Origin of the sequence: Methanobacterium formicicum DSM 3637, from assembly GCF_000302455.1 — an archaeon.
In the GTDB taxonomy this organism is placed as follows: Archaea; Methanobacteriota; Methanobacteria; order Methanobacteriales; family Methanobacteriaceae; genus Methanobacterium; species Methanobacterium formicicum_A.
The window spans coordinates 1-47,500 of sequence record NZ_AMPO01000008.1; the positions used below are offsets into that span (position 1 = coordinate 1).

Genomic DNA, 47,500 nt, shown 5'->3' on the forward strand with positions numbered 1-47,500 from the left:
CCTTTGGGCCGAGTTGTTTAGTCTGCGGTTTCCAACGTCCGATGGCATTAATTTCAGTGCACCATCTCAAATTAGTGTATTTTAAGAGATTTTATATTGTGATGGTTGTTCTAGTCAGGTGTATTCAGTTAGGGTGAAAGTGTGCGTACATTATATGCTTTTATGCATGATGTGATGTCTTGTGTAGTAAGTATTCTTTAATTCATATCCATTTCATATGTTCATATTGGTTCGGCGGCCATAGCGGAGGGGCCATACCTGGTCTCGTTTCGATCCCAGAAGTGAAGTCCTCCTGCGTTTTGTTGTTGTACTGTGGACGAGAGTCTATGGGAAGCTCATAACGCTGCCGGCCATTCATATTTACTCTATAATTTATTTAACATAGATTGGGTCAATTCTTTTTGACTTTTTATTATATCTCCATTTGGTTTGATATTACCTGTAGGAGAGTATTCTATGTCATGTTAACCCCATTCGTCCCCTCATATTTTGAGGGGATTCCCCCTTTATGTTGACCCCTCCCTTTGTGGAGGGATCACCCCCCCTCCCCTTCACCTATGGTGGAGGGGAACCCCCCCTATTATAGTGAGGGTTTTACATTTACTCCCTGTCCCTTCCTAACGGAGGGGACAACCCCCCTTTAAATTTAACCCCATATCCCCTTCACCTCTGGTGGAGGGGAACCCCCTCTTAATGAGGGATTTACCATTTCCTTAAATCAATCATATTCACCACATTTAACATTGAATTTCAGTAAATACCATAATAATACATTGAATTAGCCATAAAATATCTAAAATACAGTTTCCTGATTTAACGTTACTTCCAGGTGAAAAAAGTCATGAAGTAACCTAAATCAATTCAGATATATAAATTTACAATAGAATCATGCCACGGGTCAATGGACCTGTAAACCTAACAGATCATTCTGTAGGGTTATCATGCTAAAACCAACTTCATAGGTTGTTTCATTTGGCACGGCGGCCATAGCGGAGGGGCTACACCTGGTCTCGTTTCGATCCCAGAAGTAAAGTCCTCCCACGTTTTGATGTTGTACTGTGGGCGAGAGCCTATGGGAAGCTCACAACGCTGCCGGCCATTATTTTCACATAGAATACTATTTTATTATAAAATCATTATTTCACTATAATGACTTTTCACTCAAGGCCTTCAATATAATGACTAATTTTTATTATAACGGTCTTTATTTCACTATAAGACCATTATTTTCACTATAAAAATTAAACTGAAACCTTTTTTTAATACAATTTATCTTTTTAATCCATTTATTATCTAAATCAAAATTAAACTCCATTTTTATAGACTTATCTTTCTAATCTCCAATTTTATAACTTAAATCTGTTATTATTTTCCTTCATAGCGTTCGCTAACCTGTTTAACAACGTTCGTTAAGTTTAATAAATTTAATAAAATTTAAAAGAAAAAAATTTTTATGGAATTATTTTTTGGATCCAGGATCCGAAAACTCTACTGTAAAATCCTCCCAGAAATTTTTTATATTCATTAATGGTCATGGCGTAAACTGGCAACATAGGATCATAAACTAAACCATCAACCACCAGGGCCATGTGAAGTGATAATGGATTGTTGAAAAGAGTTAAAATGAAAGAATAAGGAATATTGTTTTTTTCACAGTAATCTGACAGTGCATAAGCTCTATCAGAACAGTCACTCGACCCTCCTTCAAGTACCATCTCAACTGGAACTCGAATCCACCAGTGTGGCTCATAAGGGATTTTACTCAGCGTTTCAAATATGATCTTGAATTCTTCGTCTTCTAGGTTTAACATTGTTTTCAATGAGTCGTGGATCTATGGTCCCAGTTGCGTTCTGGGGCACTGATTTTGATTATGGGCCTGTATGGTCATATATGATTTCTATCCAAGTTTAATTTGTATTCAAGTTTAAGTTGTATATCTGTATCAACATTGTCCGGTAAACTGTAGGTTGCCCGGGCTGAACTTAAGGATTTATTGCTGGATCGTTAAGATAGACATGTTCTTTTTTACAATTTCACTATAAAAACTTTTCCATGTCTGTGGGGGTAGGTTGGCTGGTGTCTGCCAATTATGGGAATCTAACTGAAATCTGTGAGATTATTGAAATAGATTCACCTGACCTATATACCAACGTAAAAAAATTACCAATGTTAATACCAATGTAAAATATTGTAAAAATAAAAAAAGGGGAAAAAGGATTCATCAAATCTCTAAGAAATCCTCAAATCCTTTCATTGTTTTTTTCGGGTTGCGGCTAATCCACCCAGTACACTTAGGATACCAATGGCCAGTGGCACGATTGGTGCTCCGGTGCTTTGCATTCCCACAGTATTGGTTGTGCTTGCTGCGTTGACACTGTTACTGGTGCCGGTCTGGTTGGTACTGGTATTTGTATCGGTACTGCCTGGTGTGATGGTTACAGTAGAAGTCAATGGCTGACTGTCTGCCAGTACACCTACTACTGCACTTCCTGCTGCTTCATCTGCACGGAGAGTGGCAGTGGCTATGCCGTTTATGGTGTATTTTTCCACGGATTTACTGCCCACGTTACCTAAAGTGGTGGTAAATGTCACTGGTGAACCATCCGGTATATGTCCGTTTACAGGGTCAAGTGGGTTGATGGTAAATCCATCGGTGTCCTGGTTGAAACTGGCGGTTAATGTTGATGAGGACCCCTGAGGAATGCTCAGTGGTTCTGCGCTAAAGGTCAGATACAACCATGGAGAGTAATTTACATCTCCATCAATCAGTGTCTCAAATTCTGGATCATTGGAACCCCACCAGTTATCTGTGGCATTCACATCTCCCTTGTGATTATAGATAGCACTGCCGTATTGGGCACTGTTTTCCACGATTCGGTTGAAATGCATAGTAATATCGCCTTCAGATGAAATAGCACCACCTTCATGGGCGCTGTTTCTGAAGAATGTGCTGTTGTTGACAATCAAATGATAATCATTGTAGATAGCTCCACCATTTTCTGCAGTGTTGTTTGAGAAGTTACTGCCTGCTACAGTCAAGGAATCTGAAGTGTAGATAGCCCCACCATTGGTAGTTGCATTGTTACTGGTGAAAGTACTGTCGGTTACAGTTGCGGTATCTCGGTTGAAGATAGCACCGCCCTCATAATTTGCAGTGTTGTTGGTGAATGTACTGCCATTTACAATCAAATTTTTATAATTGTAGATAGCTCCACCATTATTACTAGTTGCGGTGTTGTTGGTGAAATGACTGTCAGTTACTGTCATATTGTCCTTGTTGTAAAGAGCACCACCATTCAAACCACCAGTGTTATTGGTGAATATACTGCCGGTTACAGTTAAAGTACCATCATTGTAGATAGCTCCACCATCACCTGTAGTTGCGGTGTTATATCCAAAGTAACTACCTATTACGGTTAAAGTACCAGTGTTGTAGATTCCTCCACCATATGCGGCAGAATTATTTTGTATAACCGAACCAGTCACAATACAAGTATCTATATTGTAGATTCCTGCACCACTATAATTAGATAGAGTGTTGTCAGTTATGGTTGAATCAATAACTGTTAAATTACCGTTATTGAGGATTCCTCCACCGCCCCACATAGCTAGTCCTGTGTTATTTGATATAATGGAATTAATCACAGTCAAGGTACCGCCGTCATTGTAGATTCCTCCACCACCATTTAAGTAACCAAAGTTTAGGGTGTTACCAGTTATGGTAGAATCAACCACAGCTAAAGTACCGCTATTGTAGATTCCCCCACCGTAACTGGATGTGCTGTTTGTTACGTTACAGTTATCTAAGTATAAATTACCTTGATTGTAGATAGCACCACCATGATAATGGTTTCCATTGGTTAGTTCTAAGTTACTCAAGATTAAGGTTATTCCAGGTTTAATTGAGAATATAACGGTGTTATTGGTTCCGTTTATGATAGTCCCTGCCAGGTTTAGGCCCTGTATGGTCATGTTCTGGTTAATGGTTATGTTGGTATTGCCAGTTCCTGAGTAAACACCATCGGCAATGGTTACTACTCCATTGGGGCTTACGGTTCCGGTTGCGTTTTGAATGGTTAATTTGGCTGTTTGCCATGTTTGACCATCCCAGCTATCATTACCGTATGAACCATTCACGTAAATGGCTTCATCTGCTGCAGAAACAGTACTAGCACAAAATAGCACAGTTAAAGTAATGAGGATTAATGGGATTAACTTTCTGTATGTAATCGCTTGCTTAATTATCGTTTCACCTCCCTTATGCTTGTTAAACAGATTACACATTGTATTTTGAAATACCTCATGATATAAAGTATTCACATCATAAAAAAATAGAAAAGTTTATATTCAATCTTCATACTGGAAGGAAAACTGTTAAGATAACCTGAATATTGTTATCATCGATAACTCTAAAATTGAAAATTTTATTTATCTAAAAAAAACTGTTTAATCTTATCTAAAGACTTTCTATATTTTCTAAAAAAGTTGTTTATCCTAAAAATAAAAAGGGGAAAAGGATTCATAAATCTTTAAGAAATCATCAAATCCTTTTCATTGTTTTTTCCGGGTTGCGGCTAATCCGCCCACTATACTAAGGATTGCTAAGGCCAGTGTCACCATTGGTGCTCCGGTGCTTTGCATTCCCACAGTGTTTCCAGATGTAGTAGATGTTGTGGTTGCTGCGTTTACTGTTGGTTGTGCCTTTAAAGTGAGGGGGCTAACACCTGTGCTGTTTATGCTGAATGTATCTGAGGCTATTGATGCACTGAATAGGTAATTTCCTGGGCCGGTGGTCCATCCTGAAACGTACAGGTTGGGATCGCCTACTGTAACATTGTTCATGGTCCAGGTTATGGTGTTTCCAGTAATGGTCCAGTTTCCATCACCCTCAATTTTGGATATTACAAATCCTTCAGGTAAGGGTATGGTTATGGTAACGTTGGTTGCATCGTCTGGTCCATTGTTTCCCAGTTTGTATCTTAGAGTGAATGTTTCACCCACAGTGGGATTGCTTTTGTCACTGGTTATCTGGATGTAAAGGTCTGCTTTAGGTACATAGACGGTACAGTTAGCTGTTGAATTATATGGATACTCAGCATGGGTTTCATTTACCACATTGGTGACGTTGGTACCGGCTAAACTGGTAGAATTTACCAGTGCAGTCAGATAATAAGTTACGTTGCCATTATTTGCCACAATTGCAGCCGGCCAGGTAACAGTACGGGTAACTGGATCCCAAACACCGCCTCCAGTGCAGTTAACAAAGTCTAAACCTGCTGGTAGAGTGTCGATGACAATCACATTACTGGCAGTACTTGGTCCGGTGTTTTTAGCTACAATGGTAAATAGAACTGTTTCTCCAACATTTGGTCGAGTGTTGTTAGCGGTCTTGTTCAACTCCACAATTGCCTGGTTAACATACACATTGGCTGTAGTTTCATTGAAATAGGGATATAGATTGTAAGTGATGTTTGCCTTGTTGTCTAGTGTAGTACTTGCAGCAGAAGCTAAGATGCGCGCGTCAACTAAAATCGAAACACTCATGCTAGGCTGTAATTGATCAACACCCAATGAAGCTAAAATGTTATTCCATGTTAGTTCTACACCGGATGGAATAAGGCTTAGGATGTCATATGCAGAGGATACACCCACAAGTTCAGTTCCAACGGGTAAAATGTCTTTTAATGTGATAAAAGTTACATTATCTGGGCCGTTGTTGGTTATAGTGATGTTGTACCTGACTATATCTCCTACATTGGCTACAGTCACATTGGCTGTGTTGGTAATGTTTAGGTTAGCTACGGGGTTAATTGAAATGTAAGCTGACTCTGAGTCACTGGTAGTGTATCCATCTGCAGTTGCAGTGAGTTGAACCGGATTGAACAATGGATTCAATGCACCTTCGGTGGCATAAAATGTAGCAGACAGGACACCAGCATCAGTATTTCCTGTAAAGGAATGACTAGTTCCAGAATCAGTGAAGCTTCCCCATGGTATGTTCAGGGTTATAACTTCATCTGGTATGTGTCCTCCAACTAGATCACCACCTCCATTGATGTGGTTGAAATCAGCGATAATGGCTGATGTTTCGCCGTTGTTGATGGTGCTTGGGGTTGCGTTGACTGTTAAAATAACCCATTGATTGGCATCCACTGTACCAGATATGAGGTTATTGACCTTTGTTGGATCAACATTAGATCCCCACCAGTTTAGTGTAGCGTTCACAGAACCTTTTTCCCTGCATATTGCACTACCTGCACTTGCAATGTTTCCAACAAAACTGTTGAAATGAGCTGTTAAATTAATAGAACCTCCCTGCCAAATTGAACTGTAAATAGCACCACCATAATTTGCAGTGTTATGGGTGAATGTACAGCTAGTTGCAATAAAATTAATAAAACCACCATTTAGCCAAAGGGCTATAACACCACCATAATTAGCATGGTTACTATTAAAGGTAGAATTTATTGCAATATTGGTAATTGAACCGGATTGACCGCAGTAATTTGCTATACCACCACCATGATCTTTTGCGGTGTTAGTGGTGAAGTTACAGTTAGTCACAGTACTATTAACATAACCATTATCGGCAAGATTGTAGATAGTCCCTATGCTTTGTGCGGTGTTATTGGTGAAGTTACAGTTAGTCATTGTGATAATAATGTAATGATCAGTGATACCACAGTAATTCATTATTGCACTACCTCTTACTGCTTTATTACAGTTGAATGTGCAGTTGGTTACAGTAGTTGTAATCGGGCCTTCGTCTGCAAAGTTGCAGATAGCACCTCCACCTCCACCTGTCTGATCTAGGTTTGTTGCAGTATTGTTGGTGAATGTACAGTTTTCCACGGTTAAATCTCCATGGTTGTAGATAGCACCACCCCTATATCCAATTCCATTGGTAAATGTCAGATTACAGATGGTGACATTCACACCAGATGTAATGGTGAATATCCAGTTAGTGTCTGTTCCATTGATTATGGTTCCATTCTGGCTTAAGCCCTGTATGGTCATGTTCCGGTTAATGGTTATGTTGGTGTTGCCAGTTCCTGAGTAAACACCATCGGCAATGGTTACCACTCCGTTGGAGCTTACGGTTTCTGTTGCGTTCTGGATGGTTAGTTTGGCTGTTTGCCATGTTTGACCATCCCAGCTATCATTACCGTAGGAACCATTCACGAAAATTGCTTCATCCGCCGCAGAGACAGTACTGGCACAAAACAGTACGGTTAAGGTGATAAGCAGTAAAGGAATTAAATATCTGTATGTAATCGCTTGCTTTCGTATCGTTTCACCTCCCTTATGCTTGATAAACAGATTACATGAGATATTCTAACATATTTCCTTAATATAAAGTGTTCACTTCATAAGAAAATAGAAAGGTTTATATTTCAATTTTTTTAGAAAATAAGGGGAATTGTTACCAATCCCGGTTATTTTTAACCCTATAAACTTAAATACCTAAAATTAGACTGAATATCTAAAATGAAAGCTAAAAAATTACAAAATAAAAAAAATAATATCTTTCCTTAAAAGAATTTCCTTTAAAAGAAGAAAAATTTGACTTTTCTTAACCCCGAATCCCAAAAATTTTATGAAAGGAGGGTAATTACTCCTATTTTCACCGGTAAATGGGGTATCAGCATTAATAAGGGATGTTCACTTAATTATACTGAAATACACTAGGTTCTGCAATTACACCACCTAGTAAAGAGATGATCACAACAGTGATGTTCAGGAATAATTTTAATGGATTTAAGGTATAACCACGATTACTGTAACGGGTTGCACATGATTTTTCACTTCTTTTTAGAAGTTTACCAATTTCTTTAAAGTTATACCCTTCCTCACGTAGTTTACACATTTGGATATCTTCTTCCATAGTCCATCTACAGCCTAAACGACTATCTTCGTTATCACTCATATAATCACAAAATAGATTTGTTCATTTTTTCTTTATTATTGAAGTAAGTATTATTATCTACAAATATTAATTTTCCTAATTCAAGATCAGGGTACAGTTGCTGGTTATTCTCTTAACTAATGAAATAATTTGAGGTCCATTACCTCATAAATATTATTAACTAATAACAAAATATTATGAAACTAGTAACTTAGTCAATAGATACCAAAAGTAGGAGCAAATAGTAACTTTTTATATAATCATAATCATCATAGTATCATGGAATCCTATGCTGATGATGTTTCATTGTTATCAGAATTTGAAACTAGAAAGCAGTATATCGATCCAGAATTAAAAAAACAAGGATGGCTTCCAAAATACATCAAAGAGGAAGTCAACTCTGTTAAATCAAATTTTAAAGATAAAAATATTATTTTGTTCGATGGAAACCCCCAACAGAATGTTGATCGTTTCATTGATTATCTGTTACTGGACGAAGATTACACACCTTTAGCTATAATTGAAGCAAAAAGGTTTTCCAAAGACGCAGATACCGGCCGAATACAGGCCAGAACTTATTCTTTAGACATTGAAAGTCAAATAAACCAGAAAGTACCTATTTTCTTAACCAATGGTCAAAAATGGGTGTTCATTGATGAATATGGGATTGAAAGGAAAGTCAGTGGCCCATTTTCCCAGGCGGATTTGAAAAGGCGCAGGGACCTGTACCAAAATCGTAAAGATCCTCGAACTGTTAAAATAAATACCCGTATTGTGGATAGGCCCAGAAGTGTGACCATAGTCCGGAAACTCTCAGAACACTTTTCAGAATGTCATAGAACCGCTTTAATAGAGATGGCCACAGGTACAGGAAAGACCAGAGTAGCAATGGCCCTTATTGATCTACTAATCAAATCCAATGTGGTTAGAAATGTTTTATTCATTGCTGATAGGATTGCTTTAGTTGGACAGGCCAGAGATAATGGATTTAAAAAATATTTCACAGAACCAGCCGCTGATTTAAGGGAAGGATTCACCACTTCCAGCCGTTTGTATGTTTCCACAGTGCAGACCTTAATGGGTGGCAAGGAAACCAGGTTGTTTGAGAAATATTCTCCTGGATTCTTTGATTTAATTGTTTTTGACGAAGCACACCGGTCAATCTATGATAAAAACAATCTAATTTACCAGTACTTTGACTGCATAAAAATTGGATTAACCGCCACTCCCAGGGAAAGGGAAACACAGAGTACCTTTGACTTATTTGGAAAGGCCACTGCCGAGTACTCCTATGATGAGGCAGTTCGTGACGGGGTTCTGGTTCCATACTTTGCCCATATTATTTCCACCAAAGTCTTAAACGAGGGAATAAAACAGGAGGATCTGGATAAGTTTCTAAAGGACCAGCTCCGCCGGCAGGATGTGGATCCGGACACCTTTGAACCAACTGGTTCTCAGTTTGACCGGGTGTTCATGGATAACAAGACCAATGCCCTCATAATTAAAAGCTTCATGGAAAACTGCTACAAGTCAGATGAAGGCAAACCTACCAAGTCCATCTTCTTCTGCGCCAGCAAAAACCATGCAAATAAAATGAAGGAAGTCTTTGGAGAGTTATTTCCCAAGTTCGCCAGTGAAGTACAGGTTATAACCTCAGATATGTACCGCGCTAACGATGAAGTGAAACGGTTTAAACAAAGATCAAGCCCCCGAATCGCCCTATCAGTGGGAATGCTGGATACCGGGGTGGACATCCCCGAAGTATGCAATTTAGTGTTTATAAAACCAGTGGCTTCCCCTATAAGGTTCTGGCAGATGCTGGGCCGAGGAACACGGAACCTGGAAGCCTGCAAGCACAAAGACTGGCTACCCAACAGTAGAAAGGATGACTTTAAGATATTTGACTTCGTAATTGGAGGACACTCCAATATTGAATTCCATGAACTGGAAAGGGGTAAAGGTACTGGAGTGCCCAATGATGTTCTAACCAACATTTTCAACAACCGGGTAGCTTTATTAGAGGAGAACTTATCCCCTCATGAGAGGGAACTCATAACCGGTAAGATCAGATCCACCATAGATGCATTGGATGAGGATTTCTTCCTGGTCCGGGAAAAATCATCGGTAATATCCAGGATCAAGGAAAGTGATGATTTTGATGGTTTAGTGGATGAGTTAATGGATGAAGTATCACCCCTCATTATAACCCAGTTCGGAAGTAATTCCAAGGTTTCATCATTTATTTTAAAGGCAGAGAAGCTCTTCACCTGCGTGCTGGATCGGGATAAGGAGAAGATCGATAAAATACGCCGGGAACTGGTCTTCATGATCCGCAACGTGGCTGATAAGGACAACCTCCAGGTGATAAGTGAGAAAAAGCCACTTCTTATAAGAGCACAGCAAATGGAGTTCTGGGAAGACCTGACCTTCGAGGATGTGGAATTCCTGGTGAGGGAAATTGCACCGGTGATGAAGTACTTCGAACCCACCAGCAGACCAGTGGTTGATATTTCAGCATTTGACATGATAGTAGACTGGAAAGAGTTTGAAAAAGAAGTTAAAGAAGATGAATCCCTGAAGAGACTCCTAGAGAGAAACGAATCAGTCTGCAAGTTAAAGGAAGGTGAAGGAATAACCTCCAGAGAACTTCTGGACCTGGAAAAGGAACTCTCATCACTCAAACCAGAAATAGCCATTGAGTACATCCAAAAACAGCAAAATATTGATTTCCTACTATTTTTAAGGGATATTATTAAAATAAAGAGGAATGAAGACCCACGGGCTATTATTGAAAAGAGGTTCGACTCATACATTACTAACAATCCCCAGTACACCTCCCGACAACTTGAATTTTTAATGTTGTTGAAGAAGGTGTTTGCAGAGAGGAAACACATAGAGATGAAGGACCTTGGTAGTCCTCCCTTTGAGGATGAAAATCCACTGGACTTGTTTAGTTATGAAGAGTTAGTGGGGATTGTGGATAAGTGTAATAGGATTAGGATGTGTTAATCATCGAAATCTATTTTGTGAGGACATTAAATGGGCAAAGGGAGAAAAAAACATAAAATTGGGAGAAATGATCCTTGTCATTGTGGAAGTGGAAAGAAATACAAACGTTGTTGTATAAAAAAAGATAGGGAAATTAATTCCAAACCAAAAACTGATTCTAACGAAGGAACTTCTGAAAATAAATTAATTGTAGACAATCCTTCAATTAAAAAAATGGAAGAAACCCTTGATAATATGAAAAAACTTAGAACAGCTGTTGAAATAGGATTATTAGATTTTTTAGTTCCATTAGGCCTTGAAAAAGAAAAATTAAGTGATGTTTTGTCAAAAGTAGATGAGCTTGAAAAAGATTTTGAACAATTACATATTCCGGATAGATTCAACGAACATTTCTCAAAAAATGGTTGGATTGCTCATGAATCAATGAGTCAAGAAATGATGATAAAATCAGTTGAATTAGCTGATAAAGGTAAACTCGAAGAAGCAGAACAAGGTTTAGTGCAATATTATTCTAAAAACATTCAACTTCTGATTCAATGGTCAAGTTGGATGGAAGAATTTAAACCAAGAATGACTCTCCTAGAGAAAGCATTTGATTATTATACAAAAGAAATGTATTCTGCCTGTATACCGCTCCTTTTGACCATAATTGATGGAATAGTTTTTGATAATAAAGAAACAGGGAATAAAGGGTTTTTTGGCGAAGATAATAAAATAATTGCAGAAGATTCAATTGCAGCACACATTACTGGTTTACCTGAATTACAAAGTTTGATGTCTTGCCCGCGTACAAAAACAACAACAGATGAACTTACAATACCTTTTCGAAATGGGATACTTCATGGGCGTGATTTAGGCTATGCGAATAAAATGGTTGCCACCAAATCTTGGGCAGCATTATTTGCATTGAAAGATGGAATCATTTCACTAAAAAAAGATAAATTACCAGAAGATTCTGAAAAAACAGATTTAAAAGCCATATTATACAAAATCAAGAAAAATGAATTGAGAACTAATCTTTTAAATGTTTGGAAACCTCGTAAAAATGTTCCTAATGCTGATTTCATTATTAGTGGTTCATCTTCAGACTATAAGGACGGAAGTCCTGAAAAAGAATTGGTCGAGTTTTTTGAGTATTGGCAAGACAGAAATTTTGGTTTTATAGCTAATAAAATGGATCATAGAACTTTAGATAGTTATAGTATTGGTAAAATCGCAGGAATATTCAGCAGAGAAATTTTCTCTGATAAAAAGCTTGTTTCATATAAAATTTTGAGTATTGTAGATGAAGCACCTGCTATATCTGAAATTACCGCTGAAATTACAATTCTAAAAGATGACGATACCCTTTCAAAAGAAATAACATTTCGTATGATATATGAAGATGATGAGGGTGAAATTGAGATAAGAACTATGGGAAATGGTTCTTGGAAGTTTATTAGTTGTTTTAGTGAAATAGAAATATTATAAGTTATTGAAGGGATGAAATGCTTAAAAAAGTAGATTTACCATTAGAATGGAAATTTAAACCAGTTTCAGAGGTTTGTGATATAAATCCTCGGAAAAATGAAGTTAAAAATTATTCTGATTCTGAAAAAATCACATTTCTTTCAATGGAATCTGTTGGTGAGAATGGAGAAATATATTCACAAGAAATTAAAGATTTAGGGGAAGTTTTTAAAGGTTACACCTATTTTAAGAAAAATGATGTCCTTTTTGCCAAAATAACACCTTGTATGGAAAATGGTAAAGGAACAATTGCCAAAATCGGTACTGATATTGGTTTTGGTTCAACTGAGTTCCATATCTTACGAACTTATGAAAATGTAATTCCAGAATGGGTTTATAGATTTTTAGCATTAGACTATACTCGTAAATATGCTGAACAAAACATGACGGGAAGTGCAGGACAAAAAAGGGTTCCTAAAACTTTCTTTGACAAATTGAAAATTCCAGTTCCACCACTCAAAACCCAGAAGAAAATAATTGAAATCCTGGAAAAGGCCGAAAAACTGAAAGAATGGCGGACCGAAACGGATGAATTGGCCGATGAATATTTGAAAAGTGTTTTTCTGGAAATGTTTGGAGATCCAGTTAAAAATAGTAAAGAATGGGATATTTTTAAATTTGGAGATGTTGGTAAGCTCGAAAGAGGAAAATCTAAGCATAGGCCAAGAAATGCACCAGAGTTATTAGGTGGCTCTTATCCATTAATACAAACTGGAGAAGTTGCAGGGTCTGGAGGTTACATAAAAAATTATACTCAAACATATTCTGAAATAGGGTTGAAACAGAGCAGAATGTGGGCAAAAGGCACATTATGCATAACAATAGCGGCCAATATAGCTAAAACAGGAATATTAACATTTGATGCATGTTTTCCAGATAGTATTGTTGGATTTACTCCTAAAAAGCATGTAAAAGTAGAATATGTTCAGCATTGGATATCCTTTTTACAAAAAATATTGGAAGACAGTGCCCCTGAATCAGCTCAAAAAAACATAAATTTAAAGATTCTGTCCAACCTTGAAATTCCAATTCCCCCCTTAGAACTTCAAGAAAAATTTGTAGAAATATCTGAAAAATTAAATCAACTAAAAACATACCAATCCCAATCCAAACAAGAAATAAACAACCTATTCAACACCCTAATGCAAAAAGCATTCAAAGGAGAACTCGTATGCTAGACTCAGACCTAAAATCAAAGATAAACCAGTTATGGGATAAGTTCTGGAGCAGTGGAATATCCAATCCCCTGCAGGCCATTGAACAAATGTCCTACTTAATGTTCATGAAACGTTTAGATGATGATGAGATCTCTCGCGAAAAGAATGTCCAGCTCAAAGGGGAAGAATACGAGTCCATCTTTAAAGACTGTCCTGATTGCAGGTGGTCCAACTGGAATAACATGGCTGCTGATGAGATGCTAGAACATGTTCGGGATAAAGTATTCCCATTCTTACGGGAGCTGGGTGGTTCTAATTCACTTTACAGCCGCTACATGAAGGATGCAGTCTTTGCCATTCCCACCGGAACTCTCCTGACTGAAGCCACCAAAATTATCGATGATATGCATATTAAAGACCGGAACATGGACACCAAGGGGGATTTATACGAGTACCTCCTATCTGAACTTAAAACCTCCGGTAAAAATGGTCAGTTCCGTACACCCCGGCACATCATCCAGATGATGGTGGAACTGCTAAACCCTAAAATTGGGGAAACTGTCTGTGATCCAGCATGTGGTACTGCTGGTTTTTTAGTCAATTCTTACCAGCACATCCTTAAATCAAATACTTCTCCTGAATTAATTAAAATTGATGATGAAGGTATTGAATACAACTTCAAAGGAGACAGATTAAGCCCAGAAGAATTCAAGTTTCTGAAGAGTGAAACACTTTATGGATATGACTTCGACCAGACCATGGTTCGAATCTCTTTAATGAACCTGATGATGCATGGAATCAACAACCCTTACATTGATCAGCTTAACACTCTTTCTGTGAGATACAACCAGGAACCGAAATATGATATTGTCCTGGCCAATCCACCGTTTAAGGGAAGCATAAATAAAGAAGAATTAAGTGATGATTTCTCAATTAACACCACCAAGACCGAGATTCTCTTTTTAGAGTTAATGTTCAATATTCTAACGATAGGTGGAAGATGCGCAGTTATTGTACCTCAAGGAGTTTTATTTGGAAATTCCAGAGCTCATAAATCCATAAGAATGAAACTTTTAGAGGAATGCAGGTTAGATGCTGTGATATCAATGCCTTCTGGTGTTTTCAAACCCTATGCCGGAGTATCCACAGGTATCTTAATCTTCACCAAGGGAGAACCCACAGAAAAAGTCTGGTTCTATGATATGGAAGCCGATGGTTATTCTTTAGATGATAAACGGACCTTTATTGATGGAAAAGGGGATATTCCAGATATTATTAGAAAATTCAACAAGAAAGATACTGAAGATCTGGAAGATAGGAAAGCCAAATGCTTCGTGGTTCCGCTGGATGAAATTAAAGAGAATGATTACAGTCTCAGCATCTCCAACTACAAGGAAATTGAGTATGAAGAGATTGAATATGAACCTCCAGAGGTAATTAAAAAGAAGATTTTGGAGTTAGAGGAAAAAATCATTAATGGACTAAATGAGCTTGAATTATAGTAATTTAATAAAAAAAGAGGGGCTTTAAATGATTTTACTAATTGAAAAAGAAAAGAAGGAGTTAGAAGATCTGATCATGGAGCAAAAACTTTCAGATATGGGTGTATGGGAAAGAACTCATCTGGAAACATGGATTGCAGAACGTCCTGAAATATTGGGGGAAGAATTATTAACTATTACCACTGAATACAGTGGTTTTGATAAAACTAGTAAGCGATTGGATATTTTAGCCGTTGATAAAGACGGTAAATTAGTTGTTATTGAACTAAAACGGGATGTTGCTGAGACATTTATTGATTTACAAGCTATTCACTATGCTGCATTCTGTTCAACCCACACATTTAACGATATTGTAGATATTCGCGCGAATTTTGTTAGGGAAACTGAGGAAGAAGTGGAATCTGAAATTCGAAACTTCATTACTAACGATGATTTCAAGGATTTTGATAACCAACCACGGATAATTTTAGTGGCAAATGAGTTTAAAGAGGAAACTTTGGCTGCTGTTATTTGGTTGAGAGATATTGGTGTGGATATTAAATGTGTGAAGTTAGAAGCTTATGAATTAGATGAAAAAATTATTATAACTCCAGATGTCATTATTCCTCTCCCTGAAGCTGAAAATTTCATGATGCATAGAGAAAAGAAGGTAAAAGTTACCACATTCGCCGATCCAAAAATATTCACAGAAGAATATCATCTTAAAATGGCTTCCGGTGAAGTTGAAGAACTTTATGACGAATTGAAAGATAGAATATACAATTTAGGGGAAGATGTGCAAGTTAAACCCACTAAATATTACATTGCTTTCAAATCTAGAACCAATTTTGTGGACTTCCGTTTACAGAAAAAACAGATTAAAATTTGGCTCAATATACGAAAAGGAGAACTAGATGATCCTAAAGACATTGCTAGGGATATTTCAGACGTTGGTCATTGGGGAAATGGAGATTATGAAATAAAGGCAACATATAAGTCAGATTTAGAGTACATCATGGATTTAATAAAACAATCATATAATACAAATTCCTAATTAGAGATATTCTAAAAAATTGAATGATTTTGGCTAAGCATTAGCCTTTTAAACCATTCCCTTGGATTTCATCCGCGAGTTTTGATAAAACTTCTTTTAGAAGATTCCAGTTTTCTTCATTTAAGTTTTCTTTGATTCTAAACACAAAACCATCACCAACAGATTCGAATCCATCTATTTTAAGCATACTCCTAACATAGGTCTCTGCAATATCATCTCCCCCATTAACCATACCTTTAAGATCTCCCTTATAAGAAACAAGGTGCTGACGGCGAGCTGCAATCTTAGAATACCCCTCTAGAATCTTAACCTCTTTCCCTTCAAATGGAATCCTTAATGAAAAACCCTTGGTTCCAAATAATGGTTTGAATCCCTTTTCTTGGATGAAATCAAAGAACTCTTCATAGAATGGTACTCCTGGACCTTCCAGGTTTTTAAAAAAGGTTTCATTGTTTAGTTTGGGTCCTGAAGAAGTGACTCTTGATTTTTTGGTTTGAGCTTCAATGGACTGACCTATAACCCGTGGAACTACAGTGGTAATTCCTTCACTGGTGTACTGTTTTATCTCCACTGCCAGTATTTCAACAGATTCCATGTTTCTGTTTAAAAATTCAAGTGCATTCTGCAGTCTCTGAGGTATTTCATCAGCCACTACCAGAAGGCGGACATGTTCAGACTTTAAATTCTTATCCACTTTCTGCCAGAACTCATTCTCATCCCCTTCTTCACCTAAGAGTTCAGTTATATCTGCATTTTCATGGGATTCAACTCTTTCTTTTAAGAGTTGAACATCCATGGACAGGAGGAGGTTTGCACCGTATTCAATTATCTGGGCGGTTACTTCCCTTTTAAGCCGGTCATCTTCACTCCTTTTGATTTCAACCAGAGTGGGTATTCCATCCTGATCCAGGAATAAATGGTCCAGGTAAATGTTCCCACTGCCCACTATGGGAAAATTCACTTCACTACCCACATGCAACCACTTCCTTGGATTTGCACTGTCTATCTGATCCCCTGGTATCAGATCTGGATATTCCTCAATTAACTTCTGAAAATCCAGTTCTCTGGCATGTTTCTTTTCTTCCATTTCCACGAATTCGTTGTTTTCCTTTATCATGAATATCTTTCCAGACATTGCAAATCCCCTAATTTTTTCCTAATTCTTCTCTTTAATCCATTAAACTGAAATTTATGGTGTATATCCTACTTTATGTGCATTTTATTGTTTTTGGATTGATTCTATGGCTAAATCCCTATTCAGACCATGCTTGATAAAAACTCATTGATCAATCAGTAATTTAATATTTATGATAATAATATTAAGAAATATAAAAATATAATTTCAAAGAATTGATAATCCTGGTTTTATTGGAAATCCCTCCGTAACTATTAATCGTAACAATATTAAGAAATGAAGAGCATACTATATACTATAAAAATATATTAGGGGGATGTGGATAATGGAAGACAACCAAAAAAACTTTGTTTTGTATATATTGGAGTAGTAGGGCTTTTAATTTTGCTTGGAGGAGTATTTGGTCTTTATGATTGGAAATATGGTGTAGTTATAGCTGTAGTGATCTGGATAATAGGCGGTGCTTACCGAACGTACTTTGGTGTCCCCTCTAACAGGTAGAATCTAAAATTTTAAATCTATTTTATCCCTTTTTTTACAAGTAAAATAGCAGTAAACCCTGCATTCACAGTAAAGTTATTTTTCCCTCAATCTTTTGATCTTAGGAAAGGCTAGGATAAATATCTAAATTTCTTATTTTTAGAATTATGGAGAATTTCATCCCTAAACTTTTAAACAAATATGCGAGTTGCAAAACATGTCCTACTGAACAAAAAATGTAACTTTTTTTTATTCAACAGATCACAAATATTAAATATTGAAAAGGTTATTTCAATTAAATAAGGAGAATTTCTATAAACACTTTGTTATTTGATTTTAATCTAAGTGTATAGATTATTTAAATGTGTTTTTATAGAATTTGCCATATATTGTGTGGTATTTTGGAGTATAGGAATATTCGAAAATTGTTGTTGATGATTTGTCAATCGATGACTATACTCATGTAGAACGTTTGGGTGATAGGTTAAAACTTTCATTGATTGAGAAACCTTAATCGATGGGGAAGTTTCATCTCACACCAGATAAACCGTTTGAAATTAAGTAAATTTAGAGGGATTTAATTGATAAGCATAGGTAAAAAAGTAAAAAATGTAAAATTAGGATTTGAAGGTGTTGTAGTGGATAAGAAGGAACGAATACATCCACATAAGGTCTACTTTGAACAAAAAATGACCATAACTCCCCCTGCAACTGATGGAACATGGTATACCAAGATGTATCTAGTTAAAAATCCTACCGAAGGTAGTATGTGGTTTGAAGAAAAAAGCTTAATTGAAATATAATTTGGTTTTTTTTAAAGATCAACACATTTAAAGCTTGTTAAGGTCTTTCGCAGATGGTAATTTATCATTTCTTTTTTTTTATTTTGCCATTCATATTCATTGAATAATTATCAATTTTGATTAGATTGTTAAAAAAGCCTCTAAGCAGGATATTTTACATCCTTCTCTTAATAATGGCGATTTTTAAATAAAATAAAATAAGATATTATACTAAATAAAAGAAAAAGTCACCAGGGGGATATAAATCACATTTCCCTCTTTTTTAATTTTACTGGTCGTGTTGGAGATTACAATTCCATATTCAGATTTATATCGGGTAATGGCCCTGTTTATCTGGGTTCTATCTTTTTCTCCAACACCCACCTCAACCGGTATCACACCATCATCTGCAGTCTGAAGCAGGAAATCAACACCGTTATTGGCAGGGTCATAAAAAATTCTTAAAGGCCGGTGGACTGTTTCTTTCATTCTGAAAAAGTAGGAGGCAACCAGACTTTCAGCTAAAACTCCCAATAGTTTCCTATCCCTTCTATTGTACTTACCTAACTTGAATCTTATAGCCGCATTCACTGTTGGAGACAGGAAATAATATTTCCAGGATTTTCTCACCACTTTCCCGGCAGTGCCATAGGGTTTTACACTGAAAACCAGGTGTGTCAGCTCCAGTATGTTAAGTATTTCCCGGATTAATCGGGGGGATTTTCCCAGTTTAGTGGCCAGTTTCGCATCAGAAGTTCCACCAGGATCCTGCAGTGCTAAAAATGTGATTGCACGGGAAATAACCGGCCTTGATTCTGTATTAAAAGATTTTAGGGAAAAAACATCCTTTTCCACCACCCGGTTAACAATGGTAAAAACCCTTTCATAGACTTCGTTTCTTTCCATATTCAAAGCAAAAGGAAAGTCCCGGCATAATAAAAAGTTTTCCCACTCTTTCTCCACAGGTTTACTTAAAACCAGCAGATTTTTCTTCATCTCATTTTCTTTTCTGGATGCTCTTTCTACGGAGTTTTCATCACCCTTAAAAATTAAATCCATTAAACTGCTGGAAAAATCATCTGGTGGGTTGATATTATTTTTCAACAGGTTATATTCCCCGAAATTCATGGGAAATACTGGTTCTTTTTTAATTCTTCGGGCAGCATCCACATTCATCTCCAAACTCAGTGCTGAAGAACCAGTGAAAATAAGGAATATTTTCTTGCTCTGGTCATAGACTATCTTACCGGTCCTGGACCATTCTTTATCATAGTGAGATTCATCCAGGAAAATAAACAGTTCTTTTTCCAGATATACCGGTGAAGTTTCATGAACTTCACCAACGAATACATCTATTGCTTCAAAAATTCCAACCCCTAAATAGGTGCTTAACTCATCAACTGAAAGGTAAAGGATCCTATCGGAATCTACGCCTTTTTCTTTTCTCAAATATTCATAAATCTGGAATAAAATCGTTGTCTTCCCAACACCCCTTAATCCGGGCATAATAAGAAATCTATTTTCAACATTACCATTTAAAAACTCATCAATGTGCTTTTTAACCTGATAATATGTTTTTCTATGTTCAAAAGGAACATTTCCTGCCTGGGTATTATCCTGTGATAACTTTTCTGCCTCAGCTAACTTTGCAAAGACATAATTTAACATATCTTCAGAATTCATGGTAGATTCACCTTTACCCAGTCGAGTTAAATAAGATCTTATATATTTCTGTATATAATTCTATGCTATTTTTATATATTTTTATATATATTTATTTATATGTAATTATTTATTTTTATATACACAAAATTAAATGTTACTCAAAATTAGGGGAAATAAAAAAGTGACCAGTAACTCTATGGAACTTGCTGAATCACGGGAATTGTTTATTTTTTACCTTTTTAGAAATGCAAATGGTTAAATAATTTTAATGCCCATTTTAATTAAAAAATCCCGTATTGTGAAGATTAATATTAAATCAACCATCTAAAACTGAAAATTAGTGATAATTATGGAAGAAATCAACTACATGCGCATAATGATCTTTGCCTTAATCTGTTTATGGTTCCTTTATCCTGCTATCGTAATTCAATTAAGGTCAACAGTCTTTAAAAATGCCATAAATATTTCTAAAAAGACCAGTAAGGGAAACTCACCTTTGAGTAATATAATTTTTATATATTCTTTTGCAATTGGGCTTGCTACCTCAATTGGAACCATGATCATTTTATCCTTCTTCAGTGGCAATGTCATCACTGCGGATGCAATGAATAAAGGTTTCCTAGTAGGATTGATATTTGAAACAATTTTTTTATTTCCGGATAAATTGGAAAAAATAATCAAAATTGATTTAAGAACCAATGAAAAATTTAAGAAATATTTTTTTATCGGTTTAATTTCATTTGCAGTGATAATGAAGTTACTTAGTTACATATTATAAAAAGGCAGCAAAGAGCAGTGGTTGTGGTTTTTAGTGTTCTTATAAAAACATAAAAACTCATTGGGTAGAAACTCAAGGTATTTTACTGAAAATGAGAATCTTGGAACAAATTAAAACATCCAGAAGATTCCAGGTGACCTTACCTCCTCATTTTCTTATTTTTTTATCACTACTTTTCTAGATCACCTCCACCCTAAAATTCTAAATAGTACTAAGTTCTATATAGTATAAAATCTTAAATAGTACTGAGTTCTATAATGTGGAATTTCAGATAATGTAAAAATTCAGGTTGTAGAAATTCAGTAAAAAAGCAGAACCATCAAATAAAAATTTTTAATAAAAACCTGGAACTAATAAAATAAATGTTAGAAAATATTAAAAAACTGATATTTTCTCCAAAAAAAGGTTGTGAAGTATTAGTAAGGAAGCTCTGGAAAAACACGAAATTCTACATTCTTACCTGAATTAAAACGTGAAAATAAGAGAGTGAAATTATGAATAAAAAAGGCAAAATAACTGCTAGTGGTGGTACTACAAACCTTGAATGGTGGCCAAATAGGTTAAATCTCGATATCTTACGCCAGCATTCAGAAAAATCCAATCCAATGGATGAAAGTTACAACTACGCTCGTGAATTTGAGAGTCTCGATTTGGGTGCAGTGAAGAAGGACCTCCATGAGCTCATGACTGATTCACAAAAATGGTGGCCAGCAGACTTTGGCCACTACGGACCCCTTTTCATCCGTATGGCCTGGCACAGCGCCGGAACCTACCGGGTGGGAGACGGCCGTGGAGGTGGAGGTCATGGTAACCAGCGCTTAGCACCACTAAGTAGCTGGCCCGACAACACCAACCTGGACAAGGCCCGCAGGCTGCTGTGGCCCATCAAACAAAAATACGGCCAGAAAATTTCCTGGGCCGATCTGATGATCCTGGCTGGAAACGTGGCCCTGGAATCAATGGGCTTTGAAATCTTCGGCTTCGGTGGAGGAAGAGAAGACATCTGGGAACCGGAAAAGGACATCTACTGGGGTTCAGAGAAAGAATGGCTGGGAGGAGAACGCCACGAAAAGGGCAGTGACCTGGACAAACCACTGGCCGCCATTGAAATGGGTTTAATCTACGTAAACCCGGAAGGACCCGATGGTAAACCAGACCCCATTGCCGCAGCAGATGATATCAGGGAGAGTTTTGCCCGTATGGCCATGAACGACGAGGAAACAGTGGCCCTCATTGCTGGTGGCCATGCCTTCGGTAAAACCCACGGTGCAGGGGACCCCAAGTATGTGGGACCAGAACCGGAAGCTGCACCAATCGAGGAACAGGGCCTGGGCTGGAAGAGCAGCTACAAAACCGGGAAAGGAAACGACACCATCACTGGAGGCCCGGAAGTTATCTGGACCAACACACCCACTGCCTGGGACAACAACTTCTTCCGGATCCTCTTTGAATTTGAATGGGAACTTGAAAAGAGCCCAGCAGGTGCCTACCAGTGGAAACCCAAAGATGGTGCTGGTAAAGACACAGTACCCGATCCCCACGACCCAGAAAAACGCCGCACCCCGGGTATGCTAACCACGGATCTCTCGTTACGTTTTGACCCGGAATACGAGAAGATATCAAGACGCTTCTATGAGAACCCGGATGAACTGGCCCATGCATTTGCCCGGGCCTGGTTCAAGCTAACCCACCGTGACATGGGCCCAAAAACCCGTTACCTCGGCCCGGAAGTACCAGACGAGGACCTAATCTGGCAGGACCCCATACCCCCAGTGGACCACGAACTGGTAAGTGAAGAGGACATCCAGAACCTCAAGGAGAAAATACTGGCTTCAGATCTTTCCATCCAAGAGATGGTCTACACTGCCTGGGCATCTGCATCCACATTCCGTGGTTCAGACAAGCGTGGAGGTGCCAACGGTGCCCACATCCGCCTGGCACCCCAGAAGGACTGGGAAGTCAACCAGCCAGACCAGCTGGAGAAAGTGCTCAAAACCCTGGAAGGCATCCAGAGCAAGTTCAACCAGTCACAGTCCGGTAACAAGAAAATATCACTGGCTGACCTCATTGTACTGGCCGGTTGTGCTGGTGTTGAACAGGCAGCCAGAAATGCAGGTTACGAGGTAACTGTGCCCTTCACGCCAGGAAGAATGGACGCCCTGGAGGAACAGACTGATGTGGACTCATTTGCTGTTCTTGAACCTGTTGCCGATGGTTTCAGGAACTACCAGATGATGCAAACTGAAGAAAAAGCAGAGGAGTTACTGGTGGACAAGGCCCAACTTTTAAACCTAACCATCCCGGAGATGACCGTCTTAATTGGAGGTTTAAGAGTCCTGGACGCCAACTTCAAAGGGTCACCCCACGGAGTCTTCACCCAGACACCAGGAGCACTTAACAATGACTTCTTCAGGAACCTGCTGGACATGCAAACCGAATGGAAGGCAACTGAAGATGAAAACGTGTTTGAAGGAAGTGACAGAGAAACAGGCAAATCCAAATGGACTGCTACCCGTGTGGACCTAATTTTCGGATCAAACTCCGAACTCCGGGCAGTAGCCGAAGTTTACGCATCTGCTGATGCCCAGGATAAATTCCTCAAAGACTTTGTAATGGCCTGGGACAAGGTCATGAACCTGGACCGCTTCGACCTAGTCTGATTGGGTTTACCCCCAACTAGACACCAAACCTTTTTTTTATTTTTATTTTTATTATTTGATAATGAAAACCAGAACCCTGTATTGGATAAAGCGAATATTTTTTCAGAGGATTAAATGATTAGTGGATAAGTGAGTATTTTTTTTAGGGGGTTAATTGATTAGTGGATAATTGAATATTTTTTTCAGGGGCTTAAGTGAGTATTTTTTTCAAGTGATATTAAGTGAGTATTTTTTAATTGGAGAAATTGTATTTTTCACAGGGTCATAAGGTGATGCCCAGTGTGAATATAACCATCATCACCAGGAAGGTGTTGGCCACAGGGTCAGTTAAACTGGTGGATAATGGTATGACTATGTTATCAGGGTCAAGCCCTCTCCGGTAGGATATGGCGTTAAGGTAGAATGCAATTAGTAGCATGAATGGTGTTAGCATTAACCCTGCTGAGGTGCTGATGAATATCATCTTACCCAGGGCAATGGATTCAGAACCGGTAATGAATGAACCCAGGTAAGCTAAAACACCAATTAGGGGGTAGATGATCACAGCCAGAATTATGATTATGGCAAAATTCCTCAAGGCATCCCCGGAAGGTCTTAAGGAAGACTCTATGGAACCAATGTGCAGTCCTGAGGATAACCTGGCCCCCAGTATACTCACCAGGTCCCCACTTTCTCCAGAAAACAGTGGTACCAGTGCCAGGATACTGGGGTTGCTTAAAATGGTGGAGAAACTACCATTCAAAATGGTACCAGCAGTGGTTCCAAAGATTGAGGATAAAAACAGGGCGGGTGTGCTGTGAATAATTATCTTCTTCATGTGTGTTCCCCTTTTTATTCCATAGACAAAGCCCATGATTCCAATTATGATAAACAGTATAAAGAGAACTGTTTCCACATACCCATTTCTTATGGCCAGGAGTATGTAAACCGCCAGTAAAATGGAAGGAATGGTAAATAGATCCCCTGAAGCTGCAATTAATGGTGTGGTTACGTTATCCGGATCCCATCCATTTTCATAACTTTTAATGGAAATAAGAATGGTGGCTGGTAGAAGCAGTGCCCCTGAAAATATTCCACCCAGAACCGAGATAACTGTGAATTCTGCAAGACTGATACTATTAAATCCAAGTAGCATACAGAATGCTTTAGCTGTAAATGCCAGGAAAATCGACATTATAATGGTTAAAATCATGGCAGAGGCAATGTTCTGGTTTAGGATCGGTGACCTTTTCAGTTCGGGGGTTAAAGTACCAATATGGAGGTTGGAACCTAACCGTGACCCCAGTGCACCGAATATGTTTCCCCTCATCCCAATTGCACCTGGAATTAGCACAAGAAGGCCTGGTAACATTTCCAGGGTACCGGTCATACCACTTAAAAGTATACCTGCAATGAGATCACCAATGGCACATATAAAAAGAGCAGTGAATGTTTCCCCTAACACCCGTGAAACATCACGGAAAAAGTTATTGACCTTACCACTAATGATGAATGGTATTTTTAGAATTTTCAGAGACCTTTTTGAAACTAGGACTGCTAAGTTTACCATCCAATCCAGAATGATGTGGGTGTATTCGCCAATCCTCTTCAGTAGTTTCTCCGTCCATTTCACCTAACCACCCAATGAATAAAGTACGGGCTGACCATACCTTGAATGAGCCATGTAAACGTTCAATATCGATGGTTCTACCAATATTAATATTATTTCCCGACATTTCTATCATTTAAAGCGTTGGAATATCTTCTTTAACTCTTTCCATTACTATCATTTCTGTCAAGTCTTCAACACCGTCAATTGAACGGATTTTTGAATTTATCAATTGATTTAAGTCTTCAATGCTTTTAACCCAGACTTTTATCAGGATATCATATTCTCCAGATACACTGTAAACTTCTGATACCTTTTCAAGCCTTGAAAGTTCCTCTTTAACTAATTCATGCCTTTCAGACTCGGTCTGAATGATGATTATGGAGGTTATTTCCAGGCCAACTTTCTGCCAGTCTGGTATCAGAGTGTAACGTTTTATAACGTCAGTTTCCAATTTTTTGAGCCTGTTAGATATGGTTGCATCTGGAATATCAATCTCTTTTGACATTTGAGATATGGTAATTCTTGAATTTTTAATTAAAGAACGGAGTATAGCTAAATCTACATCATCCATTTTTTCCAACACCTTTCAAATTCCAGATTAAGTTATACTCATATTTACTTATAAACGTTTGGGTAGATTACCAAAAATATTCAAAAAAATGAGTATTTTTCTAAGTTTACATCCTTAGTTTAGAAATTTCTCAGATATGTCTCAAAATTATGGTAAAATCAAATAAGCAGATTAAATAACCTTTAATTAATTTAAAGTGATAATATGCATTAAAATTGTCTTTAAAGAAATAAATTAAGTTAAAAAAAAGTAAGTTATTAATTTAGGATAATAAGTTTGAAATGGTAACAGGGGTAGATTTTTAGTTTTATTCTTCTGTATAATCTTCGTATTCCAGATCTTCTAGTTTGGTTTCCCCATTTGCAAGTTGTATAAGTAGAGATCCGCCGGTTTCATTCCCCTTTGCTATTAATGAATCTCCTGCTGAGATCATGGTGTTCCTATCTGGACCATAAATCCAGGATTCCTGCCTCCTTATGGCAATAACAGTCATACCAGTTCTGGTAGCAAGTAAAAGCTCACCTAAAGATTTATCAATTAATTCTGAACCTTCAGCAATTTTAACCCTCATTATAACTTCATCAGACTCTTCCATAACCATTTTAAATACTGGGTGTGGTTTCATGTCTTTTAGGACAAGGTCTGCTATGTCTTTTGCTGAGTCTGCGATGGTTTCTGCAGCTTCCCCCACTTCAAGAAGAGCGGTTAATTTTTCTGCATCCTCCACTGTCCTTGCAGCCAGGAGTGACTCCTTTTTGATCTGATAGTTAAGTCTGTTAACTTTGTTTTCTAGTTTTATAACTTCCTCTGCCGCGTCTTTACTGTTAAAAAGCAGTGCAGAATAAGCTAAGTCAACCATTAATTCGGACATATTCTTCATTTCGATTAAAATGTCCTTAATACTTTTAGGCACCTTTCATCCTCCAAAATATATCTAGGTTTAATAAACTATAATATGAATACTTTAAAAATCTTTTCATAACAACTGATCTCTTGGAATTACTCTCAAATATAGTTATATTATTTTCACATGGCTTAATTTCATGGTGATTATTAGTTTGGTGTGTCTCAAATGATTACCTTTCCAGCCCCGGGTTCACCCGGGGTGATAAAATGCATGCGAGTGGGAGATGGAAAACATTGAATGAAAACTTCCGCTTTTGGACATTGCATCTTAAACCCTGAGAATGTTTCCACAAAATATTATTTATTCATAAAAAACAACTTATAATAAAGGGGGGTTGAAAAAGAATGGAAAGTTCTACTAAGAATGATATTTTAAAGCTGGCAGGATCCTTTTTAATTGTGATTATTTTTGCAGCCATAGGCAGTTTGGCTACCTTTTCGCAAATACCAACCTGGTATGCGACTCTAGTTAGGCCTGACTGGGCACCACCAAGTTGGGTGTTCCCTGTGGTTTGGACTACTCTTTACATCTTAATGGCACTGGCTTTGTTCCTGGTGTGGAGGAAAGGGCTGGAAACCAAACCTGCAAAGGTGGCAGTAGCTGTATTTTTAGTTCAACTGGCTATAAATGCCTTATGGTCGGTGGTATTCTTTGGACTCCATTCCCTTGGAGGTGGAGTGGTACTGGTAGTAATGTTGTGGATAGCAATACTGGCTAACATTATTGTATTCTACCGAATATCAAAATGGGCAGGCATACTGCTCGTACCCTACATAATCTGGGTGACAATAGCCAGTTACCTTAACTACACAGTATATCTCTTAAATCCATAGTTTAATCCATGGGAAATAGGGTTACAGGAATCAATCCCCTGAATATTTCTTTTTTTTATCGAGTTTTTGTATTTTTTTGATTTTAAATTTAGTGAATTGTTGAATAAAGAATTGTTGAATTAACAGTGTGGTTAAGTTTAAAAATCAGAATTCATATAATTCTAGCACAAAATAAAAAAAAGAGAAGATATGAATAATCTGGAACCAGTACCCATAAAATCCCCTGTTAAAGGGGAGTGGATGGTCTTAAATAGTCCTGGCACTAAAATTCCCAGTCATGGTACTCATTCTTTTGCAACAACCTATGCCTATGACCTCATGCAGGTTGACTGGACCCAAAAACATGTTAAATTCCACAGGAAAAGCACTTTAGATCATGTTTTAGGTAGGGTGCATTTGAAGGACTGTTACTCCTATGGAAAACCTATCTACGCACCTATTTCTGGCATGGTAGTTGAAGCCCTTGACGAATACCCTGAACGCGACCCTGTACAGCCACTCCGTGATATTTCAGTGGCCTTACGGAATGCCTGGGTTTTCGATCCCCACAAACATAACATCCAGGATATTGCTGGTAATTTCGTTATAATTCAAGGTGACCGAGTATGGGATGGGGTGTGGGCATTTCTCGGGCATATGAAAACCGGTTCAGTAAAAGTAAAAAACGGTGATACAATCGAATCAGGTACTCTCATCGGGAATGTGGGTCATTCCGGTAACTCAACAGCCCCTCACCTTCATTTCCAGCTCATGGATGGTCCTGATGCAAACAATGCCCGGGGTATTCCCTGTTGTTTTGCTGAATATGAATTATGCCAGGATAAACATTGGGTTAAGGTAGAAAAGGGAATACCAAAAAATGAGGATAGGATTCGTTTTTAAGTACAGGTTTTTTTAAGAGGATGAGTTTTTAATTTTATTTAAGATTCTCCAGGGGTTGCTGATCCGGAAAAACTCACAGGATCATTGTGAAAACATTACTTACATCTTTACTTGGGATCCGTTTTTTTGGGATCCATTTCTTGCTGGTTTTGTGGTGAGATTGCAGTTAATTTTATATGTAATGATTAATAATGTTAAATTGATTATCATGTTTTATCATGATAAATTAAATCAGTTTAAGTGATCTGTATGTTAAGAATAAAAGGAATATACGAACTCCCTCATGAAGAAGATGGATTCAGAATTTTAATTGATGAATCCTGGCCTGAAAACTTATCCAGAGAAGAAGCTCAAGTTGATTTATGGCTTAAAGATATATCCCCACCGGATCAACTCCAATGGGAGGATGGGGAAAGTATAAGCTCTGCCAGTGTTGAAGATGAAAATCCTGAGGAACTCTGGAGACAAACTGCTCTAAAACTTATCAGGGATACTGAAAAAGAAAAAGGGACTGTTACTTTTTTATGCTCCACTATCCAGAGCATAAACCAGTTGCAGTTTTAAACTGATCCTAGTTTACTGCAGTTGCAGTTTAAACTAGTCACAGTTTGCATTGCTTTTTCAATAGTCCGAGTTTCAATAGTCCGAGTTTCAATAGTCCGAGTTTCAATAGTCCGAGTTTCAATAGTCCCAGTTTCACTAGTCCCAGTTTTTTAAAGATACTCCCTTCCAAATCCTTATTTTTTTTATCCGGAAATTTTAAAGGTGTGATAAGTAGGCATTACTTCCCACTCCCTCTACCTCAACTGCCTTGACATTCATCTATCAATAGTAAATTCACCAAGTTGTTAGTGGATCCCATGAAAAGTAAGCTCTACGATAGAATGTGAAGCTCTATGATAACCAAAAAATTCGTTCTCCTGGACATTGATTACATCACCCGGAATCATGAACCAGTTATAAGGCTGTTCGGAAAGCTGGTTGGAGATAATGAAGAAGGACACATCATAGTCATGGATAAGAGCTTCAGACCTTACATCTATGTCATTCCTTCTGATCATTCTCGCCTGGATGACTGCACTCGCCAGTTAAGTGAATTAAAACTTCTATCAGTGGAAAAAGTTATTAAAAATGATATGGGGGAATTGAAAGAGGTCCTGAAGGTGACCTTCAAACATCCTCAGGATATTCCTAAACTAAGGGATAAAATATTGAATTTGAAGTCTGTGAAGGAAATCAGGGAGCATAATATTCCATTTTACCGCAGATACCTTATAGATAAAGGATTATTTCCTCTGAAGGTGGTGGAAGTGCAGGGTAATATCTTAAATTCCCCCAGATCTTCACGGGGAGTACGGGGATCACGGAGGTCACAGGAACCACAAACAGGAAGTCCAGAGGGTAGTTCCATACAAAAACCCTGCATCTTCCAGGTGGAAAAATCTCCCACCCCTCTGGAGTCCAGTTTACCAGAATTCACTGTTTTGAGTTTTGATATTGAAGTCTACAACCCCCGGGGCATGCCCCAACCAGACCTGGATCCCATTATCATGATTAGTTTCTCCAGTAACCATGGCTTCAGGAAAGTTTTATCCACCAAAAATACTCCTGATTCCTCCGACCCCAATGGTTTGCTCCTGGACTTTGTGGAAGTAGTATCTCATGAAAAAGAATTACTGGAGAAATTCGTGGAAACTGTGCAATCAGAAAACCCGGATATCATCCTGGGATACAATTCAGACTCATTCGACTTTCCCTATATTCGTGACAGGGCAGCTAAACTGGGGGTGCCTCTCAAGCTGGGAATAGACGGATCCTCACCCAAGTTCACCAGAATAGGTTTCAGCAGCTCTGCCATGATCAGGGGCAGGGTTCACATTGACCTTTACTCTAATATTCGTCGTTATATGCATCTGGCCCGTCACACCCTGGAGCACGTTTACCTGGAACTATTTGGGGAGGAGAAACTGGACATCCCCGGAGATAAGATCTACCTTTACTGGGATGAAGGGGGCAGGAGACTGGAAACACTATTCCATTACTCCCTGCACGATGCAGTGGCAGTTACCAGGATAGGAGAGAGGATGCTACCTCTCAACACTGAATTAACCCGTATTGTGGGCCAACCATTGTTTGATGCAGCCCGTATGGCATCAGGACGACTTGTTGAGTGGTACTTAATAAGAAAATCATTTGAACAGGGATACTTAGTGCCAAATAAACCATCTCCTGATGAATTAATCCAGCGGGAAGGTAAACATGTGGTGGGTGGCTATGTCAAAGAACCAGTGAGTGGTTTGCACGAGAATATTGTTTACTTTGATTTTAGAAGCCTGTACCCCAGTATAATAATCTCCAAGAACATTTCCCCGGACAGCCTCACCAGTGGGGAAAACTGCCATATATCACCGGAGTACGGTCATAAATTCCTTAAAGAACCAGTGGGTTTTATTCCATCAGCCATTGGCCAGATACTCCAGGATCGGATAAAAATCAAGTCTCAAATGAAAGAATCCCGTGATGATCATCAGCTCAGTGTCCTGAACAATCAGCAGGAAGCCCTGAAACGACTGGCCAACACATTCTATGGACTGTACAATCACAGTACATTCAGGTGGTATAGCTTGAAATGTTCAGAATCCATAACTGCTTGGGGGAGGGATTTCCTCAAAAAAACCATGAAAAACTCTGAAAAACAGGGATTCAAACCAGTGTATGCAGATACGGATGGATTCTTCGCAACTTACGTCGGCCCAATGGATTAGGGGCAAACTATTGGTTAATTTAAAACTAGTTCACTTAATCTTAGGGGTTAGAATATTCATAAGTTTAGAATTGATTTAGCTCTTAATTGTTTTAGAATATTTTCTGCTTGTTTTAGAACAAAATCTACTTTTGATTTAAAATAACTGCATGCCTGTTTAAAAAGAACATTACTGGGTGGAAATCCCACCCTTATCCATCAACAAAATGGTTATATTAATCAACTTATGGTTTGCCCACTAAAAATTCGGCCACACCGTAACCTTCCTTACCATCCCAGTCGTATTTGGAAATAGTTTCTATGAGAATCATCTTCTCATCAACTGGAACCATTCCAAATCGGATAACCTCACCATCAACTGAATACTGGGAACCATTTTTGTCAAACAGGTTCATTTTAAACGTGGATGGGATTCCATTATCAAATTTCAGATCTATGTCTGATTTTGTCAGTGGCTGGTTAGCTGAACCGGTGTAAAAGTATCCTGCATCTATATCTCCTTCATCAACTGAGAGTTTGGTTATGTTAAAAGCCGCATCACGTGAAAACTCGGAGTTTATCCACATCCACATCTTGGGAGATCCCCATTCCCTTACCCCACGGCTCAGGTCTCTTTCACCCAGTGCTTCAATTTCAAATACCTCTCCATCAACTTCGACTTTTCCCATTGCCTTTCCAAACTGTTCATAATGTTCTGAGGCTACATTAGATGACATTTCTGTCTGTTTTTCATCAACACAATCCACATAATCCATAACCGGGTTTAAAGCTTCCCAGGTTACATCCATCTTAACCTTGAATTCCTGGGGAACTTCTCCTCTTGGGTCAAAAATGGAACCATTATATTTAAGTCTCCATTTACCGGATTCAAGTTCCTGGTAATCCAAGCCGGCAATTTCAAGTGGATTATCATCACAGGGTGTTTCTAATTTAATACCAGCTATCTGCTGGGGAGACATTATAAAGAAGAACATTGATTTTTCATTTTTATTGACCTTGTTCCCTATACGCATAAAAGCGGTCAAATCGTTATTTTTATCATGAAAATTAAAATAATAGCTTTCATTCCATTCGTCATGTTTTTTCAGACTTTCCAGATCAAAATCCATTACAAATCACCGACCCGTTTTTTTCCTAAACCAAATAATTTTTCTAAACCAATAAATTTTTTGTAAATATTCACATTTTTTTGTAAGTATTCCCTGATTTAATGTTATTCTTTTTTATAAACAACACCTTCATTACCATCAACCACCAGTTTTTCACCGGTTTTAAATAGAGTGGTAGCTCCTTTAACTGCAGTCACGGCTGGAATCCTGTATTCTCTGGAAATAACTGCTCCATGGGATAGTATTCCTCCGGTTTCGGTGATAAGACCACCCACCTTTGAGAATACTGCGGTCCAGGCTGGATCGGTGTTACTGGTAATTAGGATTTCATCATCTTCCATCTGTGATAATTCTTCAATGGATTCCACAACTCTTGCTTTACCTGTGAATATTCCAGGACTGGCTGCTGCACCATAAATTGCATTCTGGTCGTATTCAGTCACAGTATCATCAAATTCAATCCCATTTTTAAGGAATTTAGGTGGAAGTGATGATTTGTATCTGTAAAACTCTTTCTTCCTCTTTAGAATCTCCTCCTGCAAGGAGAGAATATTTTCAGAAAGGGTATTCCCATTTAGCTCTGTTTTTTGTAAATCACTGGTATCAAAGAATGAGAATAACTCCTTTTCATAAAGGAAGAAAACATCATCCACATCATCAATGATTTGTTTCTCAGCTAATCTCCTTCCCATATCACGTAACATCAGTCTCTGACGGAAAAGCAGGTGGTCCAAGTAGAATCTTTGATTTTCCCTGAAGGTTAGATAGGTTTGGGCTAAATTAAGCACCACTTTGAATGTTTTCTCTTTGAAGAATCCGCCTCTTAATTTTTTTATCCTACTTGAAACTTCCTTTTCGGTTTTAAACCGGTTGGCACGGCTTTCTGATTCATTCTTTCTTAAATCCAGATCTGAAGAAGACAGTAACTTAATAACTTCCAGCACGTAAGCTTTATCTTCTCTCCAACGAGGGTACAGTATTTCACGGGTATTGGACCTGTGCCCGTAATCTGCAATAAACTGATCGAACTGTCTTTTAAAATCAGGATTGGATGATATCATTTCATCAATCTTTGATTCATCCAGAAGACTCATATCCTCGATTGCATTCATTTTACCCAGCAATGCAGGGTCTTCTCTTGAAGTTATGGCTAGATCAGAGAATTTTATATTCATTTCCACGGTTTTGTTATCATCCAAACCTGAGATCAAACCAGCGTAGAGGGAGCCATCCTCATCATCCAGCCATTTCACCAGCCAGTTCTTGATCATGAGGTTGGTGGCTATGGAATGGGATACCATACCATACCTTATCAGCTGGTAATGTTTGATTCCGGAGTTTTCAATATCATCATAGAGTTCTAGGAGTTCCTCATCACATAACGTGTCCAGATCAGTTTTATCGAAGTCTTCACATTTTTCCATGAATCCCTGGGCCCATTTTCGGTATGCCTTATCTGTCCGGTGCATCATCCCGTCCGGGTCTCGAATAGCCACTAAAACTTGTGATATTAATGCTTTATGCATTAGGGAAGGATACTCGGATATTCGTTTTTGATCTTCCAATGGATAATAATTCAACAACTCTTTGGATCGTGCAAATTTAGGGTAATAGGAAAAAGCCTTCTCCAAAACCCAGCTGTTGAAATAAACCCTTGATTTATGCAGTTTTAAAAGTTCAGTGTCGGTTATCTCTTTATATCCCATTATCCGGGCACCTTCATGGTTCACGTAATCAGTGAGCATTTTACCCATAACATCGTAAAAGAGTGGAGTGGTTGCATCAGCCCAGTACTCATCCCCGTAAGCCCGGGTCCATAGAATATCATCTTTATCCTCGTTGAGGGTGGTTACTGGTCTTGATTGGAGGATGTAAATCTTTAAAGAGGTTTTTTCGGGATTATTCAACATTTTATACTTATCTACATCTTGATCAGACTCATCCTTTCTATATTCTATGGCCCATTCAATATCCTGACTAACACCGAAAAAATCTTCAAGTTCTACTCCAATCTGGAGTAACATTTTAAGAACATCATCATTGAGACTTGTTTTTTCCCTGTCCTCTTCATCTATGGTAATTAAAGTGTTCTGGCCGTTGGCCAGGAAATATCCTTTATTTTTGGTTTTAATATTCTTTTCCAGGATTTTCCCATCTCTTCCCAGGACGAAAATATCTGGGGTGACTATTCCTGAGGCAATGGCTTCACCCAGGCCCCAGCTGGACTCAATAACCACCTGGTCTGTTCCATTAACTGGATTGGCAGTGAAGGTAACTCCACTGATATCGGCGTTGACCATTTTCTGAACCAGTACTGCTAATCCTGCTGATGATAATTCAGTGTCTAAATGCCCAATGGAAGAATCATGCCTGTACTTCACGGCACGGTCAGTCCAGTAAGATGCCCAGCATTGGATGATGTTTTCTAAAATATCGTCCTTCTTTATATTCAGGAAACTATCCAGTTGCCCTGCAAAACTGGCATCTGCCAGGTCTTCAGCAACTGCTGATGATCTTACCGCGTAGTATCCGTCAGGAAGATCAGATATTTTTCGGGTAATTTCTAAAAACAGATCCTGTGGTAATTCCTGGGATTTTATCATGCTTCGAATGGCAGAACAACCCTGAGAAATTGAATCTTCATGGGTAAAATCAATAATCCTAAGTATTTCAGATATTTTAGCTTCTAATTCTTTTTTAATAAAAAAATCATAGGCATCTACTGAAACTGTAAATGCTGGGGGAATGTTAAACCCGGCTGCTGACATTTTAGCTAGATTAAGTGCTTTACCACCAATTTTTTCAATTGATAAATCTTTTTCCTTGAGATCTACCACGTACTTATCCTTATCCACCATATTATCAGTGCCCATTAGTATAATCAATATATCCTTTTGTATTTATTTTTAAAATAAGTAGAATTCTCTATTTGATTCTAAAATAAGTAGAATATAAAACAGTATGATCAGGGGAGGTGCGTTGCTTTAACCACACCTGGTTATGGGGCCCCCTAGTTCTATTAATTTAATAAAACAGATTATGAAATATTTTGGGTGGATTTATTTTTTTATCCACCGAGTTTGTTTACAATGTTCTGCAGGTGAGTATGGGCTTGTGCTTCGTTGGTATTGATTTGTCTGGCTAACTTTGCGAATTCACGGAGATCATTGGCATAAGCTGTACTATCGCCGTTTTTAATATCTGCGGCCTGTTTATCTATGTTACTTTTGATCTGGTCAATCAGGGTTAAGGTTTCGTTAGTATAGGTTAACCTTATTTCCTGGGCTACATCTCCCTTTAACAGCACGTCATATCTCATTGCTATGTCGTGGTTCATGGTGAAATTGTTTTTAAATTCATTCATCATTTTAGTGTAGTTTCCATTATCACCGCTCATCTGTTCGGCGATATTATTTCTTTCATTTTGTGAAACCATGGATAAGGCATTATAACTTTCCACCATGTTTGCTGAGTTTTCTATCTGTGTTATCTCCGATTCAGGAATTCCTGGGCTTGATGTGGCGTTAAGCTCCTCTTTTAATACTTTTAAATCTGCTGGAAGCAGTGTCATACTGGCGTAAGCATAGTAACTGGCATATCCCCCAACAATCACGGCAACTAAAATTATTAATGCTATTATTTTTTTATTCATTCTCAAATCCCCTCCCTAATCTAATATCACTCAGTATTATGTAAAATGAATATTTAAATATTCTTAAAACTCACATTCTACTGGATGCAGGAATAACTTAGCAGGGTCTTGGAAAACCAGTTTATAATGATAATATGTTTAATGTTTGTGGGGTACGTGTTAGATGGTCTTGTGTGTTAGATACGAGTGGAATGCTTTGAATTCCGGTATCCCACCATATCTTAAAATGAATATGGACTGTTAAAATGAATAATGTTACTTTGAATCCAGTTGAAAATGAAATTGAGAATAAAATGGTTAAAATTACAGATTATAAAAAAAATAAGAGGTACTAAATAATTAAAACGGGCCCGACGGGAGTTGAACCCGCGGCCACCTGGTTAAAAGCCAGGCGCTCTCCCAGACTGAGCTACGGGCCCTTAAAATGCCTGAAATGAGTGAATTTAAGTTGTGGGCTTCCACATTCTTTCATAATACTCAACACAAAAACAGGGTAGTAAATGGTTTATCAAACTATTATTTAAAGTTTGGCAATTGAAGACATGTTAATATTAAATAGATTGCTCTTAAGAACATAATACGTTAATGAATTGAAGATACCAGTCTTATTCCTTTTGTGTATTATATTTCATATTGAAATGTGATGTTATTGGTATTTTTACACTTATAATGGGTGTCCTGCTGAACGAATTCATATCAGAATTAATGATTATTTTAGATAGGAGACACTTTTTAGGGATTCAGTCAGTAATTATTCTGGAGATGTACTTTAGAAGTTAGTGTAGATTATAGGATGGCACAGTTATTTTAATGCATGATAATCATCTAAAATAGGATTCTAGGTAAAGAATATAATATAAAAGGAGTGCAGGGGAAGGGATTCGAACCCTTGAAGGCCTGCGCCAGAGGATCTTGAGTCCACCCCCGTTGACCGCTTGGGTACCCCTGCAACGTACTCAATAAAAGAACCATATCTGTAATTATAATAAATTGAATCATACTGTAATTACTGCGAAGGAATCTCTGTAAATGATTGAGCGGGCCCGACGGGGATTGAACCCGCGACACCTTGGTTAAGAGCCAAGCGCTCTGCCAGACTAAGCTACGGGCCCTCTAGAATGCCCTGAAATGAATTAAACCCAGATTATAGGTTCCTAAATCCATATTTATATTCCAAAACAAACAGGGTAGTACATGATTTGTTAAGCTATTATTTAAAGTTTAGTAATGGTAGGAAGTAATATTTTATAAAAGGAGTGCAGGGGAAGGGATTCGAACCCTTGAAGGCCTACACCAATAGGCCCTGAACCTATCCCCGTTGACCGCTTGGGTACCCCTGCAATATACAGTGATGGTCGGCTATCGTATATATAATTTAACTTTTTTTACATTTGACTTTATCCGGGAATTGATCTGTCCAGGTACTAAAATTCATTGTTCATAAAGTACTAAGTTGATTTGTACAATATTACTGGATTGATTTTTCCTTAAGTACTGGATTTGGTTGTCTAAAGTAGTGGCTTGATCTGTCCAAGTACACTCTTCTTTAGATCATCCCTTTTAAGTTTACCCTTTCCTCAGGAAATAAGCAATTAAGCCCAAAGTCAGGAATATGCATGAAATACTCCCTATAACTGAGACAATATCTGCATTTTGGATAAATGGCAGGCATAGATAAAAAATCATCGATCCTAAGACTTCAAATCCAATTACAATTCCAATCAATCCGATTCTTTCCAGAAATGACTTGAAATCATATAAACGGTATCTCCTTTAAAATTTGAACGAATAATAATCACCATTTCGATTCAATTTAAAAAAACCATAACATTGCCTTTCATATATTCCTCAGTTTAAGTTTATTCCCTTATTATTTTGAATTTATTCTTAAAATTCAATTAAATTGCCTATTTTCATTATAAGGGTCAACTATTTTCTTATAGGGCTAATATATTGGAGGCGTTAGGTAGGTTGTATTCAATCAACCTACCTTCAAAAGTAACCATCATATTTTTATGTAAAAGAGAAGGGAAATGTATTACTTTTTATTTGTGGTAGTTACCTAAAATTAAAATAGACGCCAGAAACACCACTAAAATAATTAAAAGTGGCCATAATCCTTCAATGGTTATGCTGGTCCGGTTAAAGATGTTCCTAATGGAAAATTGCCAGGTCATCTGCCCCCATAAACAGGTCCCGGCCAGTATGCCGTTTATCTTCAAACGTTTTTTCTCTTTCTGGATGGCCAGGTACTCCTCATTAAAATCATTTTTAGCGCTGCTGCTTAACCATCCAGATCCCAGCTTGTAAACCTGGGAAATGGTTAAAACATTCTTATACCTGTCTCGGTACTTATGGGATGCTTTACGCCAGCTTTCACGCTTAGCTTCTCTGCTGCAGTTCTTCTTATCTTGTGGGCAGTACTTCTGATTGGGTGATCGAACCTCGAAGGGATCACCGCACCACTGGCAGTATCTGATTGCTGTGACTTTTTTACTCATAATAATTCGCCTAATGGGGATTAAATGATAAAAAGTATTGATCTGTGATTTTTTTAATTGAAGTGTAATTTAGGTTTTTGAAGTTATGATGGTGTGGACTTCATTTTTAACCATCATAATTTTATATCATTAACTTGTTGAAAGTATTACTGAATAATTCCAGATAATAGGTTAATTTAGGTGAACCCATGGTATAATTTTATCTTTAAATCGATGGATGATTCTTATTCCTTAATTTATTAATACTGCGGTCCTGTTTTTGACATAAAACTATGATGGTTATTGGTGAATGAGACAGTTTAAGGTTAAATTTTTATAACCCGGTCCAATTCACAGGAGCATATTTCAATGGGAAAGAAAAAGAAAAAACCTTCCAGAAAAAATAAAAAAGAAAAAAAGAATAATAATCCTGCTAATCAAGAAATAACCGAAGAAACAACGCATTATGGTTCACAAATATATGGAAAATATGCCTTTTTGGCAATATTCATTGGGGCAATAATATTCATGTTCATCTATTTAGGTGGTCTGGTAATGTTTTTAATCAATTAAATGTTTTTAATCAAATATCTGTTTAGTCAGATGATCTGCTTTTGGAAATTTTCATTGTGAGTTTAGATTTAAATTGTGAGTTTAGATAAATTCATTCGGGAAACATTCACTCTTTCTGGAAATTCACAAGAACTCCCTTTATATTTAATAATGTAGAAGAATCATACTTCTATTATATGATTGACTTATGAGGGGAAACCCCCAATTAATCAATTCAGATAAGGGGACTTTAATGTGAAATGCAGAAATTGTGGGCATGATAATGACGCGGATGCGGCGTTCTGTGAAGAATGTGGTACTAAACTGGTGGGAGAACCATCTTTTGGAAGAAGTCCTCCCGTAAAACCCAAAAAAGAAGGTTCAAAGAGAACTAACAATATTTTAATATTTGCCATCATTGCACTGGTGATCATACTGGGAATAATGGGTGGAATTCTCCTAAAACTCCCTGGAAACTCCACAAAAGCGGCAAACAATACTACGGTTACCAATTCCACAGTCCCCCCACAGATATCCTTAACAGAGGGATTTTCTGTTTCTGAGGTTCCCGGTCTTGCACAGGAAATATCAAGAACCGAAGTTGGATTCACCACTATTTCCTATGGTGGGGTAACCCTGGATAAAAACCAGTGCCTTTACATATTATCCAGGGGTATTGTGATGATAAACAATGCCCAGACTGGGAACATCCCTATAAACCAGTACAAAAATCCGGATAATGCTTACGGAACAGTCACCTCTGCCACCATCACTAAAACTGAATACGTGGACATGGCCCAGAGAACCTACACTTGGATGGACAACAATGGCCAATCCCCTAACTACATTGGTATAAAAGTATCAGGACAACCTGATCTATCCCCGGATACTTTACTGAACCTGTACTCAAAGGCATTAACTCAGTATAAATCAACCGGCCAGCTACCAACCAGTGTCACAATACCCTAAACCTTTTTTAAGGATATGGGATGATTTTTGTTTTAAAATAAGATTTATGGTAATATGAGGGTTAAAATGGGGAAGAAACTTCAATTATTTTTGGTACTGGTTGTTCTATTTGGTGTAGTGTTAATATCCTCATTTTATTTATTCCCTGTCCAGAAAAATACCTCAACCGTACCTGTCTTCAGCAGTGTGGTTCTGGGAGAAACTGAATACGGAACAGTTACCAGGGATGGTCCCTATGGAAATGCCAGTTCTGGCAACAGGATAGCCTACATAGTTGGTGTTCATCCCCTGGAATACCAGGCCCACGATGCCCTGGTTGAATCTGTAAAAAACCAGAATAAATCTCTTAAAAACTGTTACTACATTTATCGGGTAAATGTCACTCAGGGGGCTGATGATTATGACCATGGAAGGGCCAACGGCCAAGCACTGGCCTATACTTATGTGGTGCCAGATGTTAAAAACTCTTCAATAGACCTGGCTATTGATGTGCATTCCAACGAGGGTAACTACCAGGAAAAATGGTTCCTCTTCATCCCCAGTCCATCTGAAAAGGCAGAATCAATTGCACATACCATAAAAAATGAGACCAACTGGTTAACAGTTTACAGCCCCCCTAACCCCACCAGCCCGGCCTATGTGACCATTCCTCTGATCCAGGCGGGAATTCCGGCAATTATCTATGAAACCTACACCTATGAATCAGTCCAGCAGTCTCAAAAACATGCTGATGAGATAGTTACATTGGTGGATCAGCTGAAATTGAACTAATTTTTTTAAAATTAAACATTTTTTTTAAAAAAGGGGATTCATGGAATATTTAGACTAAGTAAGCGGGTAATTAGTACTAAGCTTGTATTAACACTTAGTGGGTAATTAAAATATAGCTACTACATTCTGCTGACCATTAAGTACATTATCTTATCACAACAATTATTGAAATAATTTCCTACAGTATGAAAAAAAATTCCAAGGTGATTGATATGGTAATGAACAAGGAAATGATGGATGCACTAGAAAAAAACAACATAGTATGGTTAGCAACTGCCAGTAATGAAAGTACTCCTAACCTGGTTCCAATAGGATTTGTAAAACCTTTAGATAGTGAAACAATCCTACTGGTGGCTAACTTCATGAACAAAAGCTTTGAAAATCTTAAAAACAATCCCCAGGCAAGTGTAGCTGTTGCAGATATATCTGAATGCCCCTACCAGTTTAAGGGCACCGTGGAAATCCATGAATCAGGTAAATACTTCGATGATGCAGTTGAATGGGCTAAAAGTGTCATGACTCAGTTAGCACCCAAAGCAGCAATTTTACTCAAGGTCACTGAAATATATTCAGTACAGCCAGGTCCAGATGCAGGTAAACGGGTTGACTAAATAAAAAGAGTAAATTTGGTGATTTAATCACCCCCATTTATCATCTTATTTTTAGATAATTCTTATTTTTAAGATTATTTTAATGGGGTTATTTTATGGGGTTATCTGAACTGGTTTTTGATGTTTCTTTAGAGGGATTTTAAAATAAGAGCGTGTAATAAATGCCTTAAAAAGTGAATGTCTTAAAAGGCAAACTCACAGACTAAACAGCGATGGTCCTTCTCGTAAGGGTCCAGATCCACTTTATCCACTATTCGGAAACCGTGCTCTTTTAGCTTGGATGATTCCTCACGGAATATCTGTTTTGGTTTGCGGGTAACATCTATACTCCTGGCTTTAATCATGATCATTCCCTGACCCTCTTCTTTCAGGAACATTCGCATGTTGTCCATGAATATTTCAGTCTGGTTGGGCTGGGCCACATCAGAGTAAACAGTATCTACTTTTTCCACCAGTCCCATGTAATTTGCAGGTTTACTGGCATCATCCAGTATGGGAATCATGTTTTTTCTCCCTCTGCAAACAGCCAGAAGCTCCCTCATCATACGGGGTGCAAACTCCACACAGTAAACCACCCCATCAGTAACAATATCAGAGATATGGGAAGGAGTGGTACCTGCAGAAGCACCTAGATAAAGTACGCGGGAGTCAACTTCAATAGGAAATGTTTCCAGTCCTTTCAGGAGGGCAGCTGCCAGTTTTGAACGACGAGGGTCCCACAAACGGCACTCTACATCCTCATAATCCACCAGTTTCTCCCCGTAAATCTTCACCCCTTGGTTAAGGTTGCAAGTGGCCAGGTGGCCTTCCAGTTCATACACTCCAGTGAAACTGTTATTTAGATCTAGATTATCTTCCATGATGTTCCTCTTTAATTCTTATGTAGTTCCTGGATTATTATACTGGTTTTTGGAACATATTAAATTTTCCAGAATTAATCTTTTTTCAGGATTAATCATCTTATAATTTAGAATTAACCATTTAAATATTATTAATGCCTTATTTTTAATAGTAATAGTTTTCCTGAACTCCCTGGTAATCTCTCTGGAAGTAAGGTGGATTCCAGTAGGCTTTGGGCCAGTTCCGGTAGAGGAAGAAAAAGATAACCATCCCAGCCACAATCAGGAGGAATACAGCCATACCTATGTTAGGATTTGGTGTTGTATGCATTAATGCACTGTTTTGATGGTTTATGTTGCTCAACATCTGCATAGCATATGCTAACATGTTGTTGAGCATGTGGGCGATGATGGGAATAATAATGGTTCCTGTTTTAATGTATAGAATGCACATCACCAGGCCGAAGATAAATGCCCCAATAAAATCTGCGTGCAGGACTCCAAAGATCAGTGATGATGCGAGTATTGCCTTTTTCAGGCCCCACTTGAAGGTGAATCTGTGTAGCATCACTCCTCTGAAGAGTAACTCCTCCACTATTGGTGCTGCTATTACTCCAGTTAAAAAGTCCAGGAAGTTCATGAAGGGTGCCAGTGGTGTGTCCTGGGGTGTGTAAAACAGACTGGTGCGTGGGAGTTCTCCCAGGATTCCAGGGTCCATAACAGATACGATGTACCTGCTCAGCTCGGTTATGCCCAGGGAGAATATGATAACAGCAAATACTATGGTCAGGAGAAAAAGCCAGTTGTAATCGTGTGGTATGTGGCCAATGAATCTAGAGTAATCCAGGTGGATTTTCCGGAAGTTTCGAAGCATCCAGTATGAAATAAGGGCATAAAACAATAACCCGAAGGCTACAGACCATTCAGCGCCCTTAAGTAGTCGGTGGGATGCAAGCACGAAGACGGTCATTACTATAAAGAGTAGAATGATCCATAAAACCAGATATCTTATCTTCACGGCTTCAAAGGTGGATTCATTGACCATAATTTCATATTCATACTCAAGTAATATAAATATATGTTATTGGATTATTATGAAAATGAATCATATTTAAAACTTATTTAGGGTGTTAGTTATATTATAAAATTTATTTTAGGGCGTTTATAATGTTATAAACTAATTTTAGTGTGTTATTTATTTTATAAAAACTGTATATGTGGGTCTTAAACTTGTGGTGAGTAAGTTAATGATGGAATTGTCTATTATGTAAAATTAGTACCTTAAGATGGGGGTTATTCATTATGATGGTCGTAGTTTTTAATGTCATTCAAGGTTTCATGGAGTTTTGCATGGGACATGTCCACTGTTTTTTTAATGGCTTCTGCTTCCCGATCTATGTTGTAAAGGCATGCTTCGGCGTGTTTTTGGTTGGTTTCTAGGCTTTCCTTTAATATTAAAAAGTTAGTCTTAAGTCTTTCCTCCACCCTGCGGGAAAACAGAATAGCATATGCTGCCAATATAATTGAAAAAACACTGGATATTATTGATACTATAACCACGATATCTATCATTTAACTCACCTGTTTAAGATTAAATGAAAGGAACCCTGCAAAACCCATTCCATATATCAGAAGATACACATCATCCACATGGATTTTGGGAAGTTTCAATGTATTGCTTTAAAGATGGAAATGATTCAGCTTGATCTCAATCAATTTGATCTCAATTTAATCAACTAAAATCTAAATTCCATTAAAATCTCAATACTCATAATCACCCTTCTTAAAACGGAATTTGTCCTTTTTTTTCTTACGCTTTTTATCTTTCCCCTTTTTGGACTTTGTTGCTCGTTTAGGGAAGGGATGCTCCTTGATTATTTCTTCCAACCTTTTCTGGAAACTTTCCTTCACTGCAGGGTCGTATTCTCCTGAGAAGTAATCTTTCCTCACTGCCAGAGTGATCTTACTGGCCAGTGTCCTGGCTACCTTTCCCCGGATCCACCAACGGGAGCCCCTGACATCGGGGTGCTGGTAGATCAAACCATGCTTGGGGGGTCGTTCACCAGTTTTAAGGTGACGGAACAGGGCCTTCTCTGCCCCTAGAATCTGGACGGTACTGGAGGGTAGGAGGGCTAATCGTTTAATACCTCCTGTGTGGGCTATGAGTTTAGCCCCCAGGGAGCCACCCACCAGATCCCGCAGGTTAGGGGCCATTTCTTCCATTTTGATGTCAACGTAGTTGGTGGTGGACTTCTTGGATTCCTGAATTGACTGGATAGTTCGGGCAAAACCCTGGATCACCTCCAGATCAGATGGTGATAACTCCGCACCCAAACTCATTCCAGGTTCCATCTTCCCGTTTGAAACTCCGGAACTAATATCAATGGTACTGGAGTTTATAATTGATTCACGGTCACCATACTCTGCCACCAGCTCCACATACTTAGCATGGTCACGTATTTCGTCCATTTCCGGGAAATGCACTGGGTACCATTCCCTTATTCGTTCCACCAGTTTAACTTCAGCTTCTTCCAGCTCCTCAATGGCGTGTATTGCCTGGATAAGTAGAAGATCGTCAGACAGGGAGGCTTCCTTCAACTTCCGTTCAGTGATCTGGAGGGCTAATTTATGGGTGATGCTCCACAGATCCTCTGCTCTATCCAGGAAACCAGTTTCCTGGAGAACTTCCCCCAGATTACTCCGCAGGTAATCTCCACCTTTACTGGGAATATGGTAAGTGAATTTAGAATTGTATTTGAGATCCTGGTAGTGATAACTGCTCCGGGAAGTCTCAATAATGATTTCATCACAATCTTTACCTATTTTTTCCAGAAGATGTTTTTCCTCTAGAATCACATTCTTTTCCGCCATCAAGAACCATTTTTCCAGGAGTTCTGATTGTGGGAAAAGTTCATAATCCAGTAGGTTAAAATCTTCATCTAAGACTAAGAAGCCTGCAAAACAACCAACTACATAACACTTCATGGATTTAATCTGTACTTGATGGAATTTAAACCTTCTAACTTAAGGTGTAATCATACGGGATAAGGTGTAATCATGCTGGAAGTTGAAATATGCCATATGAAAATGAGAAACCCCACTGTTTTAGCGGCGGGTGTTCTGGGAAGCACGTCTTCATCCCTTAACTGGGCAGCTCGAAGTGGAGCTGGGGCAGTGGTAACCAAATCCTTTGCATTAGAGTCCAATAAGGGCTACCCCAACCCCACCACTGTGGAAGTGGAGGGTGGTATAATAAATGCCATAGGCCTATCCAACCCTGGAGTGGAAGCATTCAAGGGAGAACTGGAAAAACTGGAGGGCAACGTCCCACATATAGCCTCAATCTACGGTTCCACACCGGAAGACTTTGCATCTTTAGCCAGCCAGGTTGAAGACCTGGTAGATGCCCTGGAACTCAATGTATCCTGCCCCCATGCCATGGAAGGGTGTGGGGCAGCAATAGGTCAGGATCCTGATCTAACCAGTAATATTGTAGGGGCAGTTAAAAAATCAGTTAAAATTCCAGTTATTGTCAAATTAACACCCAATGTAACGGATATCGTGGAAATTGCCAGGGCAGCAGAAAGTGCTGGTGCTGATGCACTCACCCTTATCAACTCACTGGGTCCAGGTATGAGGATAGATCCCGAAACTGCTCACCCCGTACTTTCCAACCGCTTCGGTGGAATGTCCGGTCCAGCCATAAAACCAGTAGCCCTGCGCTGCGTATACCAGACATACCAGAATGTTAAAATCCCCATAATGGGTGTGGGTGGTATAACTAACTATCAGGATGTGGTGGAATTCTTATATGCCGGGGCAAGTTGCGTTCAGATTGGAACCGCAGTCATGTACCATGGACTGGAAGTTTTCCAGAACATAAACACTGGCCTGGAGAAATTCATGAGGGATAAAAATTATCAAACTGTGGAGGAAATGGTGGGAATGGCCCACCAAATGTAAAAGGAAGGTGTAAAATATGGTAAAGGATAAGATCATGCATGTTCCACAGGTACTGAAGATCAAGAGGGTAGTTGAGGAAACACCCACTGTAAAAACCTTTTATTTTCCATGGGAGGTTAAAGACGAGGACAACAACCAGTTTCCAACACCGGGGCAATTTTTTATGGTCTGGAATTTTTCAGATGAAAAACCAATGTCCATATCCAGAATTGATCCAGTCAAAGGAGAAATTGGTATTTCAGTTAAAATGGTGGGTCCGTTCACCCAGTCACTCCACAAACTCCATGAAAACGACCAACTGGGATTAAGGGGCCCCTATGGTGGAGGATTTGAGATTGCAGGTTCTCGTATCCTGGCAGTAGGTGGGGGTATTGGAATGGCACCAGTTGCTGCCTTCACTGAAGCAGCATCCAGCAGAGGAGTGAAAGTGGATACAATAACCGCTGCCACCACTCAGAGTGAAATACTATTTGCAGAACGCCTGGAAAAGGCAGGTGCCAGTGTGTTTCCCACTACTGATGATGGTAGTCATGGTTTCTGCGGATTTGCAACGGAACTAGCTGAAAAACTTCTTAATGAGGGTAATTATGATATGGTGGTGGCCTGCGGCCCAGAGATAATGATGCAAAAACTATTCCTAATCACCGAGAAATTCCAGATCCCGGCACAGTTTTCCCTGGAGCGCTACATGAAGTGTGCCGTGGGAATATGTGGCCAGTGCTGTGTGGATGATGTAGGCTGGAGGATCTGTGTAGAAGGACCAGTTTTCTGGGGAGACCAGCTCCGTATGATATCTGAATTTGGAAAATATCGCAGGGATGCCTCAGGGATTAAAAACAAATTTTAAATATTAAATTTGAATAATTTAAAGTTCAAATGAGTATTATAATTTAAATTAATGTTAAATAATATTTTAATTAAGTTTAAAACATAAAATAAATATTTTAATCAAACCTTAAAGTCCAAATGGTATTTTAATAAGTTTAAAGGTAAAATAGATATTTTAATCAAACTTTAAAGCGTAAATGGTATTTAATTAAGTTTAAATGAAAATGGACATTTTAATTGAATTTTAAAGCGTAAATGGTATTTTAATTAAAATTCAGGGTAAACTGATGCTGTTAAAAATTATTTTAGATTAGTAATGGATGATGGGGGAACTGGAAAATAATGATTTACAAAATAAAGGGAACCCTCACCTCGGCTTTGTTTGTGCTGGCGGTTCTTCTGGTTTTATCCATGGTGGTTCTAACCCCCATGCTGAGTATGATCGTACTGGCGGCAGTTTTTGCTTATGTGGTCCGTCCCATAGCAAGGAGACTGCAGCCATTCCTGCGCTTCCAGTCTCTGGCTATACTGGTGGCAATGGCAGTGGTGATACTTCCATTA

The 47,500-nt window shown here is 38.3% G+C and carries 37 protein-coding genes, 4 tRNA genes and 2 rRNA genes (1 of these 43 cut by a window edge); 22 read left to right on the plus strand and 21 right to left on the minus strand.

The features are described 5' to 3' along the window. Window positions 1–230: 230 nt before the first annotated feature. Window positions 231–352 (plus strand): 5S ribosomal RNA (rrf, locus tag A994_RS08865). 624 nt (window positions 353–976) lie between these two features. After that, window positions 977–1,098 (plus strand): 5S ribosomal RNA (rrf, locus tag A994_RS08870). Window positions 1,099–1,451: 353 nt separating this feature from the next. Here the strand turns inward: rrf (A994_RS08870) and A994_RS08875 are convergent. The 4 genes from A994_RS08875 to A994_RS08890 form a co-directional block, all read right to left on the minus strand. Further along, on the minus strand, window positions 1,452–1,811 hold the full coding sequence (locus A994_RS08875; RefSeq protein WP_004031142.1) for a hypothetical protein: 360 nt from the start codon (window positions 1,809–1,811) through the stop codon (window positions 1,452–1,454). A gap of 440 nt (window positions 1,812–2,251) precedes the next feature. Further along, a complete protein-coding gene (locus tag A994_RS12945; RefSeq protein ID WP_192812714.1) occupies window positions 2,252–4,186 on the minus strand; it encodes a beta strand repeat-containing protein in 1,935 nt (644 codons plus the stop codon). A 366-nt stretch (window positions 4,187–4,552) separates the two neighbouring features. Further along, entirely contained in the window at window positions 4,553–7,183 is a 2,631-nt protein-coding gene (locus A994_RS08885; protein ID WP_004031144.1) for a DUF11 domain-containing protein, read from the minus strand. Window positions 7,184–7,667: 484 nt separating this feature from the next. Next, window positions 7,668–7,928 carry a Myb-like DNA-binding domain-containing protein gene (locus A994_RS08890; RefSeq protein ID WP_100222287.1) on the minus strand — a complete coding sequence of 87 codons (261 nt, stop codon included), beginning with the start codon at window positions 7,926–7,928 and terminating at the stop codon, window positions 7,668–7,670. A gap of 258 nt (window positions 7,929–8,186) precedes the next feature. Between A994_RS08890 and A994_RS08895 the strand changes: the two genes are divergently transcribed. The 5 genes from A994_RS08895 to A994_RS12950 are packed head-to-tail and all read left to right on the plus strand — an operon-like array spanning window position 8,187 to window position 16,117. Continuing rightward, on the plus strand, window positions 8,187–10,916 hold the full coding sequence (locus tag A994_RS08895) for a DEAD/DEAH box helicase family protein (RefSeq protein WP_048204185.1): 2,730 nt from the start codon (window positions 8,187–8,189) through the stop codon (window positions 10,914–10,916). 30 nt (window positions 10,917–10,946) lie between these two features. Continuing rightward, a complete protein-coding gene (locus A994_RS08900) occupies window positions 10,947–12,386 on the plus strand; it encodes a YecA family protein (protein WP_004031147.1) in 1,440 nt (479 codons plus the stop codon). 17 nt (window positions 12,387–12,403) lie between these two features. Beyond that, window positions 12,404–13,603: a restriction endonuclease subunit S gene (locus A994_RS08905; protein ID WP_004031148.1), complete on the plus strand. Its 1,200-nt coding sequence runs from the start codon at window positions 12,404–12,406 to the stop codon at window positions 13,601–13,603. Then, window positions 13,597–15,084, plus strand: coding sequence for a type I restriction-modification system subunit M (locus tag A994_RS08910; RefSeq protein WP_004031149.1), 1,488 nt, complete (start codon window positions 13,597–13,599; stop codon window positions 15,082–15,084). Before A994_RS08905 ends, A994_RS08910 begins: the two co-directional genes overlap by 7 nt. 28 nt (window positions 15,085–15,112) lie before the next feature. Next, window positions 15,113–16,117: a DUF5655 domain-containing protein gene (locus A994_RS12950; RefSeq protein ID WP_004031150.1), complete on the plus strand. Its 1,005-nt coding sequence runs from the start codon at window positions 15,113–15,115 to the stop codon at window positions 16,115–16,117. 40 nt (window positions 16,118–16,157) lie between these two features. Here the strand turns inward: A994_RS12950 and A994_RS12955 are convergent, their stop codons facing one another. After that, window positions 16,158–17,252 (minus strand): hypothetical protein, encoded by a 1,095-nt coding sequence (locus A994_RS12955; protein ID WP_004031151.1) that lies wholly within the window; start codon window positions 17,250–17,252, stop codon window positions 16,158–16,160. Between the two features lie 318 nt (window positions 17,253–17,570). Between A994_RS12955 and A994_RS13405 the strand changes: the two genes are divergently transcribed. Both A994_RS13405 and A994_RS08925 read left to right on the plus strand, forming a co-directional pair. Continuing rightward, complete coding sequence (locus A994_RS13405) at window positions 17,571–17,753, plus strand: hypothetical protein (RefSeq protein WP_004031152.1); 183 nt, start codon at window positions 17,571–17,573, stop codon at window positions 17,751–17,753. A gap of 560 nt (window positions 17,754–18,313) precedes the next feature. Then, the gene (locus A994_RS08925) at window positions 18,314–18,535 is read left to right on the plus strand and encodes a hypothetical protein (RefSeq protein ID WP_004031153.1); all 222 of its coding nucleotides are present in this window, start codon (window positions 18,314–18,316) and stop codon (window positions 18,533–18,535) included. A gap of 210 nt (window positions 18,536–18,745) precedes the next feature. On the opposite strand, the gene A994_RS08930 is transcribed toward A994_RS08925, so the two are convergent. Beyond that, window positions 18,746–20,197 (minus strand): ATP-binding protein, encoded by a 1,452-nt coding sequence (locus A994_RS08930; protein WP_004031154.1) that lies wholly within the window; start codon window positions 20,195–20,197, stop codon window positions 18,746–18,748. Window positions 20,198–20,528: 331 nt separating this feature from the next. On the opposite strand from A994_RS08930, the gene A994_RS08935 reads away from it, so the two are divergent. Continuing rightward, window positions 20,529–20,957 carry a hypothetical protein gene (locus tag A994_RS08935; protein WP_004031155.1) on the plus strand — a complete coding sequence of 143 codons (429 nt, stop codon included), beginning with the start codon at window positions 20,529–20,531 and terminating at the stop codon, window positions 20,955–20,957. A 494-nt stretch (window positions 20,958–21,451) separates the two neighbouring features. Then, a complete protein-coding gene (katG, locus tag A994_RS08940; RefSeq protein WP_004031156.1) occupies window positions 21,452–23,617 on the plus strand; it encodes a catalase/peroxidase HPI in 2,166 nt (721 codons plus the stop codon). 262 nt (window positions 23,618–23,879) lie between these two features. On the opposite strand, the gene A994_RS08945 is transcribed toward katG, so the two are convergent. From A994_RS08945 to A994_RS08955, 3 genes are all read right to left on the minus strand, one after another. Next, the gene (locus A994_RS08945; RefSeq protein ID WP_004031157.1) at window positions 23,880–25,229 is read right to left on the minus strand and encodes a magnesium transporter; all 1,350 of its coding nucleotides are present in this window, start codon (window positions 25,227–25,229) and stop codon (window positions 23,880–23,882) included. 112 nt (window positions 25,230–25,341) lie between these two features. Continuing rightward, window positions 25,342–25,779, minus strand: coding sequence for an Lrp/AsnC family transcriptional regulator (locus tag A994_RS08950; RefSeq protein WP_004031158.1), 438 nt, complete (start codon window positions 25,777–25,779; stop codon window positions 25,342–25,344). 307 nt (window positions 25,780–26,086) lie between these two features. Next, a complete protein-coding gene (locus A994_RS08955) occupies window positions 26,087–26,659 on the minus strand; it encodes a PhoU domain-containing protein (protein ID WP_192812715.1) in 573 nt (190 codons plus the stop codon). A gap of 371 nt (window positions 26,660–27,030) precedes the next feature. On the opposite strand from A994_RS08955, the gene A994_RS08960 reads away from it, so the two are divergent. From A994_RS08960 to A994_RS08975, 4 genes are all read left to right on the plus strand, one after another. Beyond that, window positions 27,031–27,519 (plus strand): TspO/MBR family protein, encoded by a 489-nt coding sequence (locus A994_RS08960; RefSeq protein WP_004031160.1) that lies wholly within the window; start codon window positions 27,031–27,033, stop codon window positions 27,517–27,519. 189 nt (window positions 27,520–27,708) lie between these two features. Continuing rightward, window positions 27,709–28,401 carry a M23 family metallopeptidase gene (locus tag A994_RS08965; RefSeq protein WP_004031161.1) on the plus strand — a complete coding sequence of 231 codons (693 nt, stop codon included), beginning with the start codon at window positions 27,709–27,711 and terminating at the stop codon, window positions 28,399–28,401. A 249-nt stretch (window positions 28,402–28,650) separates the two neighbouring features. Beyond that, entirely contained in the window at window positions 28,651–28,965 is a 315-nt protein-coding gene (locus tag A994_RS08970; RefSeq protein ID WP_004031162.1) for a DUF488 domain-containing protein, read from the plus strand. A 332-nt stretch (window positions 28,966–29,297) separates the two neighbouring features. Next, window positions 29,298–31,166: a DNA-directed DNA polymerase gene (locus A994_RS08975; protein WP_004031163.1), complete on the plus strand. Its 1,869-nt coding sequence runs from the start codon at window positions 29,298–29,300 to the stop codon at window positions 31,164–31,166. 223 nt (window positions 31,167–31,389) lie between these two features. Here A994_RS08975 and A994_RS08980 read toward each other — a convergent pair whose 3' ends face one another. The 8 genes from A994_RS08980 to A994_RS09015 all read right to left on the minus strand — a co-directional run bounded on the left by A994_RS08980 (window position 31,390) and on the right by A994_RS09015 (window position 38,427). Continuing rightward, window positions 31,390–32,274, minus strand: a complete 885-nt coding sequence (locus tag A994_RS08980; protein ID WP_004031164.1) for a DUF7064 domain-containing protein — start codon at window positions 32,272–32,274, stop codon at window positions 31,390–31,392. Between the two features lie 104 nt (window positions 32,275–32,378). Beyond that, on the minus strand, window positions 32,379–35,132 hold the full coding sequence (locus tag A994_RS08985) for a PEP/pyruvate-binding domain-containing protein (protein ID WP_100222289.1): 2,754 nt from the start codon (window positions 35,130–35,132) through the stop codon (window positions 32,379–32,381). A 209-nt stretch (window positions 35,133–35,341) separates the two neighbouring features. Then, window positions 35,342–35,926, minus strand: coding sequence for a hypothetical protein (locus A994_RS08990; protein ID WP_004031166.1), 585 nt, complete (start codon window positions 35,924–35,926; stop codon window positions 35,342–35,344). Window positions 35,927–36,271: 345 nt separating this feature from the next. Beyond that, window positions 36,272–36,345: transfer RNA gene (locus tag A994_RS08995), tRNA-Lys, on the minus strand. A gap of 447 nt (window positions 36,346–36,792) precedes the next feature. Beyond that, window positions 36,793–36,875, minus strand: a tRNA-Leu gene (locus A994_RS09000). An 89-nt stretch (window positions 36,876–36,964) separates the two neighbouring features. Further along, window positions 36,965–37,038 (minus strand) — tRNA-Lys (locus tag A994_RS09005). A 145-nt stretch (window positions 37,039–37,183) separates the two neighbouring features. Beyond that, window positions 37,184–37,266 (minus strand) — tRNA-Leu (locus A994_RS09010). Between the two features lie 705 nt (window positions 37,267–37,971). Further along, window positions 37,972–38,427: a hypothetical protein gene (locus A994_RS09015; RefSeq protein WP_004031168.1), complete on the minus strand. Its 456-nt coding sequence runs from the start codon at window positions 38,425–38,427 to the stop codon at window positions 37,972–37,974. Between the two features lie 348 nt (window positions 38,428–38,775). Between A994_RS09015 and A994_RS09020 the strand changes: the two genes are divergently transcribed. The 4 genes from A994_RS09020 to A994_RS09035 all read left to right on the plus strand — a co-directional run bounded on the left by A994_RS09020 (window position 38,776) and on the right by A994_RS09035 (window position 41,309). Next, on the plus strand, window positions 38,776–38,979 hold the full coding sequence (locus tag A994_RS09020) for a hypothetical protein (RefSeq protein WP_004031169.1): 204 nt from the start codon (window positions 38,776–38,778) through the stop codon (window positions 38,977–38,979). Window positions 38,980–39,213: 234 nt separating this feature from the next. Then, window positions 39,214–39,927 (plus strand): pseudomurein-binding repeat-containing protein, encoded by a 714-nt coding sequence (locus A994_RS09025; protein WP_004031170.1) that lies wholly within the window; start codon window positions 39,214–39,216, stop codon window positions 39,925–39,927. Window positions 39,928–39,981: 54 nt separating this feature from the next. Then, window positions 39,982–40,698: a hypothetical protein gene (locus A994_RS09030; protein ID WP_237739724.1), complete on the plus strand. Its 717-nt coding sequence runs from the start codon at window positions 39,982–39,984 to the stop codon at window positions 40,696–40,698. 212 nt (window positions 40,699–40,910) lie between these two features. Then, a complete protein-coding gene (locus tag A994_RS09035) occupies window positions 40,911–41,309 on the plus strand; it encodes a pyridoxamine 5'-phosphate oxidase family protein (RefSeq protein ID WP_004031172.1) in 399 nt (132 codons plus the stop codon). Between the two features lie 182 nt (window positions 41,310–41,491). On the opposite strand, the gene A994_RS09040 is transcribed toward A994_RS09035, so the two are convergent. The 4 genes from A994_RS09040 to A994_RS09055 form a co-directional block, all read right to left on the minus strand. Next, window positions 41,492–42,169, minus strand: coding sequence for a fibrillarin-like rRNA/tRNA 2'-O-methyltransferase (locus tag A994_RS09040; protein WP_004031173.1), 678 nt, complete (start codon window positions 42,167–42,169; stop codon window positions 41,492–41,494). A 145-nt stretch (window positions 42,170–42,314) separates the two neighbouring features. Next, complete coding sequence (locus A994_RS09045) at window positions 42,315–43,193, minus strand: CPBP family intramembrane glutamic endopeptidase (RefSeq protein ID WP_004031174.1); 879 nt, start codon at window positions 43,191–43,193, stop codon at window positions 42,315–42,317. A 248-nt stretch (window positions 43,194–43,441) separates the two neighbouring features. Further along, entirely contained in the window at window positions 43,442–43,720 is a 279-nt protein-coding gene (locus A994_RS09050) for a hypothetical protein (RefSeq protein WP_004031175.1), read from the minus strand. 189 nt (window positions 43,721–43,909) lie between these two features. Beyond that, window positions 43,910–45,133, minus strand: a complete 1,224-nt coding sequence (locus A994_RS09055; RefSeq protein WP_004031176.1) for an NOP5/NOP56 family protein — start codon at window positions 45,131–45,133, stop codon at window positions 43,910–43,912. A 72-nt stretch (window positions 45,134–45,205) separates the two neighbouring features. Here A994_RS09055 and A994_RS09060 point away from each other — a divergent pair, with 72 nt between their 5' ends. The 3 genes from A994_RS09060 to A994_RS09070 all read left to right on the plus strand — a co-directional run. Next, on the plus strand, window positions 45,206–46,111 hold the full coding sequence (locus A994_RS09060) for a dihydroorotate dehydrogenase (RefSeq protein WP_004031177.1): 906 nt from the start codon (window positions 45,206–45,208) through the stop codon (window positions 46,109–46,111). 16 nt (window positions 46,112–46,127) lie between these two features. Continuing rightward, complete coding sequence (locus A994_RS09065) at window positions 46,128–46,958, plus strand: dihydroorotate dehydrogenase electron transfer subunit (protein WP_004031178.1); 831 nt, start codon at window positions 46,128–46,130, stop codon at window positions 46,956–46,958. 323 nt (window positions 46,959–47,281) lie between these two features. Further along, a protein-coding gene (locus A994_RS09070) for an AI-2E family transporter (RefSeq protein ID WP_004031179.1) crosses the window boundary here: on the plus strand, window positions 47,282–47,500 show its 5' portion. The gene runs 855 nt beyond the window's last position; the window shows 219 of its 1,074 coding nt (coding positions 1–219); it begins with the start codon at window positions 47,282–47,284; its stop codon lies off the right edge, out of view.

Coding starts and splice junctions, on each gene's coding strand:
- A994_RS08960 (WP_004031160.1), top strand. CDS start 27,031: ATGGAAAGTTCTACTAAGAATGATATTTTAAAGCTGGCAGGATCCTTT.
- A994_RS09065 (WP_004031178.1), top strand. CDS start 46,128: ATGGTAAAGGATAAGATCATGCATGTTCCACAGGTACTGAAGATCAAG.
- A994_RS09050 (WP_004031175.1), bottom strand. CDS start 43,720: ATGATAGATATCGTGGTTATAGTATCAATAATATCCAGTGTTTTTTCA.
- A994_RS09060 (WP_004031177.1), top strand. CDS start 45,206: ATGCTGGAAGTTGAAATATGCCATATGAAAATGAGAAACCCCACTGTT.
- A994_RS08950 (WP_004031158.1), bottom strand. CDS start 25,779: ATGGATGATGTAGATTTAGCTATACTCCGTTCTTTAATTAAAAATTCA.
- A994_RS09040 (WP_004031173.1), bottom strand. CDS start 42,169: ATGGAAGATAATCTAGATCTAAATAACAGTTTCACTGGAGTGTATGAA.
- A994_RS08935 (WP_004031155.1), top strand. CDS start 20,529: ATGGAAGAAATCAACTACATGCGCATAATGATCTTTGCCTTAATCTGT.
- A994_RS12955 (WP_004031151.1), bottom strand. CDS start 17,252: ATGTCTGGAAAGATATTCATGATAAAGGAAAACAACGAATTCGTGGAA.
- A994_RS09030 (WP_237739724.1), top strand. CDS start 39,982: ATGAGGGTTAAAATGGGGAAGAAACTTCAATTATTTTTGGTACTGGTT.
- A994_RS08985 (WP_100222289.1), bottom strand. CDS start 35,132: ATGGTGGATAAGGATAAGTACGTGGTAGATCTCAAGGAAAAAGATTTA.
- A994_RS09045 (WP_004031174.1), bottom strand. CDS start 43,193: ATGGTCAATGAATCCACCTTTGAAGCCGTGAAGATAAGATATCTGGTT.
- A994_RS08875 (WP_004031142.1), bottom strand. CDS start 1,811: ATGTTAAACCTAGAAGACGAAGAATTCAAGATCATATTTGAAACGCTG.
- A994_RS09035 (WP_004031172.1), top strand. CDS start 40,911: ATGGTAATGAACAAGGAAATGATGGATGCACTAGAAAAAAACAACATA.
- katG (WP_004031156.1), top strand. CDS start 21,452: ATGAATAAAAAAGGCAAAATAACTGCTAGTGGTGGTACTACAAACCTT.
- A994_RS08910 (WP_004031149.1), top strand. CDS start 13,597: ATGCTAGACTCAGACCTAAAATCAAAGATAAACCAGTTATGGGATAAG.
- A994_RS08990 (WP_004031166.1), bottom strand. CDS start 35,926: ATGAATAAAAAAATAATAGCATTAATAATTTTAGTTGCCGTGATTGTT.
- A994_RS08930 (WP_004031154.1), bottom strand. CDS start 20,197: ATGAATTCTGAAGATATGTTAAATTATGTCTTTGCAAAGTTAGCTGAG.
- A994_RS08895 (WP_048204185.1), top strand. CDS start 8,187: ATGGAATCCTATGCTGATGATGTTTCATTGTTATCAGAATTTGAAACT.
- A994_RS09055 (WP_004031176.1), bottom strand. CDS start 45,133: ATGAAGTGTTATGTAGTTGGTTGTTTTGCAGGCTTCTTAGTCTTAGAT.
- A994_RS09015 (WP_004031168.1), bottom strand. CDS start 38,427: ATGAGTAAAAAAGTCACAGCAATCAGATACTGCCAGTGGTGCGGTGAT.
- A994_RS08970 (WP_004031162.1), top strand. CDS start 28,651: ATGTTAAGAATAAAAGGAATATACGAACTCCCTCATGAAGAAGATGGA.
- A994_RS09020 (WP_004031169.1), top strand. CDS start 38,776: ATGGGAAAGAAAAAGAAAAAACCTTCCAGAAAAAATAAAAAAGAAAAA.
- A994_RS08980 (WP_004031164.1), bottom strand. CDS start 32,274: ATGGATTTTGATCTGGAAAGTCTGAAAAAACATGACGAATGGAATGAA.
- A994_RS08955 (WP_192812715.1), bottom strand. CDS start 26,659: ATGAAGAATATGTCCGAATTAATGGTTGACTTAGCTTATTCTGCACTG.
- A994_RS08890 (WP_100222287.1), bottom strand. CDS start 7,928: ATGAGTGATAACGAAGATAGTCGTTTAGGCTGTAGATGGACTATGGAA.
- A994_RS08905 (WP_004031148.1), top strand. CDS start 12,404: ATGCTTAAAAAAGTAGATTTACCATTAGAATGGAAATTTAAACCAGTT.
- A994_RS08965 (WP_004031161.1), top strand. CDS start 27,709: ATGAATAATCTGGAACCAGTACCCATAAAATCCCCTGTTAAAGGGGAG.
- A994_RS08975 (WP_004031163.1), top strand. CDS start 29,298: ATGATAACCAAAAAATTCGTTCTCCTGGACATTGATTACATCACCCGG.
- A994_RS12950 (WP_004031150.1), top strand. CDS start 15,113: ATGATTTTACTAATTGAAAAAGAAAAGAAGGAGTTAGAAGATCTGATC.
- A994_RS08900 (WP_004031147.1), top strand. CDS start 10,947: ATGGGCAAAGGGAGAAAAAAACATAAAATTGGGAGAAATGATCCTTGT.